This is a genomic window from Leifsonia lichenia (assembly GCF_054780215.1).
This window is the reverse complement of the sequence record NZ_BAAGWT010000002.1, coordinates 230,664-286,632: the sequence shown is the minus strand read 5'-3', so window position 1 is coordinate 286,632 and position 55,969 is coordinate 230,664. Positions and strand designations below refer to the sequence as shown.

The 55,969-nt window shown below is 69.2% G+C and carries 54 protein-coding genes, 2 tRNA genes and 1 riboswitch (2 of these 57 only partly in view); of the genes, 20 read left to right on the top strand and 36 right to left on the bottom strand.

The genetic code is table 11. The annotated features are described in order from the left end of the window. On the bottom strand, positions 1-439 hold the 5' portion of the coding sequence (locus ACYVGI_RS05870; RefSeq protein ID WP_460631717.1) for a sigma-70 family RNA polymerase sigma factor. 80 nt of this gene lie to the left of the window's left edge; only the first 439 of its 519 coding nucleotides appear in the window; its start codon is at positions 437-439; the stop codon falls past the left edge of the window. 129 nt (positions 440-568) lie between these two features. Here ACYVGI_RS05870 and ACYVGI_RS05865 point away from each other — a divergent pair, with 129 nt between their 5' ends. Continuing rightward, on the top strand, positions 569-1,000 hold the full coding sequence (locus ACYVGI_RS05865) for a QcrA and Rieske domain-containing protein (RefSeq protein WP_460631716.1): 432 nt from the start codon (positions 569-571) through the stop codon (positions 998-1,000). Between the two features lie 46 nt (positions 1,001-1,046). On the opposite strand, the gene ACYVGI_RS05860 is transcribed toward ACYVGI_RS05865, so the two are convergent. From ACYVGI_RS05860 to ACYVGI_RS05845, 4 genes are all read right to left on the bottom strand, one after another. After that, positions 1,047-1,523: an acyl-CoA thioesterase gene (locus tag ACYVGI_RS05860; protein ID WP_055893335.1), complete on the bottom strand. Its 477-nt coding sequence runs from the start codon at positions 1,521-1,523 to the stop codon at positions 1,047-1,049. 52 nt (positions 1,524-1,575) lie between these two features. After that, complete coding sequence (gene ettA, locus ACYVGI_RS05855; RefSeq protein WP_460631715.1) at positions 1,576-3,258, bottom strand: energy-dependent translational throttle protein EttA; 1,683 nt, start codon at positions 3,256-3,258, stop codon at positions 1,576-1,578. A 71-nt stretch (positions 3,259-3,329) separates the two neighbouring features. After that, positions 3,330-3,866, bottom strand: a complete 537-nt coding sequence (locus ACYVGI_RS05850; RefSeq protein WP_460631714.1) for a DUF6993 domain-containing protein — start codon at positions 3,864-3,866, stop codon at positions 3,330-3,332. 74 nt (positions 3,867-3,940) lie between these two features. Next, positions 3,941-4,333: a single-stranded DNA-binding protein gene (locus tag ACYVGI_RS05845; protein ID WP_460631713.1), complete on the bottom strand. Its 393-nt coding sequence runs from the start codon at positions 4,331-4,333 to the stop codon at positions 3,941-3,943. A 159-nt stretch (positions 4,334-4,492) separates the two neighbouring features. Between ACYVGI_RS05845 and ACYVGI_RS05840 the strand changes: the two genes are divergently transcribed. Together ACYVGI_RS05840 and ACYVGI_RS05835 are read left to right on the top strand one after the other, a co-directional pair. Further along, positions 4,493-5,509 carry an aldo/keto reductase gene (locus tag ACYVGI_RS05840; RefSeq protein ID WP_460631712.1) on the top strand — a complete coding sequence of 339 codons (1,017 nt, stop codon included), beginning with the start codon at positions 4,493-4,495 and terminating at the stop codon, positions 5,507-5,509. Positions 5,510-5,621: 112 nt separating this feature from the next. After that, the gene (locus ACYVGI_RS05835) at positions 5,622-6,284 is read left to right on the top strand and encodes a hypothetical protein (RefSeq protein WP_460631711.1); all 663 of its coding nucleotides are present in this window, start codon (positions 5,622-5,624) and stop codon (positions 6,282-6,284) included. Between the two features lie 111 nt (positions 6,285-6,395). Here the strand turns inward: ACYVGI_RS05835 and nadE are convergent, their stop codons facing one another. Beyond that, a complete protein-coding gene (nadE, locus tag ACYVGI_RS05830; protein ID WP_460632411.1) occupies positions 6,396-7,238 on the bottom strand; it encodes an ammonia-dependent NAD(+) synthetase in 843 nt (280 codons plus the stop codon). 75 nt (positions 7,239-7,313) lie between these two features. Here nadE and ACYVGI_RS05825 point away from each other — a divergent pair, with 75 nt between their 5' ends. Beyond that, the gene (locus tag ACYVGI_RS05825) at positions 7,314-8,531 is read left to right on the top strand and encodes a cation:proton antiporter (RefSeq protein WP_460631710.1); all 1,218 of its coding nucleotides are present in this window, start codon (positions 7,314-7,316) and stop codon (positions 8,529-8,531) included. Positions 8,532-8,620: 89 nt separating this feature from the next. Here ACYVGI_RS05825 and ACYVGI_RS05820 read toward each other — a convergent pair whose 3' ends face one another. Beyond that, complete coding sequence (locus tag ACYVGI_RS05820) at positions 8,621-9,475, bottom strand: LysR substrate-binding domain-containing protein (RefSeq protein ID WP_460631709.1); 855 nt, start codon at positions 9,473-9,475, stop codon at positions 8,621-8,623. Between the two features lie 159 nt (positions 9,476-9,634). On the opposite strand from ACYVGI_RS05820, the gene ACYVGI_RS05815 reads away from it, so the two are divergent. Next, positions 9,635-10,939: an MFS transporter gene (locus tag ACYVGI_RS05815; protein WP_460632410.1), complete on the top strand. Its 1,305-nt coding sequence runs from the start codon at positions 9,635-9,637 to the stop codon at positions 10,937-10,939. 30 nt (positions 10,940-10,969) lie between these two features. After that, positions 10,970-11,045, top strand: a tRNA-Arg gene (locus ACYVGI_RS05810). A 219-nt stretch (positions 11,046-11,264) separates the two neighbouring features. Here the strand turns inward: ACYVGI_RS05810 and ACYVGI_RS05805 are convergent. After that, positions 11,265-11,573 (bottom strand): thioredoxin domain-containing protein, encoded by a 309-nt coding sequence (locus ACYVGI_RS05805; protein WP_460631708.1) that lies wholly within the window; start codon positions 11,571-11,573, stop codon positions 11,265-11,267. A gap of 96 nt (positions 11,574-11,669) precedes the next feature. On the opposite strand from ACYVGI_RS05805, the gene ACYVGI_RS05800 reads away from it, so the two are divergent. From ACYVGI_RS05800 to ACYVGI_RS05785, 4 genes are all read left to right on the top strand, one after another. Further along, positions 11,670-12,470, top strand: a complete 801-nt coding sequence (locus ACYVGI_RS05800; RefSeq protein WP_460631707.1) for an SGNH/GDSL hydrolase family protein — start codon at positions 11,670-11,672, stop codon at positions 12,468-12,470. Between the two features lie 10 nt (positions 12,471-12,480). Further along, positions 12,481-13,101 (top strand): oligoribonuclease, encoded by a 621-nt coding sequence (orn, locus tag ACYVGI_RS05795; RefSeq protein WP_460631706.1) that lies wholly within the window; start codon positions 12,481-12,483, stop codon positions 13,099-13,101. A gap of 60 nt (positions 13,102-13,161) precedes the next feature. Further along, a tRNA-His gene (locus ACYVGI_RS05790) sits at positions 13,162-13,237 on the top strand. Between the two features lie 190 nt (positions 13,238-13,427). Beyond that, positions 13,428-15,512 carry a glycosyl hydrolase family 28-related protein gene (locus tag ACYVGI_RS05785; RefSeq protein ID WP_460631705.1) on the top strand — a complete coding sequence of 695 codons (2,085 nt, stop codon included), beginning with the start codon at positions 13,428-13,430 and terminating at the stop codon, positions 15,510-15,512. Between the two features lie 148 nt (positions 15,513-15,660). Here ACYVGI_RS05785 and ACYVGI_RS05780 read toward each other — a convergent pair whose 3' ends face one another. Next, the gene (locus ACYVGI_RS05780) at positions 15,661-16,215 is read right to left on the bottom strand and encodes an ArsR/SmtB family transcription factor (protein WP_460631704.1); all 555 of its coding nucleotides are present in this window, start codon (positions 16,213-16,215) and stop codon (positions 15,661-15,663) included. Positions 16,216-16,289: 74 nt separating this feature from the next. Here ACYVGI_RS05780 and ACYVGI_RS05775 point away from each other — a divergent pair, with 74 nt between their 5' ends. The 4 genes from ACYVGI_RS05775 (at position 16,290) to ACYVGI_RS05760 (ending at position 20,169) form a co-directional block, all read left to right on the top strand. Further along, a complete protein-coding gene (locus tag ACYVGI_RS05775) occupies positions 16,290-17,573 on the top strand; it encodes an MFS transporter (RefSeq protein WP_460631703.1) in 1,284 nt (427 codons plus the stop codon). A gap of 347 nt (positions 17,574-17,920) precedes the next feature. After that, on the top strand, positions 17,921-18,718 hold the full coding sequence (locus ACYVGI_RS05770) for an aggregation-promoting factor C-terminal-like domain-containing protein (RefSeq protein ID WP_460631702.1): 798 nt from the start codon (positions 17,921-17,923) through the stop codon (positions 18,716-18,718). A 36-nt stretch (positions 18,719-18,754) separates the two neighbouring features. Beyond that, positions 18,755-19,813 (top strand): hypothetical protein, encoded by a 1,059-nt coding sequence (locus ACYVGI_RS05765; RefSeq protein ID WP_460631701.1) that lies wholly within the window; start codon positions 18,755-18,757, stop codon positions 19,811-19,813. Next, the gene (locus tag ACYVGI_RS05760; protein ID WP_460631700.1) at positions 19,810-20,169 is read left to right on the top strand and encodes a metallopeptidase family protein; all 360 of its coding nucleotides are present in this window, start codon (positions 19,810-19,812) and stop codon (positions 20,167-20,169) included. The genes ACYVGI_RS05765 and ACYVGI_RS05760 overlap by 4 nt, the downstream gene beginning before the upstream one ends. A gap of 93 nt (positions 20,170-20,262) precedes the next feature. Here ACYVGI_RS05760 and ACYVGI_RS05755 read toward each other — a convergent pair whose 3' ends face one another. From ACYVGI_RS05755 to ACYVGI_RS05730, 6 genes are all read right to left on the bottom strand, one after another. Further along, complete coding sequence (locus ACYVGI_RS05755) at positions 20,263-20,529, bottom strand: hypothetical protein (RefSeq protein ID WP_460631699.1); 267 nt, start codon at positions 20,527-20,529, stop codon at positions 20,263-20,265. After that, positions 20,526-21,152 carry a nucleoside/nucleotide kinase family protein gene (locus ACYVGI_RS05750; RefSeq protein WP_460631698.1) on the bottom strand — a complete coding sequence of 209 codons (627 nt, stop codon included), beginning with the start codon at positions 21,150-21,152 and terminating at the stop codon, positions 20,526-20,528. Before ACYVGI_RS05750 ends, ACYVGI_RS05755 begins: the two co-directional genes overlap by 4 nt. After that, positions 21,136-21,915, bottom strand: coding sequence for an energy-coupling factor transporter transmembrane component T family protein (locus ACYVGI_RS05745; protein ID WP_460631697.1), 780 nt, complete (start codon positions 21,913-21,915; stop codon positions 21,136-21,138). Before ACYVGI_RS05745 ends, ACYVGI_RS05750 begins: the two co-directional genes overlap by 17 nt. Beyond that, on the bottom strand, positions 21,912-23,447 hold the full coding sequence (locus ACYVGI_RS05740; protein ID WP_460632409.1) for an ABC transporter ATP-binding protein: 1,536 nt from the start codon (positions 23,445-23,447) through the stop codon (positions 21,912-21,914). The genes ACYVGI_RS05745 and ACYVGI_RS05740 overlap by 4 nt, the downstream gene beginning before the upstream one ends. Before the next feature lie 14 nt (positions 23,448-23,461). Further along, positions 23,462-24,088 carry an ECF transporter S component gene (locus tag ACYVGI_RS05735; protein ID WP_460631696.1) on the bottom strand — a complete coding sequence of 209 codons (627 nt, stop codon included), beginning with the start codon at positions 24,086-24,088 and terminating at the stop codon, positions 23,462-23,464. A 31-nt stretch (positions 24,089-24,119) separates the two neighbouring features. After that, positions 24,120-24,220, bottom strand: a riboswitch (TPP riboswitch). Positions 24,221-24,261: 41 nt separating this feature from the next. Then, positions 24,262-24,597 (bottom strand): GerW family sporulation protein, encoded by a 336-nt coding sequence (locus ACYVGI_RS05730; protein ID WP_085368522.1) that lies wholly within the window; start codon positions 24,595-24,597, stop codon positions 24,262-24,264. Between the two features lie 110 nt (positions 24,598-24,707). On the opposite strand from ACYVGI_RS05730, the gene ACYVGI_RS05725 reads away from it, so the two are divergent. Next, positions 24,708-25,619, top strand: coding sequence for an endonuclease/exonuclease/phosphatase family protein (locus tag ACYVGI_RS05725; RefSeq protein ID WP_460631695.1), 912 nt, complete (start codon positions 24,708-24,710; stop codon positions 25,617-25,619). A gap of 27 nt (positions 25,620-25,646) precedes the next feature. On the opposite strand, the gene dinB is transcribed toward ACYVGI_RS05725, so the two are convergent. Continuing rightward, a complete protein-coding gene (dinB, locus tag ACYVGI_RS05720) occupies positions 25,647-26,915 on the bottom strand; it encodes a DNA polymerase IV (protein ID WP_460631694.1) in 1,269 nt (422 codons plus the stop codon). Between the two features lie 65 nt (positions 26,916-26,980). Here dinB and ACYVGI_RS05715 point away from each other — a divergent pair, with 65 nt between their 5' ends. Next, the gene (locus ACYVGI_RS05715) at positions 26,981-27,985 is read left to right on the top strand and encodes an aldo/keto reductase family protein (RefSeq protein ID WP_460631693.1); all 1,005 of its coding nucleotides are present in this window, start codon (positions 26,981-26,983) and stop codon (positions 27,983-27,985) included. A gap of 75 nt (positions 27,986-28,060) precedes the next feature. Here ACYVGI_RS05715 and ACYVGI_RS05710 read toward each other — a convergent pair whose 3' ends face one another. From ACYVGI_RS05710 to ACYVGI_RS05680, 7 genes are all read right to left on the bottom strand, one after another. Beyond that, positions 28,061-28,708 (bottom strand): hypothetical protein, encoded by a 648-nt coding sequence (locus ACYVGI_RS05710; RefSeq protein ID WP_460631692.1) that lies wholly within the window; start codon positions 28,706-28,708, stop codon positions 28,061-28,063. 156 nt (positions 28,709-28,864) lie between these two features. Further along, entirely contained in the window at positions 28,865-30,547 is a 1,683-nt protein-coding gene (locus tag ACYVGI_RS05705) for an MDR family MFS transporter (protein WP_460631691.1), read from the bottom strand. Further along, positions 30,544-31,176 carry a TetR/AcrR family transcriptional regulator gene (locus ACYVGI_RS05700; protein WP_460631690.1) on the bottom strand — a complete coding sequence of 211 codons (633 nt, stop codon included), beginning with the start codon at positions 31,174-31,176 and terminating at the stop codon, positions 30,544-30,546. Before ACYVGI_RS05700 ends, ACYVGI_RS05705 begins: the two co-directional genes overlap by 4 nt. Positions 31,177-31,249: 73 nt before the next feature. Continuing rightward, positions 31,250-31,786 (bottom strand): DUF1697 domain-containing protein, encoded by a 537-nt coding sequence (locus tag ACYVGI_RS05695; protein ID WP_460631689.1) that lies wholly within the window; start codon positions 31,784-31,786, stop codon positions 31,250-31,252. 3 nt (positions 31,787-31,789) lie between these two features. Continuing rightward, on the bottom strand, positions 31,790-32,083 hold the full coding sequence (locus ACYVGI_RS05690; RefSeq protein ID WP_460631688.1) for a hypothetical protein: 294 nt from the start codon (positions 32,081-32,083) through the stop codon (positions 31,790-31,792). A 43-nt stretch (positions 32,084-32,126) separates the two neighbouring features. Beyond that, on the bottom strand, positions 32,127-32,924 hold the full coding sequence (locus tag ACYVGI_RS05685; RefSeq protein ID WP_460631687.1) for a YidC/Oxa1 family membrane protein insertase: 798 nt from the start codon (positions 32,922-32,924) through the stop codon (positions 32,127-32,129). Positions 32,925-33,037: 113 nt separating this feature from the next. Continuing rightward, on the bottom strand, positions 33,038-33,343 hold the full coding sequence (locus ACYVGI_RS05680) for a DUF6412 domain-containing protein (protein WP_460631686.1): 306 nt from the start codon (positions 33,341-33,343) through the stop codon (positions 33,038-33,040). A gap of 86 nt (positions 33,344-33,429) precedes the next feature. Between ACYVGI_RS05680 and ACYVGI_RS05675 the strand changes: the two genes are divergently transcribed. Both ACYVGI_RS05675 and ACYVGI_RS05670 read left to right on the top strand, forming a co-directional pair. After that, positions 33,430-34,095 carry an SDR family oxidoreductase gene (locus ACYVGI_RS05675; protein WP_460631685.1) on the top strand — a complete coding sequence of 222 codons (666 nt, stop codon included), beginning with the start codon at positions 33,430-33,432 and terminating at the stop codon, positions 34,093-34,095. A 10-nt stretch (positions 34,096-34,105) separates the two neighbouring features. Next, positions 34,106-35,902 carry a long-chain-fatty-acid--CoA ligase gene (locus ACYVGI_RS05670; RefSeq protein WP_460631684.1) on the top strand — a complete coding sequence of 599 codons (1,797 nt, stop codon included), beginning with the start codon at positions 34,106-34,108 and terminating at the stop codon, positions 35,900-35,902. A 3-nt stretch (positions 35,903-35,905) separates the two neighbouring features. On the opposite strand, the gene ACYVGI_RS05665 is transcribed toward ACYVGI_RS05670, so the two are convergent. The 12 genes from ACYVGI_RS05665 to ACYVGI_RS05610 all read right to left on the bottom strand — a co-directional run bounded on the left by ACYVGI_RS05665 (position 35,906) and on the right by ACYVGI_RS05610 (position 51,627). After that, positions 35,906-36,394, bottom strand: a complete 489-nt coding sequence (locus ACYVGI_RS05665) for a PaaI family thioesterase (protein ID WP_460631683.1) — start codon at positions 36,392-36,394, stop codon at positions 35,906-35,908. Next, a complete protein-coding gene (locus ACYVGI_RS05660; protein WP_460631682.1) occupies positions 36,391-38,142 on the bottom strand; it encodes an APC family permease in 1,752 nt (583 codons plus the stop codon). Before ACYVGI_RS05660 ends, ACYVGI_RS05665 begins: the two co-directional genes overlap by 4 nt. A gap of 119 nt (positions 38,143-38,261) precedes the next feature. Then, entirely contained in the window at positions 38,262-39,167 is a 906-nt protein-coding gene (locus ACYVGI_RS05655) for an oxygenase MpaB family protein (RefSeq protein ID WP_460631681.1), read from the bottom strand. A 10-nt stretch (positions 39,168-39,177) separates the two neighbouring features. After that, the gene (locus ACYVGI_RS05650; protein ID WP_460631680.1) at positions 39,178-39,726 is read right to left on the bottom strand and encodes a YbaK/EbsC family protein; all 549 of its coding nucleotides are present in this window, start codon (positions 39,724-39,726) and stop codon (positions 39,178-39,180) included. 172 nt (positions 39,727-39,898) lie between these two features. Then, positions 39,899-41,404, bottom strand: a complete 1,506-nt coding sequence (gene gatB, locus ACYVGI_RS05645; RefSeq protein ID WP_460631679.1) for an Asp-tRNA(Asn)/Glu-tRNA(Gln) amidotransferase subunit GatB — start codon at positions 41,402-41,404, stop codon at positions 39,899-39,901. Then, the gene (gene gatA, locus ACYVGI_RS05640) at positions 41,404-42,951 is read right to left on the bottom strand and encodes an Asp-tRNA(Asn)/Glu-tRNA(Gln) amidotransferase subunit GatA (protein ID WP_460631678.1); all 1,548 of its coding nucleotides are present in this window, start codon (positions 42,949-42,951) and stop codon (positions 41,404-41,406) included. Before gatA ends, gatB begins: the two co-directional genes overlap by 1 nt. Positions 42,952-42,960: 9 nt before the next feature. Then, positions 42,961-43,257 (bottom strand): Asp-tRNA(Asn)/Glu-tRNA(Gln) amidotransferase subunit GatC, encoded by a 297-nt coding sequence (gatC, locus tag ACYVGI_RS05635; RefSeq protein ID WP_460631677.1) that lies wholly within the window; start codon positions 43,255-43,257, stop codon positions 42,961-42,963. A gap of 37 nt (positions 43,258-43,294) precedes the next feature. After that, positions 43,295-45,127 (bottom strand): alkaline phosphatase family protein, encoded by a 1,833-nt coding sequence (locus ACYVGI_RS05630; protein WP_460631676.1) that lies wholly within the window; start codon positions 45,125-45,127, stop codon positions 43,295-43,297. A 50-nt stretch (positions 45,128-45,177) separates the two neighbouring features. Further along, a complete protein-coding gene (locus tag ACYVGI_RS05625) occupies positions 45,178-46,389 on the bottom strand; it encodes an alpha/beta hydrolase (RefSeq protein ID WP_460631675.1) in 1,212 nt (403 codons plus the stop codon). 257 nt (positions 46,390-46,646) lie between these two features. Next, positions 46,647-48,932, bottom strand: coding sequence for an NAD-dependent DNA ligase LigA (ligA, locus tag ACYVGI_RS05620; protein WP_460632408.1), 2,286 nt, complete (start codon positions 48,930-48,932; stop codon positions 46,647-46,649). Positions 48,933-49,091: 159 nt separating this feature from the next. Beyond that, a complete protein-coding gene (mnmA, locus tag ACYVGI_RS05615; protein WP_460631674.1) occupies positions 49,092-50,204 on the bottom strand; it encodes a tRNA 2-thiouridine(34) synthase MnmA in 1,113 nt (370 codons plus the stop codon). Between the two features lie 229 nt (positions 50,205-50,433). Further along, positions 50,434-51,627, bottom strand: a complete 1,194-nt coding sequence (locus tag ACYVGI_RS05610; RefSeq protein ID WP_460631673.1) for a cysteine desulfurase family protein — start codon at positions 51,625-51,627, stop codon at positions 50,434-50,436. Between the two features lie 57 nt (positions 51,628-51,684). Here ACYVGI_RS05610 and glgX point away from each other — a divergent pair, with 57 nt between their 5' ends. Continuing rightward, positions 51,685-53,799, top strand: coding sequence for a glycogen debranching protein GlgX (gene glgX / locus ACYVGI_RS05605; protein ID WP_460631672.1), 2,115 nt, complete (start codon positions 51,685-51,687; stop codon positions 53,797-53,799). Next, a complete protein-coding gene (gene ybaK, locus ACYVGI_RS05600) occupies positions 53,799-54,332 on the top strand; it encodes a Cys-tRNA(Pro) deacylase (protein WP_460631671.1) in 534 nt (177 codons plus the stop codon). Before glgX ends, ybaK begins: the two co-directional genes overlap by 1 nt. Before the next feature lie 131 nt (positions 54,333-54,463). On the opposite strand, the gene glgP is transcribed toward ybaK, so the two are convergent. After that, positions 54,464-55,969, bottom strand: partial view of an alpha-glucan family phosphorylase gene (gene glgP / locus ACYVGI_RS05595; RefSeq protein WP_460631670.1) — the 3' portion only. The gene runs 1,068 nt beyond the window's last position; 1,506 of the gene's 2,574 nt are visible here — the last part of the coding sequence; its start codon lies beyond the right edge, outside the window; it ends in the stop codon at positions 54,464-54,466.

Genomic DNA, 55,969 nt, shown 5'->3' with positions numbered 1-55,969 from the left:
CCTCCGGAACGTCCAGCTCTCGAGATATCTCGGCGATCGATCGTCCTCCGTAGTATGCGTGCACGATCACGGCTCTGTGCTCGACGGACAGCTCGGCCAGCGCGTCGGACACCAGCCAGGCGTCGAGGACGGCATCGGACTCGCTGGTGGCTGCGTCGTTCGCCCGTTCGGGGAGCACGTCGGTGCCGTACTCGTGCAGGTTGTGGGCGCTGCGCTTCTGGTCGATGACCAGGTTGCGCGCCACCGTGAACAGCCACGCGCGTGCCGACGACTGCGACTGGTCGAGCACGGACGGCTTCTTCCACGCCCGAAGCAGCGTCTCCTGCACGATGTCGTCGGCCATGGCCCTGTCGCCGGTGAGGTGCACGACGTATCGCCAGACGGCCTGCGCGTGCTGGTCGTGCAGCTCGCGCAGCAACCGCGCATCCTCGTTCGGCATGAACACCTCCACCACAGACACGGGACAGGCTGCGAAAAGGTTCATCCGCGACACTGGCCTGTGAACCGAAACGCACAGCCGGATCGTGCATACCGTAAGAGAAAGCTACGCCGACCGGGAGGAACCCGCATGAACGACTCGACACCGCTCACCCGCCGAACCATCGTCTCGATCGGCGGAGCCACCGTCGTCGGCGCCGGAGCGCTGCTGCTCACGGCGTGCACTCCGGGCGGCGCCGGCGCCGATCCGGTGGCGTCCGGGTCGGACAGCGAGGTGACGGTGCCGCTCTCGTCGATCCCGGTCGGTGGCGCGGTCTCGGCGAAGATGGGGTCTGCGCCGATCGTCGTCTCCCAGCCGACCGCGGGAAAGGTCGTCGCGTTCAGCGCGGTCTGCACCCACCAGGGATGCACGGTCGCCCCGCAGGGCACGGAGTTCGACTGCCCGTGCCACGGCTCCCGCTTCGACGCCGCCACCGGCGACGTGCTGGGCGGCCCAGCGCAGAAGCCGCTGCCGAAGCTCACCGCCACCGTCTCCGGCTCGTCGGTGACCGTGACGACGTAGCGGGGCGGAACGCGCTCAGCGCCGCTCGTCGCGCCCGTCGGACGCGCTAGGCGCGCTTGGTGAACTGCACCGGCTCGTCCAGGTACGGCGTCCAGGCCGCGCGCTCGCGCTCGTTGATGCGGCGCGGACGCTGGCTTGCCGCATCGACCAGCACGATCGTCGTCGCCGCCCGCGAGAACAGGGTGTCCGGCTCGGTGCCCACCGGCGACCTGACCTCGTAGCAGACCTCCAGGCTCGCGCCACCCAGCCGCCCGAGCCAGAGCTGCACGTCGAGCGGCTGCCGCAGGTACGGGATCGGAGCGAGGTATTCGATCTCCTGCCGCGCGATCAGCGTGAGCGTGTCCGCGCCAGGGCGCCCGTCGAGGACGGCGGTCGAGCCTCCGACCGCCTCCTCTGCGTCGTCCGTGATCCAGAACGCCTCGATGCGCGCCTCTTCGAGCAGGCGCAGCATCTCGGCGTTGTTGACGTGCCCGTACGCATCCAGGTCGCTCCACCTGAGCTTGATCGGAACATGCAGTCGCATCGCGGGCAGCCCTTCCTTCGTGCTGGTCGAGAACTGGTGCTGGTCGAGCGGATCAGTCGCGCGTGAGCTTGCGGTACGCGGAACGGTGCGGCTTGGCGGCGTCCGGGCCGAGGCGCTGGACCTTGTTCTCCTCGTACGCCTCGAAGTTGCCTTCGAACCAGTACCAGTTCGCCGGGTCTTCCTCCGTGCCTTCGTAGGCGAGGATGTGCGTGGCGATGCGGTCGAGGAACCACCGGTCGTGCGTGATGACCACAGCGCAGCCGGGGAACTCGAGCAGAGCGTTCTCCAGGCTCGACAGGGTCTCCACGTCGAGGTCGTTGGTCGGCTCGTCGAGGAGCAGCAGGTTGCCGCCCTGCTTGAGGGTCAGCGCCAGGTTGAGCCTGTTGCGCTCACCACCGGAGAGCACGCCCGCCTTCTTCTGCTGGTCCGGACCCTTGAAGCCGAAGGTCGACACGTACGCACGCGACGGCACCTCGGTCTTGCCGACCTGGATGTAGTCGAGCCCGTCGGACACGACCTCCCAGAGCGTCTTGTTCGGGTCGATGCCGCCACGGGACTGGTCGACGTAGGAGATCTGGACCGTCTCGCCGATCTTCAGGTCGCCGCCGTCGAGCGGTTCGAGGCCGACGATCGTCTTGAACAGCGTGGTCTTTCCGACGCCGTTCGGGCCGATGACGCCGACGATGCCGTTGCGCGGCAGCGTGAAGGTGAGGCCGTCGATGAGCTTGCGCTCCCCGAACCCCTTCTCCAGGTTCTTCGCGTCGATGACGACCTGGCCGAGGCGCGGGCCCGGCGGAATCTGGATCTCTTCGAAGTCGAGCTTCCTGGTGCGCTCCGCCTCTGCGGCCATCTCCTCATAGCGGGCCAGACGCGCCTTCGACTTTGCCTGACGGCCTTTGGCGTTGCTGCGCACCCAGTCGAGCTCCTCCGAGAGGCGCTTGGCGAGCTTCGCGTCTTTCTTGCCCGCGACCTCGAGACGCTCGCGCTTCTTCTCGAGGTAGGTGGAGTAGTTGCCCTCGTACGGGTACAGGTGGCCGCGGTCGACCTCGGCGATCCACTCGGCGACGTGGTCGAGGAAGTACCGGTCGTGGGTGACGGCGAGGACGGCACCGTGGTACTTCGCCAGGTGCTGCTCCAGCCACAGCACGCTTTCCGCATCCAGGTGGTTGGTGGGCTCGTCGAGGAGCAGGAGGTCCGGCTTCTGCAGCAGCAGCTTGCAGAGCGCGACGCGGCGCTTCTCACCGCCGGAGAGCGTGTTGACCGGCCAGTCTCCTGGCGGGCAGCGGAGCGCATCCATCGCCTGTTCGAGCTGCGAGTCGAGGTCCCAGGCGTCTGCGGCGTCGATCTGCTCCTGCAGGGTGCCCATCTCGGCGAGCAGCGTGTCGAAGTCGGCATCGGGGTCGGCCAGAAGGCCGGAGATCTCGTTGAACCTGTCGACGCTGGCCTTGATCTCGCCGACACCCTCCTGGACATTCTCGAGAACGGTCTTGCTCTCGTCGAGAACGGGCTCCTGCATCAGGATGCCGACGCTGTACCCAGGGGTGAGCTTGGCTTCACCGTTGCTCGGGGTGTCGAGCCCCGCCATGATCTTCAGAATGGTCGACTTACCGGCGCCGTTCGGTCCGACGACACCGATCTTCGCGCCGGGCAGGAACGCCATCGTGACGTCGTCCAGGATCAGTTTGTCGCCGACCGCTTTGCGGGCGCGCACCATCGAGTAAATGTATTCGGCCATGAGGTCCAGTCTATTCGGAGGATGAAGAGGGTGAGGGCAGGCGCTGGCGAGCGCGGGAGCGTCGCTCGCCGCTACCAGTCGATCGCGCGGGTCTGGCCGATCAGGCAGCCGCCGTTGCCGAGCACCGGGGTGGTCATGCTGTTGTAGCCGCCGGCGTCCGCGCCGTTCTGGCCGATCAGGCAGGTGTCGCCGAGCTTGATCGAGAACTGGATGGAGTTGGCGGCGAGGCCGATCGTGGTGGTGTCGACCGTGAGCTGCATCGTCGACTTGTCGAACCCGGCTGCGACGAGGGCGTCGATGAAGTCGCGTCCCTTCGCCGAGGGGTTGGCCGCGAGGGTGGCCCTGTTGACCTTGTCGAAGAACGGCAGGTTCTGCTCAGCGGTGCCACCCGGAACGAGGGCAGGCTCGGCGGGAGGGGTTGCGCTGGAGGTCGGGGTCGGCGACGCTGTCGCCGCGGTCGTGGCTGGGGACGGCGTGCCGCCGACGCACCCGGCGAGGGCTCCGGCGACGACCAGCGCGCCCGCCGCCGCGACGAGGAGCCGCCTGGGCGTGCCGACGCGCCGGATGTCGTGAGGACCGGCCGAGTGGGGACTGGTCAGGTGGGGCATCGCTCTCCGTCGCTGGACTGTCGGCCCTGGCGGGCCGCTGCCTGACGGCAGCGCTCAAATCGTTATCTCTCATTCTAGGCAGCCGCGGCTGAGGAAACGTCGACCGTGCGCACGAACGCCGCGCTCCCCCAGCCGAGGTCGTGGCCGAGCGCATCCGCCTCGATCTCCGCGCACACGCCGATGCAGCCGGGCTCGGCGTCGTCCTCCGACCATTCGCGCACTCGCAGACGGCCGGACACCAGGATCGGATCGCCGCGGCTCACGCACCCGGCGACATTGGAGGCGAGCTGGCGGTAGGCGGTGACCGTGTACCAGTTGGAGCTCGTGCGGGGGTCGGCACGTGCATCCACCTGGTCGGCGTTGCTCGACGTGATGAGGCGGAAGCTCGTGACGGAGAGGCCCTCGTTGGTGACGAGGTGGCGGGGGTCGGTCGCGACAACGCCGCTCACCGTGATCGTGTCGTTCATGCTTCTCCTGACGGACGTGGCTGGCTCGGTTGGTGGTTCGAGTCTGGGTGAGGAGGAACCCCGCCGACCCGGCCGTACGGAATCTGTGGAGAAGTCGTGCGCGCCATTGCCTGTGCAGGGAGGAGCGGGCGGCACCCGTCGTTCTCCTACGATGAAGACATGGCTTATGGAGCAGCGGAGAACCGCTACGAGACGATGACGTACAACCGCAGCGGACGCAGCGGACTGAAACTCCCCGCCCTGTCCCTCGGGCTCTGGCACAACTTCGGCGACGAGCGGGCGATCGAGACGCAGCGCGCGATCGTCCGGCGCGCGTTCGACCTCGGCATCACCCACTTCGACCTCGCCAACAACTACGGGCCGCCTGCCGGGTCGGCCGAGACCAACTTCGGGCGCATCCTGCGCGAAGACCTGGCGCCGTACCGCGACGAGATCGTCGTCTCCACCAAGGCCGGGTACTTCATGTGGAACGGCCCGTACGGAGAATGGGGCTCCCGCAAGTCCATGCTGTCGTCACTCGACCAAAGTCTCGGCCGTCTCGGCCTCGACTACGTGGACATCTTCTACTCCCACCGGCCGGACCCTGAGACCCCGATCGAAGAGACGATGGGCGCGCTCGCCACCGCCGTGAAGCAGGGCAAGGCGCTCTACGCCGGCATCTCCAACTACTCGCCGGAGCAGACGCGCGCGGCGGCAGACGCCCTCGCCGCCCACGGCGTGCCGCTCCTCATCCACCAGCCGCGGTACTCGATGTTCGACAGGCACATCGAGGACGGCCTGTTCCCTGTGCTCGAACAGGTCGGCGCCGGCAGCATCGTCTTCTCCCCGCTCGCCCAGGGGATGCTCACCGACCGCTACCTAGACGGCACCGTGCCCGCCGGTTCCCGCGCGGCGACCAGCCACTTCCTGTCGGAGAAGCAGCTCAGCCCCGTCTACCTCGAACGCGCCAGGGCGCTCAACGACATCGCGGCGTCGCGCGGCCAGTCGCTCGCGCAGCTCGCCCTGAGCTGGGTGCTGCGGCAGCCGGGCGTCACGAGTGCGCTGATCGGCGCATCCAGTATCGGACAGCTCGAGCAGAACGTCGCGGCGCTCGAAGCGCCCGCCCTCAGCGCGGAGGAGATCGAGCGGATCGAGCCGTTCGCGGTGCACGGAACGGAACACCTCGAAGACCGCTAGGCGGAGGAGACGGTCGCGGCGTTCGTCACGAGTCCGCGACACCCGGTGCGGCGTGCCGGAGATGAGAGTCCGTCGAGGTTAACATCACGACATGCAGTGGTGGAATGATTTCGTGGCTTGGCTCACTTCGTCCGACGCGCAGCCGGTGGTCTTCAACGCGGCGGTCCTCGCCGTCGCCGTGATCATTGCCGGGCTGCTGGGCGCCTGGATCGCGCGCAGCGCGGTCAAAGGCCTGCTCTCCCGTACCGACCGCCAGCAGAAGGCGTCCGCCATCGCGGCGCTCGTCGACGCTGCGACCGAGGCATCCGTCTGGAACTCGCTCACGCCGGGCGAGCAGGTGCTCTCCGACCGTGCCGTCGGCCAGGCCGACATCATGGTGCGGCTGCTCCCGATCAAGGGTTCCGGCATCGCCGCGAACTGGGCCGGGCACCAGCTCGCCGAGATGAAGCGCGCGTCGGCCACCTTCGGCTACCAGCTCGACCCGGCCATCGCGGAGTTCCGCGACCGCCTCATCGAGTGGCAGAACAAGCCGCGCCGCGCCCGCAAGATCTTCCAGGGCGACCTGGAGCGCTGGCGGTTCGAGAACACCGACACCGACCGCACGCTGATCGCGCAGCAGGACGCGTGGGTCGCCCAGCAGCACCACGAGCAGTTCTCCCCCGGGCAGTCCGCGGGCACAGTGGATGCACCCGCCGCCGCGACCACGCCCGTCCCGGCGTACGACGCGGTCGGCTCCGACACCGCCCCGACCTCGAAGCTCAACCAGCCGGTCTGATCCCGGGCCGGCCATACGACGAGTGGTCCCGAATTGCCGTGTGCGCAGTGCGTGCACGGCAATTCGGGACCACTCGTATTTGGGCCGTGGCGCCGACCGCGGCAGCACGCCTCAGCGCGAGTAGTCGCCGCGCCGGTGCCACCACTCGTCGAACATGCTGGCGGGCACACGCCGCTTGTGCTCCGTCGCGAGGTAGCGGGCCTCGATCGCTGACGCGACGTCGTCCGGCACGTCCTCGCCCTCCAGGAAGGCGTCGATGTCGGCGTAGCTCAGACCGAGGTTGTCCTCGTCGGTCTGGCCGGGGTTGTGGTCGAGGAGGTCGGCGGTCGGGGCCTTCGTGTAGAGGCGGGCGGGCGCATCCAGGTGTTCGAGGAGGGCTCTGCCCTGTCGCTTGCTGAGGCCGGAGAGCGGGAGGACGTCCGTGCCGCCGTCGCCGTATTTGGTGAAGAAGCCGGTGACAGCCTCTGCCGCGTGGTCGGTGCCCACCACCAGCAGCTTGCGCTGCCCCGCGATCGCGTACTGAGCGACCATCCGCGCACGCGCCTTGACGTTGCCTTTGTTGAAGTCGGACATATCGTCGCCGATCGCATCCAGGTACTCGTCCTCGATGCCGTCGACGCCGCGCTGGATGTTGAACGTCACCGTGCGCTGCGGCTTGATGAACGAGAGGGCGAGCTGCGCGTCGTCCTCGTCGTGCTGCACGGCGTATGGGAGGCGGACGGCGATGAACTCGGCGTCGACGCCACGCTCGGCCAGCCGCTCCACTGCGAGCTGGCTCAGCCGCCCGGCGAGCGACGAGTCCTGTCCACCCGAAATGCCGAGGACGAAACCGGATGCGCCGGTCGTCGTCAGGTATTCGACCAGGAACCCGACCCGCTTCTCCACCTCTGCGGCGGGGTCGATGGTGGGGCTCACGTTCAGTTCTTCGATGATTCTGGCCTGGAGTTCACGCATGGTCATCACCATATCCCCGGTGCGTTTCCGCCGTGTGAACGACCGCCGAGGGTGCGCCGCGAGTAGCATCGCCGCATGGAGCCTGCCGTCGCAAGCATCGTCCTCGTTCCGGTCCTCGCCGTGCTCGCGTCGTTGCTGGCGACGGCGGTGGGCAGGGTCGCGAAGATCCCGCTCGTCGTGTTCGAGATCGTCCTCGGACTTCTCATCGGCCCGGCGGTGCTCGGCTGGGTGCCGAAATCGGACGCGCTGGACTCGTTCGCCAACTTCGGCCTCGCCTTCCTGTTCTTCATGGCGGGGAACGAGATCGACTTCGGGTCGATCAAGGGGCGGCCGCTGAAACGCGCATCCCTCGGCTGGCTGATCTCCCTCGTCGTCGGCGTCGTGCTCGGCATCGTGCTGTCGCCGACCGTCTCGGCGGGGGTGTTCGTCGGGATCGCGCTCACCTCGACCGCGCTCGGGACCCTGATGCCGGTGCTGCGGGACGCCGGGGAGCTGCGGACACCGTTCGGCCGCGCCGTGACGGCGGTCGGCGCCGTCGGCGAGTTCGGGCCGCTGCTGGCGATCTCGCTGTTCCTGAGCGGACGCAAGCCGCTCGCCGCCGCGCTGGTGCTGATCGGTTTCGCGGTGATCGCGGGGGCCGCGGTGTGGTTCGCCTCCCGCGGAGGGCACGAGCGTTTCCACGGCCTGGTTCGGGCGACGCTGCACACCAGCGGGCAGTTCGCGGTGCGCTTCATCGTGATGGTGATCGCCGCCCTCGTGGGGCTGAGCCTCGCCCTCGGCCTCGACATGCTGCTCGGCGCGTTCGCCGCCGGAGTGATCTGCCGCATCCTGCTCTCCGGGGCGAAGAAGGAGGACGCGAAACTCGTGGAGGGGAAGCTGGAGGCCGTGGCCTTCGGCGTCGTGGTGCCGGTGTTCTTCATCAACACGGGCATCGGCTTCGACCTGCGTGCGCTCGTGACCGACCCGCACGCGCTGCTCCTGCTGCCGATCTTCCTCCTGTTGATGCTGATCGTGCGCGGCCTGCCCGGCTCCATCGCCGCGCCAACGGGATCGACGTTCGCCGACCGCAGCGCTCTGACGCTGTTCAGCGCCACGGGTCTGCCGATCATCGTCGCCGTCACCAACATCGGCCTCGAAGAGGGCGACCTGCAGAAGGGCACGGCCACCGCGCTCGTCGGCGCGGGAATGCTGTCGGTGCTCGCCTTCCCGATCATCGCCCTCGCGCTGCGCAAGCGCTCCGCGGACGGCGGCATCCGCCCGGCCGACCCCGACCGCATCCCGATCGTCGGCTGACCCGCGCCCGACGCAATCGAGCCCAGGGTTTTTCACCGCAAGACGCCCGTTTGCGGTGAAAAACCCTGGGCTCGATTGCGTCGGAGGGGCTAGGGGATGCGCGTGACGGCGCGCGCGAGGATGGCGGTGGTGAGGGCGTCGACGGGCTCGCGGGCGGCGGCGGGGTTGGAGAGCAGCGTGAAGTCGACGTGGCCGAGGTCGGGCAGCGCGAACCGGTTGGTGACCTTGATGAGGTCGGTCGGGATGAGCGACCGCGGGAACACCGCCACGCCGATGCCGGCCCGCACCGCCGCCAGCACCCCGTTGACCTCGCGCGTGTTGCAGGTGATGCGCCAGGTGCGACCCGCCGCCTCCAGCGCGTCGATGGTGATCTGACGGCTGATGCTCGGCCCCTGATACGCGATCAGCGGCACGGGCTGCTCCGGTTCGAGAACGGTCTTCTCCTGCCCCATCCAGACCAGCTCGTCCGTCGCGACGACCGTTCCCTCGGTCGTGCCGGGGTTCTGCTTGATGAAGATGAGGTCGAGGTGACCCGCCTGCAGCCGCCTGTGCAGAGGGCCGGACTGGTCGACGGTGAGCTCCAGGTTGATCTGCGGGTGCTGCTGCCGGAAATGGCGCAGGATGCGCGGGAGCGTCGTGATCGCGAGGTCGTCCGCCGCCCCGAACCGCAGCCGCCCGCGCATCGCAGAGCCGCTGAAGTAGCGGTCGGCTTCGGCGTGGGCGGCGAGGATGGTGCGCGCGAACCCGGCCATCGCATCCCCGTTGTCGGTGAGGCGCACATCGCGGGTGTCGCGCGCGACGAGCTGCCGCTTGGCCGCGGTCTCCAGGCGGCGCACGTGCTGACTGACGGTGGGCTGGCTGATGCCGATCCTCGCGGCCGCCTTCGTGAAGCTGTGCGTGTCGGCCACAGCGAGGAAGGTGCGGAGGAGCACGGGGTCGAACATCACGCATCCATTCGTTTATCCAATAGGAGTTATAGCTTCAATTCGCAGCAAGAATAGCTCAGATTGCGTAACGTCGAAGGTGCAGAAACCTCATACGAAACTCGATACGCAGGAATACACGTGGCCAACTCCACCGCAGCAGCCCCACCCACCGGCCCTATGCCCGTCCTCAGCACCCGCCCGCCGTGGCGGGAGACGTTCGTCTCGCTGAGGGTCCCCAACTACCGCAAATTCGCCGCGAGCAACCTGGTCGCCAACACGGCGGTGTGGATGCAGCGCATCGCGATGGACTGGCTGGTGCTGCAGCTCTCCGGCAGCGTCGCGGCGGTCGGCATCACCGTGTTCATGCAGTTCATGCCGATGCTCGTGCTCGGCCTGCACGGCGGGGTCATCGCCGACAGGTACAACAAGCAGAAGATCCTCGTGGTCACCCAGTCCTGCGCCGCCCTCCTCGCGGGAGTGCTCGCGGCCCTCACCCTCACCGGGGTGACCCAGGTGTGGCACGTCTACCTCATCTCGTTCCTGCTCGGCCTCGTGACGGTGGTCGACAACCCCACCCGCCAGGTCTTCGTGAACGAACTGGTCGGGCCGATGTACCTGCGCAACGCGATCAGCCTCAACTCGTCGATCTTCCAGCTCGGCGGCCTCATCGGCCCCGCGGTCGGCGGCATCCTCATCACCGCTGTCGGCGGCGGCTGGTCGTTCGTGATCAACGCCGTGGCGTGCCTCGCCGTCGTCGGGGCGCTCCTCTCGCTCAATCGTGCTCAGCTCCACCACTCCCCGTCAGTGCCGCGCGCCAAGGGACAGCTCGCAGAGGGAATCCGGTACGTGCGCCGCAAGCCGGTGATCTTCTGGACCGTCGTCATGGTCGCGATCCTCGCCGTGTTCGCGTTCAACATGCCGGTGTTCCTCGCCGCATACGCCAACAACGTCTTCGACGTCGGGGCACAGGGCTACGGGATGTTCAACGCGCTCGTCGCCGCCGGTGCGCTCGCGGGGGCGCTCGCATCCACGCGTCGCACCAGTGTGCGGCTCAGCATGGTGGTCGGCACGGCGGCTGCGCTCGGCATCGTGCAGGCGCTCGCCGGCTTCGCGCCGTCGGAGATCGCGTTCGGGGTGCTGCTGATCGGCATCGGCGTCGGGAACCTGCTGTTCATCACCGCAGCGAACTCGCTCGTGCAGATGTCGTCGAACGTGCAGATCCGCGGCAGGGTCATCTCGCTGTACATCCTGGTGCTGCTCGGCGGTCAGGCACTGGGCGGACCGTTCATGGGCTGGGTTGTCGAGTCGGTCGGGCCGCACACGGCCATGATGATCTCGGGCATCGTCCCCACGATCGCTGCCATCGTGATCGCACTGCTGATCGCCAGGAGCGCGAGCCTGCGACTCCGCTTCGGCCTCCGCGGACGCCGCCCCACCATCGCCATCGTGAACAGGGCGGGCAAGAGCGGCGCGACGCTCTGAACCAGGCGGCTACGGTATCGTGGAAACCACGCCCCCGTAGCTCAGCGGATAGAGCAGGAGCCTTCTAATCTCTTGGTCGCAGGTTCGATTCCTGCCGGGGGCACCACTGCGTCTCCGCACCGCCGCGGCCATCGAGCACAGGGTTATTCACCGCAAATGGGCCGTTTAAGGCGAGAAAGCCTGGGGCCGATGGATGCGCGCGGGCGGGCAGCTCAGGATGCGCGCGGGCGCGCAGGCGGCGGGCGGGCAGGCGGCGGGCGCGCAGGGCGCGAGGGGGGCGAAGGGCGCGAGGGCGATGCCGATCACGCCGCTGGGCGTCACGCCGTCACACCGCCTTGGCGGCCGCCACCAGCACCTGCTGCAGCGTGGGGACGCCCTCGGCGCGGAAGACCTCATCCCCGGCAGGCGTGCTCACGATCACGGTCGGCGTGACCCGGATGCGGTCGGCCTCCGCGCTCTGGATGTTGCGGGCGACGTCCAGCTCCGTCACGGTCACCAGCGGTACGAGCCTCGCCGCCTCGGCGAGCACAGCGCGGGTCTGCATGCACGGTTCGCAGAACGCCGAGGTGTACAGGGTGAGCCGCACGGCCTTCTCGTCGATGACGGGACGGCCAACGGGCGATGTCGAATCCACGATCTCAGTGTACGTCCGGGGAACATCAGGAGACCATCGGGCGCATCCCCCGCTGTCGCTGCGCATCGGCAACGCGCGGTCGGCAGAATCTGGGGTGTGAGCCGAACCGCTTTCACCCGGTACGTCGCCCTCGGGGACTCGATCACCGAGGGCCTCTGCGACGCCCCGCCACCGCACGGCATCGTGCCTGCCGGCGGGTGGATCGGCTGGGCCGATCGCCTCGCCGCCATCCTCGACGGCGACGCCCGCCTCGCCGGCCACCCGTTCGAGTTCGCCAACCTCGCCGTGCGCGGCCGTCGCATCGCCGACGTGGTCGACGACCAGGTGCCGGAAGCGCTGCGCCTCGGCCCCGATCTCGTCTCGGTGATGGTCGGCGGAAACGACCTGATGAGCCCCGCCGCAGACCCGGATGCACTTGCCTCCCGCCTCGACACCGGCATCAGATCGCTTCGGGCAGCGGGGGCGACCGTGCTGCTCGCGAACCTGTTCGACCCGCAGTTCGCGTTCTTCCTCAAGCCCTTCCGCGGACGCGCCGCCGTCTTCAACGCCAACATCTGGAGCATCGCCCGCGACCACCAGGCGATCGTGCTCGACGTCTGGGGCGTCCGCGACTTCCAGGACAACAGCATGTGGGCGAGCGACCGCGTGCACCTCAGCGCGCGCGGCCACCGCCTGCTCGCCGCGCACGCCGCGCACACGCTCGGCGTTCCGTACGCGGAGATCGCGGCGACCACCGCGACCGAGCATCCGGCGCCGCCACCGGAGGAGATCCCGCTGCGCACCTGGCTGCGCGTGTACGCCATCCCCTGGGCGGCCAGACGGATGCGACGCATCTCCGCCGGAGACGGGATGCCGGCGAAACGGCCGGTGCCGCAGCCCGTCGGAGGCCAGCACTAGACTTTCTAGCATGGCAAATTCCTCGGATCGTCTGGTCTGGATCGACTGCGAAATGACCGGACTCGACCTCGAGGTCGACGAACTCGTCGAGATCGCGGTGGTCATCACCGATTTCGAACTGAACGTGCTCGACCCCGGCCTCAGCATCGTGATCAAGCCGGACTCGTCCGCGCTCGAGCACATGAACGATTTCGTGCGCGACATGCACACCACCTCTGGCCTGCTGGAAGAGATCCCCGGAGGCAAGAGCCTCGCCGAGGCGGAGTACGAAGTTCTGGAATACGTGCTCAAGTTCGCACCGACCGCGCGCACCGCTCCGCTTGCCGGGAACACCATCGGCACCGACCGGATGTTCATCGCGAAGTTCATGCCGCGCCTCGACAACCACCTGCACTACCGCAGCGTCGACGTCTCCTCCATCAAGGAGCTCTCCCGCCGCTGGTACCCGCGCATCTACTTCAACGCGCCCGAGAAGCACGGCGGACACCGCGCTCTCGCCGACATTCTCGAATCCATCCGGGAGCTCGATTACTACCGCCGTGCCGCGTTCGTGGACGAGCCTGGACCCACCACGGAGCACGTTCAGAGCGTGTCGGCGGGCGTAGTGGAAAAATGGGCGGCTCAGATGTAATAGAATCGTCGAGTTGCTTTGTTCGGGACCGAGTCCCGAACATCGGCTAACAGAAACATGGTGGGTATAGCTCAGTTGGTAGAGCGCCTGGTTGTGGTCCAGGAGGTCGCGGGTTCAAGCCCCGTTACTCACCCCACGCAGTAAACACGAAACCTCCGCCTCAGCGCGGAGGTTTCGTGTTTTCGCCTCGCACGACGCAAGATTTGCGGTCGTTTGCGCTCTTGCTGCAAGTTCTCGACTTTTCTCAGACAATTCTCATGTTTCTCTTGTGACGGCGGGCGGCGAGGTCGTATCGTCGGGCAAATCCAACGAGAGGACCGTCGACGATGACCAGCACCTCCACCACATCCCGCGCCCATCGAGCGCGCGGGATGCGCCCAGCCTTCACTGCACTCGCGGCGACAGCAGCCATCGCGGTCGCCGCCTCCCTCGTCGGCTTCACTGCGCCGGCAGCGGCCGCAGGCGCGCACGGCGCGCCCGGCGCACCCGGCGCACCGACCCCCGTCACACGCGCCGCGCTCTCCCCGGCGCTCAGCGCCGGCAGGGGCGCCGACCTCGGCATCACCGAGCAGGAGGCGGAGAACGCATCCACCACCGGAACGGTCATCGGCCCAGACCGCTCGGCGTACACTCTGCCTGCCGAGGCGTCCGGCCGCTCCGCGGTGTCGCTCGCACCTGGCCAGTTCGTGGAGTTCACTCTCCCGGCCGCGACCAACGCGATCACGGTGCGGTACAGCATCCCCGACTCCCCCACAGGCGGTGGCATCACCGCGCCGCTCGCCGTCACCGTCAACGGCGGCGCGAAGCAGACGATGACGCTCACCTCGCAATACTCCTGGCTCTACAACCAGTACTCGTTCACCAACGACCCGAACGCCGACCTCCTGCATCCGGACTGGTGGATCACCGAGTGCGGCTGTGTGCCGAGCGCGACGACGCCGGCCCCGGTCATCCAGAAGCCGTTCCGGCCGATGCACTTCTACGACGAGCAGCGCCTGCTCCTCGGGCGCACGTACAAGGCGGGCGACCGCATCCGGCTCACCGCTCCTGCAGGGACTCCGGCGGCGACCACCACGATCGACCTGCTGGACTCGCAACTCGTCGCCGCCCCGCACATCCGGCTCATCGCCGCGAACGTGCTCGCGTTCGGAGCCGACCCGTTCGGCCGCCGCGACTCCGCGTCCGCGTTCGACAAGGCGATCGCCTTCGCGAAGAAGGCGCACCTGAAGGTGTACGTGCCGCCGGGGACCTACCAGGTGAACAGGCACATCATCGTGGACGACGTCACCATCGAGGGCGCAGGAAGCTGGTACACGATCATCACCGGCCACGAGGTCGCCCTGGCCACCCCTGCACCGGACGGCTCCACCCACACCGGCGTCGGCTTCTACGGCAAGGATGCGTCCGCCGGAGGCTCGACGAACGTGCACCTGTCCGGGTTCACGGTGCAGGGCGACGTGCGCGAACGGATCGACATCGACCAGGTGAACGCCATCGGCGGTGCGCTCAGCGACTCGACCATCGACGGGCTCTACCTGCACCACACCAAGGTCGGCATCTGGCTCGACGGGCCGATGCACAACCTCAGCATCACGAACTCCGTGATCGCCGACCAGATCGCCGACGGGATCAACTTCCACACCGGGGTGACCGCATCCATCGTGCGCAACACCCTCATCCGCAACACCGGGGACGACGGCCTGGCCATGTGGTCGGAGAAGACGGCGGACAGCGGCAACACGTTCGACCACAACACCGTCCAGACCCCGACGCTCGCCAACGGGATCGCGATCTACGGCGGCGCGGACAACACCGTCTCCAACAACCTCGTCGCCGACCCGCTGCGCGAGGGAAGCGCGATCCAGGTCGGCTCGCGTTTCGGAGCCGAACCGTTCACCGGACACCTCTGGATCACGGACAACACCACGGTGCGCGCCGGCACGTACGAGCTGAACTGGAACATCGGGCTCGGCGCCATCTGGTTCTACGCGCTCGAACGCAACATCGACGCGGACATCCAGGTCGTCGGCGACAGCTTCCTGGACAACACGTACAACGCGATCATGCTGGTCACCGACTTCCCCGTCAAAGACCAGTTCTCGATAACAAACGTGCACTTCCGGGACATCCGGGTCGACGGCACGGGAACCTCGGTGCTGAGCGCTCGCAGCGCAGGCAGCGCCTCCTTCCAGAACGTGGATGCGCGGAACGTCGGCGCGGTCGGCGTGAACAACTGCGGCTCGTTCAACTTCACGCCGGCAGGGTCGGAGTTCTCGATCGCCGATCTGGGCGGCAACGACGGCGGCGGCACCACAGGGCCGTGGCTGGCACCGTGGGAGCTGCCGAACACGATCACCTGCGACGACCGGCCTCCGGTGGTCGCACCCCCGGCGCCGTCACACTGGAGCTGACGCGACCCACCAGCCCAAGCGCACACCCACCCAGCCACCCCAGCCACCCACAATGAGTGGTCCCGAATTGCCGTGACGCTTGCAGCCATGCGGCAATTCGGGACCACTCGATGGGGTGGGCAGGGGGGGCGGGGGCAGGGGCGGGGCGCTAGTCGGCGGAGCGGTGCAGGAGGAACATGCCGCCGTGCACCGGCTGGTCGCGTCGCTCGTCGTCGGTCTCGACGTAGTCGTCGATCACGGCGACGATGCGGCGATCCAGCTCGGCGATGTCCTCCGGGGAGAGGTGCAGCGAGAATCGCGCGTACGTCGCGATCGACGACGGGCCGGCCTCGGCGAGCTCCTGCTGGAACGCCTCCACGGGCGCGAAGCCTTCGCTGGTGTCCGACGCGTCGAGCGCATCCGACAGCCACCAACTCCGGCCGGTGGAGCGATACGGCTTCTCCAGCGCTCCGCTCTCCCCCGTTCGCACCGGCGCCGGCTCGAGGAAGCCCGCATCCACCAACTGGCGCACGTGGTAGTGGGCGGTGCCGGGGTCGACCCCCAGACGGTCGGCGAGCTGCTTGTTCGTGAGCTCGTACTGACCGCAGAGGCGCACCATCCGCACACGCAGGGGATGCGCGAACGCCTTCGCCTCCTTGGCGGTCGCCGGGCGGCGCTTGGCGTCGACGGGGTGCACGCCAGGTGCGCTCTCGCTCTCACTCATCCGCACAGCCTACCGCCGAATCAAGCTTTCTCACATCGATTGAGTTTTCTCAATCGATGTGCAATCGTACATTCATGACCATCCGGCTCGGCGCTCCGTACTGGAAGCTGTGGACGTCGTCCGCGCTCTCCAACCTGGCCGACGGCGTCATGAAGGTCGCCCTCCCGCTCGTCGCGATCCGCTACACGGAGTCGCCGGCGCTCATCGCCGGACTCGGCTTCGCCTTCACCCTGCCGTGGCTGCTGTTCGCGCTCACGGCCGGCGCACTGGCCGACCGGTTCGACCGCCGCCGTCTGATGCTGTGGGCGAACACCGCCCGCGCCCTGTTGCTCTCCGTGCTCGTCGTCATCGCCATCCTCGGGGCGGGGTCCATCTGGATGCTCTACGCCATCGCGCTGTGCGTCGGCGTCGCCGAGACGATCTACGACACCTCGTCGCAGTCGATCCTCCCCCAGCTCGTCAGCAGGGATGCGCTCTCCCGCGCCAACGGCCGCCTCTACGCGGCGGAACTCACCACCAACCAGTTCGTCGGGCCACCCCTCGGCGGCTTCCTCGTCGCCTCCGGCATCGCGGTCGCTTTCGGCGCGCCCGTCCTGCTCTGGGTGCTCGCCATCGGGATGCTCCTCCTCGTGCGCGGCCGGTTCAGCACCGGCCACACCGGGTCCACGACCATCCGAGCCGACATCGCAGAAGGGCTGCGGTTCCTCTGGGGCAACACGATCCTGCGCATCCTGGCGATCATGGTCGGCGTGTTCAACCTCGCGTCGAGCGCCACCTTCACCGTGCTGGTGCTCTACGCCGTCGGCCCGAACTCGGCCATGAAGCTCACCGATCCCGGCTACGGCCTCCTGCTCACCGCTTCCGCGCTCGGCAGCGTGCTCGGCTCGTTCGCGGCGGAGGGTGCGGAGCGGTGGCTCGGCCGCGCAACGGCGCTGGCGCTCACCATCCTCGGCAGCGTGCTCACGGTCGCGACCCCGGCGTTCACGACGAACCCCGTCATCATCGGCGTCGCGTTCTTCCTCGGCGGTATCACCGTGTCGATCTGGAACGTCATCACCGTCTCGCTCCGCCAGCGCATCACCCCGCACCGCCTGCTCGGCAGACTGAACAGCGCGTACCGCCTGGTCGCCTGGGGCACCATGCCGCTCGGGGCTGCCCTCGGAGGCGTGATCGCGCAGTTCTTCGGCCTCCCCGCAGTGTTCCTCACGATGGGGGTCGTCGTCGTCTGCCTGCTGCTCGGGATGTTCTGGGTCACCGACAAGCGCATGGACGCGGCGGACGAGGCGGCCGAGCTGGCACACCGCGCAGCGGCGGAGGCGGCAGCCGGCACAGTCTCAGAGCCGCCCTCCGGCCACTGACCGGCGACGGACCGGCGACGGACCCGCGACGCGCCGACCGACGACCTGCCGGGCGCCGACCGGCGCCCCCGCACACACGACTTTGCCAGGCTCTACGCCTCAACCGTCCAGACTGACCACCTAACGTAGTCGGGTCGACGGCACTGTACGCCGTCGTGCCGCGCGCCCGCTGCGCATCCACCCCCATCGTTTCGGATGCCCGCCTTCGTTTCGTGCGGCACACCCGCGCTGCACGCCGCACGCCATCGGACCTCCGGGTCACCGCTGGATCACGCACGTGCTCGCGCGGTCGTCAGCCCGCCCGGGGCCGTGACCTTCCCAGATCGCGGTCCGTGCATCCCCGCGCCATGCGCGCCCGGGTGCAGGCGGGGAAGCCCGAACACAGGAACCAGATGCTCTTCACCCTCAAGAAATCCTCGATCTCGCTCACCCACATCGTCACCGGGGTGACCGCCGCTCTCATGACGGCGTCGCTCTTCGCCCCGACCATCGCTCAGCAGCAGAGCGAGAAGCAGACCCGCGAACTCTCCGAGTCCACGGGGATGCACCACGAACAGCTCGGCGTCTACGAGAGCATCGTGCGAAACCGTCTCGAAGACGAGGCGAAGACCACGATCGTCGGCGCCAGCCGCACCGTCGCCGCCTACGCCGCCAAGGCGGACCCGACCGCCGCGAAGACCGCCATCGCCGGACTGGACAGCTACCAGAAGCTCGACGACTCCAAACTGCGCAGCACCATCGACAACACGAAGGCGGCCTCCGATGCCCTCGCAGCGGCAGCCGCAGAGGCCGACCGTCAGGCAGCGGCGGCCGCGGCAGCAGCGCTCGCCAACGCGAACACGCCAGACGGAGCAAAGTCCGTCGCGCGCTCCCAGCTCGCCCAGCACGGTTGGGGCGACGACCAGTTCAGTTGCCTCAGCAACCTGTGGCAGAAGGAGTCCGGCTGGAATTACCAGGCGTACAACGCCGGCAGCGGCGCCACGGGCATCCCGCAGGCGCTCCCCGGCAGCAAGATGGCCTCTGCCGGCACGGACTGGCAGACCAACGCGGCCACCCAGATCGCCTGGGGACTCGACTACATCTCCCGTTCGTACGGAACGCCGTGCAGCGCGTGGTCGCACTCCCAGTCCGTCAACTGGTACTGATCGGCTGCGAGGCGGGCTCCCGGTAGACTCGCGCGGGTGAACACCCAAGCGATTCAGGGAGCCCACCTCGTCGGCAGCGTCAACCTGCCGGACGCGGAGAGCGTCTTCCGCTCTGTCAGCACCCACCTCGGCGACCGGATGCACCGCATCCCGGATGGCGAGGTCGGCGAACGGTTCTACTGGATCCAGTTCCAGACCAAGCGCTTCGATTCGATGGCGGGGCTCTCCCGCATCCCGGTCGAACCCTTCTACATCCGTGGTGTCTTCGACGGCCGCCCGTTCGTCATCGACGATGGCGTGACCGCCGACGACCTCGTCTTCCCGAGCCTCGGCTACGCGGACGCCGCCCTGGAGTCGTACGCCACGTTCGACAGGATGCGCGCGGCCGGGGAGATCGCGGATGGCACCCGTTTCCAGGTGTCGCTTCCCACCCCCGCCGCCATCGTCGGCGCGTTCGTCGTCGCCGAGCACCGCGCAGCGTTCGAACCGGCGTACGAGCGCGCCCTGTTCGGCGAGTTGCAGCGGATCGTGGACGGCATCCCGCACGACAGCCTCGCCATCCAGTGGGACACGGCCGTCGAGTTCGCGCTGCTGGAGTCTGCGAACATCCGGTCGCACCACGCCATCGTGCCGTGGTTCGACGATGTGCTCGGCGGCGTGATCGAGCGCGCCGTGCGTCAGGCGGCGGCTGTGCCGTCGGACGTCGAGGTCGGCTATCACCTCTGCTACGGCGATGTGGAGGAGGCGCACTTCGTGCAGCCGACCGACGCAGGTCACCTCGCAGCTGTGCTCTCGGGCGTGCTCGCCGGGGCGACCCGTCCGATCGCCTGGTTCCACCTGCCCGTGCCGATCGAGCGCGACGACGCCGCGTTCTTCGCGCCGCTCGCGGCGGTCGACCTGCCGGAGGAGACGGAGCTCTACCTGGGGCTGCTGCATCACGAGGACGGTGTCGAGGGCGCCGAGCGCAGGATCGCGGCTGCGACCGCTGTTCAGCCGCGCTTCGGCGTCGCGACCGAGTGCGGCTTCGGCCGCGGCCCGAGCGAGCGCACCGCCGAACTGCTCGACCTGCACGCCGCGACCACACAGGCCTGGTGACCGTGCCCATCCACCTGGACGCCGACGCGTTCGAGGCACTGGTCACCGACGAACTGGACGAGCTGCCCGACGAGATGGTCGACGGGCTCGACAACGTGGTGTTCGTGGTGGAGGACAGGCCGGAGGACGGCTCCCTCGACCTGCTCGGCCTCTACGACGGTGTGGCGCTCACGGAGCGGGACAGCTACGGCTTCGGCGAGATGCCGGACCGCATCATCCTCTACCGCGAGTCGCTGCTCTCCATCAGCGAGAGCATCGACGAGCTGCGTGAGGAGATCCACGTGACGCTCGTGCACGAGATCGCGCACTTCTACGGCATCGACGACGACCGCCTGCACGAGCTCGGCTGGGCCTAGCCCGCGCCGCTGCGCCCGCACGACTCGTGCCGAACGTGCGGTGCGGCACTGCGACACCGCACCTCTCGCACGAGGCGACGCCGTGGCGTGCGCTTAGAGGGACTCTTCCTCTTTCTCGGTCTCGACGGGGTCGCTGTCCGGAGCGTCGAAGGAGTACGACACGTACTTCTCGCCGTTGACCGTGCGCTCCGCGCCCGCCACATACCAGAACAGCGACTCGAGGCCCTCGATCGCCGCGACAGCGCCGATCCGCTCGTCGACCGTGCCACCGATCAGGAGGCGCCGCTCTGTCGTGCCGGCCAGCGGGCCGTCGACGTACTCGACGATGTATTCGGTCTCAGTCTGTTCTGCAGCGGTCATGTACCAACGTTAGCCCTCAGCGCGCGCTGTCGCGCTGTGTCGAGCGGCCAGTCGGTCACGTCGAGCACCAGCGACGCGCGCTCTCTCGGCCGTTCGCGCTCCAGGTAGCGTTCGAAATCGTGCTGCCACTGGTCCCAGTGGGTGGCGAAGGAAAGCCCGTCGCGGGCAAGGGCGCGCTGCTTGCGGAGCGTATCGTCGGCGTCGAGCCAGAGCGCGAGGTCCGCCAGGGCGACGTTCGCCGGAGCCAAGGTGCCGCATCCCTCGACGATCAGGGGCGCGCGCCCGTCGACGGTGTGCCAGTCGGCCGGAGCGTCCGCCGCCCAGTCCCACTGCCGCCAGCGTCCTGCTCCGGATGCGCGCAACGGCAGCAGCAGGTCCCTTCCGACCGCGGCGCTGCCGGCATCCAGCCCGCCCCAGCCGGGGTAGAGGTCGTCCATCCGCACCAGCCGCGGGGTCGCGTCTGCCGGCCAGTCGGCGACGAGCACGTCGGCGAGCGAGCTCTTCCCCGCCCCGCTCGGCCCGTCGATCAGCACGACGGGCGCCGCCTCGCGTGCCGCCGCATCCTCGATCGCCCGCTGCACGGCCTCGCGCAGCCGCAGCTCCGCCTCACGCGCCGAAGACATGCCACGTCCCCGCTGCGATGGCCGCGCCCGCCGCTGTGGCGGCCACCGCCGCCGCGGCCACGAGTGTCACCCAGTCGCGCGCCCGGAACACGCTCGGCCGCGCCCACGTCCGCGCGCCGGACGACCCGAAGCCCCTGGCCTCCATCGCCGTGGCGAGTTTGGTGCCGCGCCGGATGGACAGCACGAAAAGCGCGAACGCCTGGCCGAGCATCCGGCGCATGGCCCCGCTCTCCGAGATCCCGCGGGCCCGCCTGGCGAGGGTGAGCGCCCGCCAGTCATCGGCGAACAGGCCCACCAGCCGCAGCCCGGCCAGACCGCCGAGCACGAACCGCGCCGGCAGGCGCAGCACCTGCGCGAGCCCGTCCGCGAGGTCGGTCGGGTCGATCGTGATGAACAGCAGCACCGCCGGCAGCCCGATGGCCAGGATGCGCAGCGTCGTGGCGACGGCGAGCTGGATGGAGCCGTCGCTGATCTCCACGAACATCCACTGGACGTAGACGGTGCCGCTGGTGCGCCCGTAGAGCACCGTCGTGATTCCGGCGAGCGGTGCGGCGATCCAGATCGTCGCCGTGCGCACGAGGAGCACCCGCCACGGGATGCGCGAGAAGCAGAGCAGCACCAGTTCGATGCCGAGCGCGACGGCGGCGGAGACGATGTCGATCGACAACAGCAGCACCACCGTCACGATCAGGGCGGCGCCGAGTTTGGCGACGGGGTTGAGCGCGGCGAGCGGCCCGTGCCGCACGGGGGCGATGATGCTCATGCCGCCACCTCCGACGACGCGCCGAGGAGCAGCCGTCGTGCGCCGATGGCGGTCACGAACTCGTCGTCGTGCGTTGCGGCGACGATGGCGTGCCCGTCCGCGCGCAGCTCCGCGATCATCTCGACCAGTCCCGCCCAGGTGTTGGCGTCCTGCCCGAAGGTCGGTTCGTCGAGCACGAGCAGCGTCGGCCGGGTGGCCAGCGCCGTCGCGACCGAGAGGCGCCGCTTCTGGCCACCGGACAGGGTGAACGGGTTCGCGTCGGCGAACGGTGCGAGCGCCAGCCGGTCGAGCAGCTCGTCCACTCGTGCCGCGATCGCGTCGTCGTGCTCGCGCATGGCGCGCAGCCCGATGGCGAGCTCGTCGCGGACCGTCGAGGCGACGAACTGGTGCTCCGGATTCTGGAACACACTGCCGACACGCGTGAGCAGGTCACGGGAGCGCCACGCGGACGGCTCCGGCCCTGCCTCGCCCGCGAGGGCGGACTCGGCACGGAGAACGCCGCCGAGCGGCGGCAGCAGGCCGCCGAGCGTGAGCGCCAGCGTGGACTTGCCTGCACCGTTGCGGCCGACGAGCGCGAGCGCCGAGCCCCCGTGGATGCGCGCATCCACCCGGTCCGGCAGGGCTGTCGCGTCCTGCGCAGCGGAGCGCGCGGCGCGCCTGCTCCCCCGCTTCGCACGGCGGGCGATGCCCGGGCCACGGCCGAACGCCAGTGCCTCCGCGGTCAGGAGCGGTGCGCCTTCGACGACCTCGGATGCGACCGGCACCGGTTCGTCCGGCAGCCAGACACCCGCTCGGCGCAGTTCGTTCGAGGTGTCGGCGAGCACCGCATCCGGGTGTCCGTCCGCGAGCACGCCGCCGTCGGCGGCCAGCACGATCACCCTGTCGACCAGCCCGCGCCAGACCGAGACGCGATGCTCCACGACGATCAGCGTCGCGCCCGTGGCGGCGAGCACCGATCCGACGGCCTCGCGCACCTCGATCACGCCGTCCGGATCGAGGTTCGCTGTCGGCTCGTCGAGCAGCAGCAGACCGGGACGCATCGCCAGCAGCCCCGCGAGCGCGAGCCGCTGCTTCTGGCCGCCGGAGAGCTGGGCGGTCGGGTGGTCGAGAGACACCGGCAGCTTGACCGCTTCGAGGGCCGCCAGCACCCTGGGCCAGATCTGCTCGCGCGGCACGCCGAGGTTCTCGCAGGCGAAGGCGACGTCGTCGCCGACCCGCGCGAGGATCACCTGCGAGTCGGGATCCTGCAGCAGCAGGCCGCTCGCTCCGCGTGCATCCACCGGTCGTCGGCCGCCGACGGTCAGCGAGCCCGTCGACTCGCCGTCGTCCTCACCGCCCAGCACACCGGCCAGCCCGGCGAGCACCGTGCTCTTGCCGGCGCCAGAGGCCCCCAGCAGCAGCACGCGCTCACCCGGCTGGATGCTCAGACTCAGCCCGCGGACGGCCCAGGCGTTCCGGCCGGAGTAGCGCCAGCCCCAATCGTCGACCCGAACGGCGGCTGGGGCTGGCGGTCCGTGCCGCCCATCGTCGATGGCGCGTCCGATGATCAGACCCTGCCTGTCGCCTCGCGTCCGGACGCGAACCGGCTGAGCGCGCCCGTCTTGGCGATGGCGCGCACCAGCAGCCAGGAGAGGAGACCGGCGACGACGATGCCCGAGATGGTGGTGGTGATCGTGTACGTCACGACGAAGCCGAGCTTGGAGCCCGGGTACCAGTAGAGGAGATCGAGGATCGACTCCGCGATGCCAGCCCCCGCGCCGGCCAGCAGCGCGACGGGGAGACGCCAGTTGGCGTAGAGGAACAGGGCGAAGACGATCTCGACGCCGAGCCCCTGCACGAGACCGGAGATGAGCGTGGCGAAGCCCCACTGGGTGCCGATCAGCGCGGAGACGGTCGCGGCCACCAGCTCGGTGTAGACCGCTGCGCCCGGCTTGCGCACGATCAGCGCACCGAGGACGCCCGCGAACAGCCACGGGCCGTTCAGGATGCCCTGGAAGCCGGGGAGCACGGCGCTCACCGGACCGGAGATGGGGTTGTCCACCTGACCCCACACCCAGAAGACGACGCCGGCGGCGACCGCGACGACACTGGCGACGACGATGTCGACGACCCGCCATCGGAGGACGCGGGTGCCGCGATCGGAGGTGGTGCTCGGAGAAATGGTTGCGTGCACTGTTCGTGCCCTTTCGTTCGTGGAAAGAGGCACGGGATCGAGAATGTCTCCCTGCGCTGGCATGATCCAGATCAGGTTCAACGGTCGAAACTTGAGAAGTTTCCTCTCAGCCCGGCTCACCGGACTCCCGTGTTCGCGTTCAGTCTAGTGCGGTTCGGCGCACTCGGGTCGCGCTACTTCTTGAGGGCTCTGATGATGCGCGCCCACGCGTGACCCGCCACCCACACGAACGGGATGGCGACGGCGAGCAGCGTGATGATGTTCGGCCGGAAGTGCACACCGGTCTCGTCGTTGATGTATGCGCCGAACGGGATGCTCACGCCTCCGCCTCCAGCGCCGCCAGGAGCGTCGGCGTCCTCGCCCTCCCCCGCGGAACCGGCGCCGAAGCCGTACTGCACGGCAGCGACGGGGACGATGGTGGTCCCGTCGATCTCCACGGGCTCGCCGTAGACCGACTTGATGCCGTTTGAGCTGATCGTTTCCGCGAGCTTCAGGGAGATGTTCGTCATGCAGCCACCGTACCCTTCCCCTCCCAGCGTCACCAGGGCAGTCCCCAGGCTGCGTCCAGCGTTTGCGGCGGGTTCTCAGGAGTCGACCGTGAATAATCGTGCGAGTGTCGATGATCCGTTCCAGCCGTGGCCCGCGCGGCATCGTCGTCGGCCTGCTCGCCCTGATGACGGGCGCCCTGCTGCTCTGGCACGATCTGCTGCCGAACATCGCGGGCTCAGCGTCTTTGGTCGAGACCTTCCTGCCCTGGCTGGGCGTCCTCATCCTGGTGCTCGGCGTCGCAGCGCTCGTGCGGCTGTCGGTCTTCGGAACCCTCTGCGTCGCTGCGGCCGCCGCTGTCTGGGGCACGCTGTTCCTGCCGTCGTTCCTGCCGGGGATGCACGCGGGCGCGCCGTCGCTCACGGTCGCGAGCGAGAACATCCACGCTCAGAACAGCGCTGCGGGCGCCATCGCGAAAGACCTCGCCGACCGCGCGCCGGACGTGATCGCGCTGCAGGAGCTGGACGCCACGTCGCGCGAGACGGTGTCGGCGGTGCTCGCACCCGGGTATCCGCACAGCGCGATCGTCGGCACGGTCGGCGTCTGGAGCAAGTACCCGATCAGCGACGAGCAGCGGCTGGACCTCGGCCTCGGCTGGGACAGAGCGGTGCGCGTCGACCTCGACACACCGGGCACGCCGACCCGCGTGTACGCGGTGCACATCGCGTCCGTGCGCCCGGGCGCGTACCAGTCGAGAGACACGATGCTCGCTCAGCTCGCCGAGACGGTGAAGGCGGACGATTCGCCCAGGCTGGTGGTCGTGGGCGACTTCAACACGGCAAGCACGGATCGGAAGTTCCAGCCGCTTCTCTCCACCCTCACCGAGGCGCCGGACAACACGCTCGGCTTCGGCTTCACCTGGCCGGCGGAGTTCCCCGTCGCCCGGCTGGACCACGTTCTCGTCCGCGGCCTCACCAACGTGACGAGCGACGTCCTTCCCGACAACGGCAGCGACCACCGCGGCATCCTCGTCGGCGTACGCTGAGCGGCCCGGCGGGACGTGCTCAGCCGTTCAGTCGCTCAGCCATCGCGGGTTGCGCCCGTCGTCGGCGGCCGCCTCCGCGTCGCGCTGGCGCTTCACCAGCGACGCCGGCCCGATCATCCCGCGGCCGAACCGCGCGCTGACTGCGTCGAGGGTGCGCTCCGTCTCGCGCCACTCGTCGTCCGGGTCCCAGAGGGCGAGGCTGTCCCCGCCCGCTTCGAGCAACTGCTCAGCGCGCACGCCGATGAGCCGGATGGGCGTGCGCCCGAGGTCCAGCCCCTCGTAGACCTGCCACACCTCCTCGAAGATGCGCCTGCCCACGTTGGTGGCCTCACCGAGGGTGCGCGACCTGGTCACCGTGCGGAAGTCGGAGAACCGGAGCTTCAGGGCGACCGTTCGCCCCTCGAGACCGTTCTTGCGAAGGCGCTCCCCCACCTGGTTGGACAGCCGCAGCAGTTCGCGGCGCAGCCGGTCGGGATCGGAGACGTCCGTCTCGAACGTCATCTCGTGCCCGACGCTCTTCTCGCGCGTCTCCGTCACGACCGAGCGCGGGTCTCTGCCGTTCGCGAGCTCGTGCAGCTTGCGGCCCGAGGCGTCTCCCACCGCCTTCTGCAGCACGGACAGGGGAGCGTCCGCGAGGTCGGCGACCGTGCGCATCCCGAGCCGTTCGAGCGCCTGCTGGGTGCTGGCGCCGACACCCCAGAGCGCGCCGACCGGCAGCGGCCGCAGGTAGTCGATGATCGCGGACTCCGGGATGACGAGCACGCCGTCCGGCTTGGCCCTGCCGGAGGCGAGCTTGGCCATGAACTTGGTCGGCGCCGCCCCCACGGAGCAGGTGAGGCCCGTCTCTTCGAGCACGCGCGCCCTGACCAGCTCCGCGATGCGTCTCGGCGAGCCGAGCAGCCGTCTGGCTCCCGAGACGTCGAGGAACGCCTCGTCGATGCTCAGCGCCTCGACCAGCGGAGTCACCTCGGAGAAGATCGCCATGACATTCTCCGAGTACTCCTTGTATTTGTGCATGTGCGGAGGCAGGATGATCGCCTGCGGGCACAGCCGGATGGCCTGCGACATCGGCATCGCCGACCGCACGCCGAACTTGCGGGCCTCGTAGGTCGCGCTGGTCACGACAGAGCGCGGGCCGGGGTGACCGACGATGGCGGGCTTGCCGCGCGCATCCGGCCGGTCGAGCAGTTCGACGGAGGCGAAGAACGCGTCCATGTCGACGTGCAGGATGGTGGCGGACGAGTCGTCGACCGGCTCGGTCGTCACCCGCCTGTCGCTGCCGTCTGCTCGTCCCACTCCACAAGCTTGCCACGCACCGCCGACAGCGGCGCAGGATCGCCGGCCGGGGTAGCGTGAACACTATGGAATTCAGGTACCTCGGCAACAGCGGACTCAAGATCTCCGAGATCATCTACGGCAACTGGCTCACCCACGGTTCCCAGGTGGAGAACGACATCGCGCTGCAGAGCGTGCGCGCCGCACTGGATGCGGGCATCACCACCTTCGACACGGCAGACGCGTACGCCAACACGGCGGCGGAGACGGTGCTCGGCGACGCCCTCAAGAACGAGCGACGTGCGTCGCTGGAGATCTTCACCAAGGTCTACTGGCCCACCGGCCCCAAGGGCCACAACGACGTCGGGCTCTCCCGCAAGCACATCTTCGAGTCGATCGACGGGTCGCTCCAGCGTCTCGGCACCGACTACGTCGACCTCTACCAAGCGCACCGCTACGACTCGGAGACCCCGCTCGAGGAGACGATGCAGGCGTTCGCCGACGTCGTGCGCGCGGGCAAGGCGCTCTACATCGGCGTCTCGGAGTGGAACGCCGAGCAGCTCCGGGCCGGTGCTGCGCTGGCGAAGGAGCTGAACGTGCAGCTCATCTCCAACCAGCCGCAGTACTCCATGCTCTGGCGCGTGATCGAGGACCAGGTCGTACCCACCTCCGCCGAACTCGGCATCTCGCAGATCGTCTGGTCGCCGGTGGCGCAGGGCGTGCTGACCGGCAAGTACCTGCCGGGCGCTGAGGCGCCGGAGGGCAGCCGCGCAGCGGACAGCAAGGGCGGGGCGAACGCCATCAAGTCGTTCATGAACGACGACGTGCTCACCGCCGTGCAGCGCCTCCGCCCGATCGCGGACGAGCTCGGCATCACCATGGCACAGCTCGCCGTGGCGTGGGTGCTGCAGAACCCGAACGTCGCCGGTGCCATCGTCGGCGCATCCAAGCCGGAGCAGGTCGCCTCGAACGCCGCGGCCGCCGGCATCCGCCTCTCCGGCGACGTGCTCGCCCGCATCGACGAGGCCGTCGGCGACGTCGCCGTCACCGACCCGGCCGAGACCGTCTCCCCCGCACACCGCCCCGCCTGACCCCTAGCCATCGAGCCCAGGCTTTTTCATCGCAAAACGACGTTTTAAGGTGAGAAAGCCTGGGCTCGATTGCTGTCATACGAGGGCGGCGACGACAGGGGCGAACCAGGCGCGGAACGCGCGCGAGTCGTCGCGGAGGCTGGTGCTCAGGATGACGGAGTGCGGGCCGACGATCCAGGCGCCGCTCTCTTCGAGCGGAAGCACAGCGAGGTCGAGGCGGAAGTAGCCCGCCTGCCTGCGCAGCTCGTGCTCGCGGTCGCGCACGACGTCGACGATGTCGGCCGCCCGCCTGGCGTGGGTCTCGATGCTCGCCCGCGCGTACTCGTCGTGCCGTTCCGTCGCCCACAGCAGGGCTTCGTCGAAGTGCTCCAGGATGAGGTCCTGCAGCTCGATCGCGCGGTCGAACGCCGCGAAGTGCGGCGGCTGCAGCAGTGAACCCGCCGCTCTGCGTTCCCTGTCGACGGTGAACTCGAACCACGCCAGCCACTGCTCCTCCAGCGAGCCGCGGCCCTGCCCTGGACGCACGGCCGGGCGCCGGACGGGAAGCACGGGAAGCACACCCGTCGCCGGATGCAGCACGGGTGCCACCGCGGGAGACAGGCGCGGGATGACCGGATCGCCGATCCCGTCGAGGCGGCCGAGGTCGCGGAGGGCGAGCGCCATCAGCAGGTCCCAGGGGCAGTCCTCTGTGACCTGCCATCGAAGGGTGCCCTCGACGAACATGCCGTCATTGTAGGAGCGTCGGCCGCGCGTGGCCAGTGTCCGGCCGCGACGACGCCCCAGGCGCCAGCCGGCGAGACCGCCCGGCGGGGCAGCGCGGCGACGGAAACGGCCCGCCCTCCCGAAGCCGGGGAGGGCGGGCCGCGGACGTCCAGCGGGTCAGCTCCGGATGAGAGTGCCGTCCCGCTCATCGTCCAAGGGGGCCGTCGCCGTGTCGGACGCGGCCTCCGTCTGTTCGGCGGCCACCGCATCCAGCACGGGATGCGTGGAGCCGTCCGTCTCGATCGACGTCGCGACCGCGTCGCGCTCGATGGTGGTCGCCAGCGGCTTCTCCACCACGAACAGCAGCAGCACGGCGGCGACGAGCAGCAGCGGCACCATGTAGAGGAAGACGGGGGTGAGCGCGTCGTTGTACGACCCGACGATCACGTCGCGGATCGGCGCGGGGAGGCCCTTGACGATGGCCGGGGTCAGCGAGTTGCTGCCGCCGCCCGCCTGCGCTCCTGCGGGCATCCGCTCGGTGAGGAGCTGGGTGAGCCGCGTGGCGAACAGGCTTCCGACGATCGCCGAGCCGAGCGACGCACCGATCTGACGGAAGTAGTTGTTCGACGCCGTCGCCGTGCCGACCTGGCTGACAGGGAAGGAGTTCTGCACGATCAGCACCAGGATCTGCATGCTCATCCCGAGCCCGACGCCCATGATTGCGAGGAAGCTGCAGAGCACCCAGATCGGCAGCGTCGGAGTCATGGTCGACAGCAGCACCAGGGCTCCGGCGACGATCACGGTACCGGTGACGGGCAGCCACTTGTACCTGCCGGTCTTGCTGACGAGCTGACCGGAGACGATCGAGGTGATGAGCAGCGCGGCCATCATCGGGATCATCAGGAACCCGGCCTCTGTCGCGTTCGCTCCCGTCACCATCTGCAGGTAGGTGGGCAGGTAGGCGAGCGCTCCGAACATCGCGATCCCGATGATGAGACCGGCGACGGTGGTCAGGTTGAAGTTGCGGTCGCGGAACAGCGCGAGCGGCATGATCGGCTCGGCGGCGGCGCGCTCCACGAACACGAACGCGACACCGGCCACGAGTGTGCCGACGATGAGCGAGAGGATGACGGGCGAGTTCCAGTCGTACGTCGTGCCGCCCCAGGTGGTCACGAGCACCAGGCAGGTGGATGCGATGGCCAGGAGCCCCATGCCCGCCACGTCGATCCGGGGCTTGCGCTGAGCGTTCTTGGGCAGGCGGAGGAAGGCGACGGCCGATGCAATGGCGAGGATGCCGAGCGGGATGTTCATCCAGAACGCCCAGCGCCAGCCGATGCTCTCGGTGAACCAGCCGCCGAGCAGCGGGCCTGCGACGCTCGACAGGGCGAAGACGCCGCCCATGATGCCCATGTACCGTCCGCGCTCGCGGGCGGGGACCACGTCGGCGATGATCGCCTGCGAGAGGATCATCAGGCCGCCGCCGCCGAGACCCTGCACGGCGCGACCGACGATGAGCCAGGTCATGTCGCCGGCGAGCCCGCCGATGACGGAGCCCGCCATGAACAGGCCGATGGCGATGATGAACAGTCCTTTGCGGCCGATCAGGTCGCCGAGCTTGCCGTACACCGGCAGCATGATGGTCGAGGCGAGGATGTACGCCGTGGTCACCCACAGCATGTGGTCGACGCCGTTGAGCTCGCCGACGATGGTCGGCAGGGCCGTTGAGAAGATCGTCTGGTCGAGGGATGCGAGGAGCATCGTGACCATCAGGCCCGCGAAGAGCAGGAGGATGGTCTTCTTCTGAGGAGACCCGGCGGACGGTGCGCCCGCGGTCTCCTGCTGCGTTGCTGTCTGGCTCATGAGAGTGCCTGAATCGCCTTTCCTGCGAGCTCGACGGCCCGCTTCCGAAGTTCGTCTGTGTCGCGCTCGGTGCCGTCGGCCACCCACTCTGCGACGGCGGCGCGGATGGCGCCGCCGCAGAACGGCAGGATCAGCTCGGCGAGCGATGCGCGTTCCGCCGCGTCGAACGCGGAGAACGCCTGGTCGTGCGAGAGGAGGCCGGAGGCGCCGGCGACGAGCTGCTCCCCCATCCTGGTCATCTGGGCGAACTGCCGACGGAGCAGCTCAGGGTGCTCCTTGACGATCGCCCTGCGCGCGTCGTGCAGCTCGGTGTCGCCGATGGCGGGGCCGATCACGTGCAGCAGGAGTCCGACGATCTGCTCGACGGCGCTCTGCCCTGCGGTCTCGGCCCTGTGCTGCGCGAGGAATGCGTCGTCGATGGGGAGGTCGCGCATCCCGAGGATGGCGTCCTCCTTGCTCTCGAAGTAGTTGAAGAACGTGCGGGGCGAGACGGGCACGCTGGCGCAGATCGCGTCGACCGTGGCGTTCTCGATCCCGACCTCTGCGACGAGGAGCACGGTGGCGCGTTCGAGCTGCGCCCGTGTCTCGTGGCGTTTGCGCTCGCGCAGTCCGAGGGTCTCCGATATCACCCTCTTATTATTGCATCAACTGCAACTTTTCTAAACTGCAACAATGCAGTTCTGCACTATTCGCGGAGAACGTTCAGGTTCTGGCGTCCAACTCCTCGATCAGGCGCAGCACCGTGCGCCAGTTGCGGCCGGTCGCCACCGAGCCGACCTCGCGCCAGAAGGCTGGCGTGAGCTTCGACTTCGACACCCCGAGCGGGCACCACTGATAGACGGCGCGCTCGCCGAGCCTGACCAGCTCTGGCCGGATCGCGTCCGCCTCCGGAATCGCGATGGATGCCGGCACGGGATGGTCGAGGAAGGTCACCATCAGCTTCGAGTGATCGTCGGCCTCCTCCAGCAGCGGATTGGCGGCCGCGACAGCGCGGAACTCCCGCTCGGTGAGCAGGACGACGCGGGCTGCGACCCCCGAACGCCGCTCGATCGCGGCCTCCACGGCCGCCGCAGCGGCAGCGGCAGGGGCGGCGTCGGCATCGAACACCACGTTCCCGCTCTGCAGAAAGGTCACGACACCCGAGAAGCCCGCCTCGGAGAACGCCGCAGCCAGGTCGGCCTTCGCCACCCGAGTGGATGCGCCGACGTTGATGCCGCGGACCAGCCCGACCCCGTGCATCCCCTAGCCGTCGATCGGGTCTGCGGTCACCAGCAGCGCCTGGGCGATGGTCGCCTGCTCGTACGGCCCTCTGCCGTCGCGGCGGTGCTGCGGTTCGCTGAACGCGACGAGCCACGAGGTCACGTCGCCCGCCGGGAGGTTCACGCTGCGGAGGCTCGCGGCGCCGGGGGCGATGATGACGCCGGTCGGCTCCCCCACCCAGTCCTCGCCGCTCTCGGTCTGCGGTTCGGTCACGTACACCTGGACGCCGACGCCGAACCCCGGTGCGGCGTCGACGGCGGTCTTGCGGTTCTTCATGCGTCAAGCATCCCACTCGCGCCCGTGGACGACACGCGCCGGGTCAGCGCGCCGCCGACGGCTCGATCCTGCCGTCCGGCCGGTGCCGCGCCGGATCGAGAAGGCGACGCAGCGTGAACCGCTCAGCGACCGTCCACGCCGTGGAGGTGAGGATGTAGACGGCGGCGGCCAGCGGCACGAACGCCGCGAAGACGACGGTCACGTACGGGAGGAACGACATCACCCGGAGCAGCCCGCCATTCGGCAGCCCACCGGGAGCCTGGGCGGCGGTGCCCTCCGGCTGGGGAAGGGCGAGCACGCGACGCGACACCGTTGTCACGATCGCGATCAGCGCGAGCACGACGAGGTAGACCAGCATCGCCGGCCAGACAGCCGCACCCGCGCTCGTCAGCCCGACGAAGCTCGTGCCGAGCGGAGCGCCGAAAACGTGCTCGCCGAGGAGCGCGTTGGCGTGACCGGAGATCATCGGATGCGTGAAGACGGCGTAGACGAGGGAGATGACCGGGAGCTGCGCCAGCAGCGGCAGCATCCCGGCGAAGGGCGACACCTTCTCCCGCTGGTAGAGCTCCATGGTCTTCCTGGTGAGCAGCTCGCGGTCTTTGCCGTGCCTGCGCTGCAGCTCGGCCAGGTGGGGCGCGAGGCGCCTGCGGTTGTACTCGGCGCGCACCTGGCTCATCCCGACGGGGATGAGCAGAGCGCGCACGATCATGGTGAGCACGACGACGGCCAGCAGGCCGCCGAGGGTTCCGGCGACCGGCGCGAGCGCGTCGGAGAGGCCGGTGACGAGACCGTACGTCGCGTCGAGGACGGCCGCGATGGGGCCGAAGGAGAAGATGTCCACGAGAGGGTGTCCCTGCTGTCGAACGGATGGGTGGATTCCGTCTGACCGCGGTCGGCAGGCATCGGCCTGCCCGGCAGCGCCGAGCCGTGTCGTGTTGAACGGGCGGGCGCCTGCTACGCGGTCTGCAGGGCGATGCCGGGCGCTCGCGGGCGGGGGCGGCCGTCCGCATCCGGATCGGACTGGCTGAGCATGGCGCTCTTGTCCGCCGGTTCGACCGGGCGTTCCAGGCGTGCGCGCACCCGCAGCGATGCCGCATTGGCGACGATCGACCGGAGGCCGGCGGCCGCGACGACCGCGACGAGCCCGATGGCGCCCGCCATACCGGCGAGAGCGATGATGCTGGCCGGTGTGGATGCAGAGAGCACGCTCTCGAGCGAGGTGGCGAAAAGCCGCCCCAGAAGCTCGAAGAACGTCAGCATGGTGTTGACCGTAACAAATTCCCCGCCGATTCGCTGGAGGTGTTCGCCGTGGGCGCATCCACGTCCAGCGGGTCCATGATGGATGCATGACTCGTGTTGTGATCGTCGGTGCCCATGGAAAAGTCGCCCAGCAGTTGATGCGCGTCCTCTACGACAACGGGGACGAGTTCGTCGGCATCGTGCGCGGGGAGGAGCACGCCGACGACGTCTACCGTCTGGGCGGCGAGGGCGTGCTGCTCGACATCGAGCAGGCGACGCCGGAGCAGTTGGCAGCGGCCTTCACCGGATCGGACGCTGTCGTCTTCACGGCGGGGGCCGGAGGAGGGTCGAGCATCGAACGCAAGCGGACGGTCGACTACGCAGGCTCGGTGAAGTCGATGCAGGGCGCCGTGATCGCGGGAGTCCGCCGATTCGTGCAGGTGTCTGCCTGGGGCGTCGACACCCCGCTGCCGGAGGACACCGAGCCGGTCTGGCGCGCATACGTCGAGGCCAAGCGCGACGCGGATGCTGTGCTCCGCGAGTCCGGACTGGACTGGACCATCCTCCGGCCGGGCGGCCTCACCTTCGACGAAGGCACAGGCCTCATCGCGCTCGGTGACAGCGTGGAGCGCGGCAGCATCCCCCGCGAGGATGTCGCCCGGCTGATCAGCGCCTGCATCGACGAGCCGGCGACGATCGGGCACACCTGGGAGGTCGTCTCCGGTTCGACGCCGATCGCCGACGCCGTGCGCGCGCAGGTCGCCGCCGCGTAGGCTTGCGACCGTGAGTTCCGAAGCCGACGCCGCCGCCGCCGAAAACACCCCGCCAGCCGACAGCACCGGCGCCGCCGGCACCGCCCAGGGAAACACTCCCGGCGATTACGCTGGCAGGCCTTGGCTGCGCAGCTACGCGCCGAACGTCCCCGACGATGTCGAGCTGCCGACCGGTTCCCTCGCCCACCTCATCGACGAGTCCGTCGCGCGCTACCCGCGCAACGTCGCTCTCGAGTTCTTCGGCGCGACCACCACCTACGCCGAGCTGGGCGACCAGATCGCCCGAGCGGCGGAGGGGCTGCGCAAGCGCGGCGTGCGCAAGGGCGACAGGGTGGCGCTCGTGCTCCCGAACTGCCCGCAGCACGTCGTGGCCTTCTACGCGGCGCTGCGGCTCGGCGCCGTGGTGATCGAGCACAACCCGCTCTACACGCCGCGCGAGCTGCGGCACCAGTTCGAGGACCACGGGGCGACCGTCGCGATCGTGTGGGACAAGGTCGCGAAGACCGTGCAGGAGCTGCCGGCCGACCTCGGGGTGACCACGGTGATCTCGATCGACATCACCAGGGCGATGCCGGCATCCAAGCGGGTCGCGCTCAGGCTGCCCGTTCGCGCAGCGCGGCAGGCCAGGGAGCAGCTCACCGCGAAGGTCAGCGGCACGATCCCCTGGGAGACGCTCATCGGCGGTCGCAAGCTGAAGGCGTCGTATCCCCGGCCGGAGCGCGACGACCTGGCCCTCATCCAGTACACCAGCGGCACGACTGGGCAGCCGAAGGGCGTGATGCTCAGCCACCTCAACCTCGGGGTGAACGCGGCACAGGCGCGGGCGTGGGTGCCCACCATCGAGCGCGGCACTTCGGTCGTCTACGCTGTCCTCCCCCTGTTCCACGCATACGGGCTGACGCTCTGCCTCACGTTCGCGATGAGCATGGGCTCCCGGCTGGTGCTGTTCCCCAAGTTCGACCCCGACCTGGTCCTGGATGTGGTCAAGAAGCACCCGGCGACGTTCCTGCCTGCGGTGCCCCCGATCTACGAGCGCCTGGTGACGTCGGCGGAGAAGCGGAAGGTGTCGCTCTCCGGCATCGAGATCGCGATCTCCGGCGCGATGAGCCTGCCGGACAGCATCGTGAAGCTCTGGGAGGGCAAGACAGGCGGCTACCTGGTCGAGGGCTACGGGCTCTCCGAGTGCTCCCCCGTGCTGATGGCCAACCCGGTCGGCTCGACGCGCAGGGACGGCACGGTCGGACTCGCGCTTCCGAGCACGGAGCTGCGCGTGGTGGACCCGGAGAACCCCGCGTCGGTTCGGGCGTTCGGCGAGGAAGGCGAGCTGCTGGCGAAGGGCCCGCAGGTCTTCTCCGGATACTGGCACAAGAGCGACGAGACGGCCAAGGTCTTCACCGACGACGGCTGGTTCCGCACCGGCGACATCGTCACGATGGACGAGGACGGCTTCGTGCGCATCGTCGACCGCATCAAGGAGCTGATCGTCACCGGCGGCTTCAATGTCTCGCCGACCGAGGTCGAGGATGCGCTGCGGGCGTTCGATGGCGTCGCCGACGTGGCCGTGGTCGGCGTCCCGCACGAGCGCGGAGGCGAGGATGTGGTCGCCGCGGTCGTGATGAAGCCGGGCGCTTCGTTCGACGAGGCGGCCATCCGGGCGTTCGCGAGGGACACACTGACGGCATACAAGGTGCCGAAGCACGTCACGCAGGTGGACGACCTCCCGCGCTCCATCGTCGGCAAGGTGATCAGGCGCAAGGTGCGCGATCAGCTTCTCGCCGCGAAGCACGGGAGCGTCGCGAAGCGCTAGCACTCAGAGCGCGAAGACCAGCAGCGATCCCGTCGCCGTCGCGACCGCTTTGCCTGAGCCGTCCGTCACCACGCCGTCGGCGAAGGCCACCCGGTTCCCCGGCTTGGTCACGTGCGCGACGCAGGTCAGCGGGCCCGCGCCGGCGAGCACCGGCCGTAGGTAGTTGACCTTGATCTCGATCGACGTGTATCCCTGACCCTGCGGAAGCGTGGTCTGCACTGCGCAGCCGAGGGCCGAGTCGAGCAGCGTGCAGACCAGGCCGCCGTGGACCGTGCCGATCGGGTTGTAGTGCGACTCGTCCGGTTCGCAGACGAACGTCGCCGTTCCCTGCCCCACCTCGGTCAGCCGCATACTCATCAGGTTGGTGATGGGCGGCGGAGGCAACTCGCCCGCGAGCATCGACCGAAGGTAGTCGAGGCCGCTCATGGTGGGCATCACGGCCACACCGGGTGCCGGGTCCTCCCACTCGACGAGGCGCTGGCGTTCGCTCACTCCGTGTCCTTTCTGGGCAGGCCGGGGTCGTCTGGCGGGAGCTCGGACGGGTGCTCGACCCGTTCGAGTGTCTCCGCGTTGAGGGGGATCTGTCCAGGGGGGAGGTTGGAGAAGTCCGGCGCGATGATGGTCGGCGGGATGCGCGAGTCCGGCAGGCCGAACGCCGGGACGACGCCCTCCGCGGACAGCACCAGGTCGTCCGACCGCCTCGGCAGCGTCCTGCCGCGGAAGTAGTCGGGCCTCCGCCACCACCAGATCGCCATCAGCACCAGCCCGATCAGCAGGCCGCCGACGCCGACGACCGCCTCGGCGCCGATACCGAAGATGGTCACGTTCTTGCCGTTGTCGTCCACCAGCCAGTCGACGGCGGCGAAGTTGATCAGGCCGTAGATGAAGACGTAGGTGAGCATGACGCCGCCGACCAGCGGGAAGAGGCCGCGCATGACCACGTTGCGGAAGCTGCGGAACAGCGTCTTGCGGTAGTACCAGACGCAGGCGTACCCCGTCAGCCCGTAGTAGAACGCGATCATCAGGCCGATGGAGCCGATCAGTGCCAGCAGCAGCGCCGGGCTGATCAAGGTGAAGATGAGGTAGAAGACCGCGGAGACGATCCCCATCCCGAGCGTGGCCCAGGTCGGCGTGAGGAACCGCGGGTGGATGCGCGCGAACTGCTCGGGGATCGCCTTGTACGCCGCCATCGAGAGCGCCGTGCGCGCGGTGGGGAGGATGGTGGTCTGGGTGGAGGCGGACGCCGAGGTCAGGATGGAGAACCCGAGCAGGGCCATCAGGATCGCCCCGACAGGTCCGCCGCCGAACAGCGTCGGGCCGATCGCGGAGAAGACGTCGCCGGAGTTGGCCGGGTTCGCCAGGCCGATCCCCTTCTCGCCGACCCCGGCGAAGGCGACGGTCGCGACCGTGACCACCGCGTAGGTGGCGAGGAGGAGCAGGGTGCTGATGACGGCGGCGCGACCGGGGGTCTTGCCGGGGTCCTTCGTCTCCTCGTTGACCGAGACGGCCGTATCCCAGCCCCAGTAGATGAAGATCGCGGTCAGCATGGCCGGTGCGATCGTCTTGCTGAAGTCGAGGGTGAACGGGTTGAACCAGTCCCACTGCGGGATGAGCGAGTACGGCTCGGCGTTGCCGGTGTACACCTTCACGAGCGCGAACACGGCGAAGAAGATCAGGATGACGACCTCGAACGACAGCAGCACATACTGCAGCCGGGCCGAGATCTCGATGCCGCGATAGCAGATCCAGGTCATGATCGCGATCCAGAGCAGGCCGGCGATGGTCGTCGCGACCGTGTTGGTGGCGAGGTCGGCGACCGCCGGCAGTCCGAAGCTGCCGACGAACGTGAACGAGTACGACCCGGCGATCTGCGCCAGATTCGCCATCACGATCACATCGGCGACGATGATGCCCCAGCCGCCCATCCAGCCCGTCACCGGTCCGAAGGCCCTGGTGGCCCAGGTGAAGGTGGTTCCGCAGTCCGGCTCCGCCTTGTTGAGCTCCTGATACGCGACGGCGATCAGATACATCGGGATGAACGCGAGCAGCACGATGCCGGGCGCTTTCACGCCGGCGACGACCGTGCCGCCGACGACGATGAAGCCGAGGCTCGCGGCCAGGCTGTACGCGGGAGCGGTCGATGCCACTCCGACGACGACGCTGGAGACGAGGCCGAGGGCTCCGCCTTTCAGCCCCTTGGATTCCACATCCTCCGGTTTGGAGGGGACGGTCGCTGTCATTCTGCTGCTCCCACCGACTCGGGTCCGCTCACCACTGAGCGGGCCGGCTGGACACAGGCTAATCCCAAAACGGTGCAAATGCGCCACAGGCGACGCCGATGCTGCCTCTGAGAATCGGTTCAGGCGGCGGCGAGGCGCACCAAGCGGCGGCGTGCGGCGAGCTCCGCCTGCGTCTGCGGCCCGAGGAGAACGCCCGCGCCCTTCAAGACGGCGGCCGTCGCCCCGTGCACAGGGAACGCCCTGTCGAACGGCGTCGACCGGAAGCCGAGCATCGCCCGGTGGCGCGGTTCGAGGCTCGAGACGGCGGCCCGGAAGACCACCCGGTACGACGGCCGCAGCATCCTGCGCAGCGGCGGGCGCCGGATGAACCGCACGATCTCCTCCACCTCCGGCCCGCCGCGCAGCTCGCCGGCGTCGGTGTACTCGTCGATCTGCGCCCGCAGCTCGACCGCGCTGCGCGGTGGCCGTTCGACGCCCATCAGCTCGCCGGCTGTCGCCCACTGGCCGACGTACGCATCGGCGCCGCCGGGGATGGGACTCCCCCAGCGCTCGTGCGCGGTGAGGAAGGCGTCGGAGAACGCGATGTGCACCCACGCCGCCAGCTCCGGGTCGTTCGCCGCGTATGGGCGTGTGACACCGTGCCCGTCCACGAACGTGCCGGTGACCCGCTTGTGCATCGCTCTCACCATCCGCGAGCTCGCGACGGCCTGACCCGTGCTCCCGAACGTGACCGTGTGGATCCACTGGATGGTGCCGGCCAGACGGCCGAGCGGGTCCTCGCGGAACCGCGAGAAGTCCCGCACGCCGGCCAGTGCGCCCGGATGCAGCGCCTGCAGCAGGAGCGCCCGGACACCGGCCACGAGGGTCGGCATCCCGCCGTGCACGACCCACGGAGCGCTTCCGGCGGGGAAGAAGCCCTCGTCGTCGCCGTCCTCCAGCGCGAGCACCCAGCGCGGCACCTCGTCCGAGCGTCCGGCGAGCGTCTCGATGAGCCTCGACCGGACGGGCTGCAGGATGCCGGTCATGCGTCGTGCCTCATGACTCCTGGCCGAGTCCGTCGACGACCGTCGCGTTCGGCAGCTCGCCCAGCAGCCTGCCGGGAAGCAGGATCTTGGAGCGGCGGACGCCGGAGCCGATGATGACCACGTCCGTCTCCGCCACCCTGCTGTCCACGAACACCGGCCACTCCGCCGGCAGCCCGATCGGGGTGATCCCGCCGTACTCCATCCCGGTGAGCTCGACGGCGCGCTCCATCGACAGGAACGAGGCCTTTCGCACATCCAGCAGCCGCTTCACGGTGTTGTTGACGTCGGCGCGCGTGGTCGCGAGCACGACGCACGCGGCGATCCGTTCGACGCCCTCGCGTTTTCCTGCGACCACGACGCAGTTCGCGAGGGTCGACGCGTCCAGCCCGAACTGCTCACGGGTGGCCGCGGTGTCGGAGACGGCAGGATCGATCTCCACCACGCCCACGTCGTCCAGCCAGCCGGATGCGGTCAGCGCGCCGGCCGTCGTCGGCGCGAGCAGTTCCATGGCAGTGGAGGCGGGTGCTGTGGTCAGCCCGCCGAGAGTGAAGACGCCCATACTCTCTAATCTGCAACACGCGGCGCCGGAAAGCCAACCTCGGCTCCGTCCGACTCTCCGTTCGGAAGGAGAATCGCGACGACACGCCACAAAGAACTCCGTCCGGCAGGAGAATCCGCGGCCAGAGGCCGGGTTCTCCTGCCGGACGGAGTTGTGTTGCGTACCTGCGGACCTACTCGGCGCTGCCCGCCCGTTCGAGCACGAGCTCGCGGACGCGGGCGGCGTCCGCCTGGCCCTTCATCGCCTTCATGACGGCACCGATCACGGCGCCCGCCGCCTGCACCTTGCCGTCGCGGATCTTCGCGAGCACATCGGGCTGGGCGGCGAGGGCTTCGTCGATGGCCGCGATGAGCGCGCCGTCATCGGACACGACGGCGAGGCCACGCGCATCCACCACCTGCTGGGGTCCGCCCTCTCCGGCGATCACGCCTTCGAGCACCTGGCGGGCCAGCCGGTCGGTGAGCGTGCCGGCGTCGACCAGCGCCGCCAGCTCGGCGACGTGCTGCGGGCTGACCAGCGTTCCGGCCGGGACGCCCTGCGCGTTCGCCAGGCGGGCGATCTCACCCGACCACCACTTGCGGGCGGCAGCGGGCGTCGCTCCCGCGGCGATGGTCGCCTCGACCTCGTCGAGCAGGTCGGCGTTGTCGATGTCCTGGAACTCCAGCGCGGTGAAACCCCACGCCTCGATGAGGCGCTTGCGTCGCAGCGACGGCTGCTCGGGAAGCGTTCCGCGCAGTTCCTCGACCCACTCGCGCGCAGGGGCGACCGGCACGAGGTCGGGCTCGGGGAAGTAGCGGTAGTCGTCGGCGTCGGACTTCGGACGTCCGGCGCTCGTGGTGCCGGTGTCCTCGTGCCAGTGCCTGGTCTCCTGGACGATCGTGCCGCCTGCGGCGAGGATCGCCGCCTGGCGCTGGATCTCGTAGCGCACGGCGCGCTCGACGGAGCGCAGCGAGTTGACGTTCTTGGTCTCTGTGCGGGTGCCGAGCTTTCCCGAGCCGCGCGGGCGCAGGGAGACGTTCGCGTCGCAGCGCACGTTGCCCTCCTCCATCCGCGCGTTGGAGACGCCGAGCGCCTTCACGATGTCGCGGATGGCGTGCACGTAGGTGCGGCCGATCTCCGGAGCGTCGTGCTCTGCGCCCTCGATCATCTTGGTGACGATCTCGACCAGGGGGACGCCGCCGCGGTTGTAGTCGACCAGCGAGTAGTCGGCGCCCTGGATGCGGCCGGTCGCTCCGCCGACGTGCGTCAGCTTGCCTGCGTCCTCCTCCATGTGCGCGCGCTCGATGTCGACCGTGATCCGGCGGCCGGACTCCAGCTCGATCGTCACGGCGCCCTCGAAGGCGATGGGCTCGTCGTACTGCGAGGTCTGGAAGTTCTTCGCCGTGTCGGGGTAGAAGTAGTTCTTGCGGGCGAACCTGCTCGACTCCGCGATCTCGCAGCCGAGGGCGAGGCCCAGGCGGATGCTCGACTCGATGGCCTTCTTGTTCACCTGCGGAAGACCGCCGGGCAGGCCGAGGCAGGTGGGGCAGGTGTTGGTGTTGGCGCCGGAGCCGAACTCGTTGGCGCAGCCGCAGAACATCTTCGTCTTGGTGTTCAGCTCGACGTGCACCTCGAAGCCGAGCACCGGCTCGAACAGTTCGAGAGCCTTGTCGTAGTCCATCAGTTCCGCTTTGGCCATCAGACGGCTCCCTCTTCGCTCGCGAACATCTCGGTGGCGCTCAGGTCGGGAGCCTGGCTCAGCAGGGTGCGACCCCACTTCTGCTCCAGGAGCTGCTCCAGCGCCGCGCCGATGGTGTACAGCCTGGCGTCGGCGCGCGCCGGGGTCATCAGCTGCAGCCCGACGGGCAGGCCGTCCTCCGGTGCGAGGCCGATCGGAAGCCCCATGCCGGGCACACCCGCGAGGTTGGCCGGGATGGTGGTGATGTCGTTGAGGTACATCGCCATCGGGTCGGCCAGCTTCTCGCCGAACTTGAACGCCGTGGTCGGCGCGCTCGGGCTGACCAGCACATCCACCTTCTCGAAGGCGGAGGCGAAGTCGCGCTGGATGAGCGTGCGCACCTTCTGGGCGCTGCCATAGTATGCGTCGTAGTACCCGGCGCTCAGCGCGTACGTGCCGAGGATGATGCGGCGCTTGACCTCCGGGCCGAACCCGGCGTCGCGGGTGGCGGACATGACGCGCTCGACCGTGACGGGGCCGTCCTCCGGGTTCACCCGCAGGCCGAACCGCACGGAGTCGAAGCGGGCCAGGTTGCTGGATGCCTCCGCGGGCAGGATCAGGTAGTACGCGGCGACCGCATACTCGAAGCTGGGGGCGCTGACCTCGACGATCTCGGCTCCGGCGGCCTCCAGCAGCGCGAGGGCTTCGTCGAAGCGCTGCTTCACGCCGGCCTGGAATCCGTCGCCCGAGATCTCCTTGATCACGCCGACGCGGATGCCCCTGAGGGCGCCGTCGACGAGACCGGCGCGCGCGGCATCCGCCATCGACGGCCAGGTGTCGCTGAGCGAGGTGGAGTCGAGCGGGTCGTGCCCGGCGATCACATCGTGCAGCAGACCGGCGTCGAGCACGGTGCGCGAGACGGGACCGACCTGGTCGAGCGAGCTGGCGAGCGCGATGGCGCCGTAGCGGCTGACGCCGCCGTAGGTGGGCTTGACACCGACGGAGCCGGTGACGGCCGCGGGCTGACGGATCGATCCCCCAGTGTCGGAGCCGAGGGCGAGAGGCGCCTCGAACGCGGCGACCGCGGCGGCGGACCCACCGCCCGAACCGCCGGGGATGCGCTCCAGGTCCCACGGGTTGCGGGTGGGGCCGTACGCGGAGTGCTCGGTGGAGGAGCCCATCGCGAACTCGTCCATGTTGGTCTTGCCGAGCGGCACGAGGTCCGCCTCGCGCAGCTTGCGCACCACGGTGGCGTCGTACGGCGGCAGCCAGCCTTCGAGGATCTTCGATCCGGAGGTCGACGGCATGTCGTTGGTGGCCAGCACGTCTTTGATGGCGATCGGCACACCGGCGAGCGGCGACAGCTTCTCGCCGGATGCGCGACGCGCGTCGATGGCGGCTGCGGTGGCGAGCGCCTTCTCCCCCGCGACGTGCAGGAAGGCGTGCACGTCCGCATCCACGGCCTCGATGCGGTCGAGGTGGGCGCGCGTCGCGTCGACGCTGGAGACGTCGCCAGCGGACAGCAGGTCGGAGAGGGCGGCTGCGGAGAGCCTGGTCAGATCAGTCATGCGTGCGTCTTACTCCTCGTCCAGGATGGCGGCGACCTTGAACTTGTCGCCGTCGCGGTCCGGCGCCCCGGAGAGCGCCTGCTCGACCGTCAGCGACGGAACGACCTCGTCGTCGCGGAAGACGTTCGTGAGCGGCAGCGGGTGGCTGGTGGCGGGAACGTCCGGTCCAGCCACCTCTGTGACCTTGGCGACCGCTTCGACGATCTGGCCGAGCTCGCTGGTCAGGCTCGCGATCTCTTCCTGGCTGAGGTCGATCCTGGCGAGGTTCGCCAGGTGCGCGACCTGCTCTGCACTGATTTCGGACATACGTCTCCGTGGTGACTCGAGGGTGGACTCCTCAATTCTAGGGCGAGCCGAACAGTCCCGTTCCCAGACGGTCCACGGCCTCGTACGCCTCCCGGTATGTGCGGGGTGTCTGATCGTCCGGCAGCCCGTAGCGCGCCAGCAGCAGACCGACCAATCCGATGCCGGGCGGGCTGAGCGGCCGGTCGTCGTCGCCCGCCGCCGGCGCCTGCTGCTCCGGGTTGGCGGGGAGGTACTGCGGGTGCGTGTCCGGCCAGGTCCCCGGCTGTCTCGGCGTGCGCCGGTTGACGGCGTTGTCGATGGTCCTCGCGCCCCTGTCGCGGTTCGTCAGGTGTTTGAGCTTGTGCTTCTTCACCAGCGTGCTCACCACGGCGGCGTGATGCATCTCCTCGTTGATGATGGTGTTGCGCTCCGTGTACGCGGAGATCGCAATGGCAGGGACGCGCAGGCCGAGGCGGTCGAAGGTGAAGCCCATCTCGCCGGGACCGCTGGCATCCGGGGGCGTCGCAGGCCCAGGAACAGCGTGGTCGTACGTGCCGCCGTGCTCGTCGAACGTCACGAGCAGCATGGTGTTGAGCGCGTTCGAGCCTTTCGCACTGCGCGACGAGCGCACGGCGGAATACACCTGGTGCAGCAGTAGGTCCCCGGCCCGCACGTCGGAGATCGCACCGCCGACGATCACCTGGCCGTCCACATCCACCTCGGTCATCGGGCCGCCGGGCGGATGCATGTCGTTGTGGTCGTAGAGCAGCCGCGGCTCCACGAACGCGTACGCGGGGAGGGTGCCCTCCGCCACGTCCTTGTAGAAGTCCGTCATCGTGCGGAAGTTGGTGTGCCAGTACGGTTCGAGCACCGGCGCGTGGATGAACCCGGTGAGCGAGATGATCTGCCGGTCGTCGAAGTAGACCCGCCAGCTCACCCCCGCCTCCTCCAGCCGGTTGAAGATCGTCGGCGACGAGTTCTCGGCGTCGAACCACTTCTTCAGGCCCTCGGTTCCGCCGTTCGTCACGTAGCCGTGCGACGTGGATGCGTGGAAGAACGAGCGGTTGCAGAACGTCTGCGACGGCACGGCGCAGTGCCAGTCGTCGTAGACCGCGAACTGCTTGGCGAGGGTGGAGAACACCGGGAGCATCTCCGGAGTGAACGATCCCATCACCCTGCGGTACTCGTCGGCGACGGGCTCGCGACGCAGATCCTTGCGCAGCTCGTCCACGTAGTCGCGCACGAAGCCCTGCATCCGCGGTTCCGTCCCGGCCGGCGGCGCGTTGAACGGCGGCAGCATGTCGCGCTCCCTGGCCGTCGCGTTCGAGGCGGGATCGACGGAGCCGAACACCTGCGTGTTGACATGCGGGTACGCCTCGCCGGGGTCGGGCGACGGCTGGCGCATGACGAAGTCGGTGGTGCCCTCGTACGGGTGCGCAGGAACGACCCCGCCTGCGGGGTCCGGGTTGCTGTACTCGCCGAACGCGAGCCCGTCGAAACGCTTCCCCTTCGGCAGCGACTTCTCGTCGTAGAGGTAGCCGAGCAGGTTGTCGAACGAGCGGTTCTCGTACATCAGCACGATGAGGTGCTCGAAGCCCGGCGTCGCCGGCGCCGGCAGCGGCGGGTACTCCTCGCCGGTCTCGTGCTCGACCTCGTCCTCCGGGTGCGAGGCGACGGATGCGCCGATCACCCCGCCGACGACCCCGCCGACCGCTGCTCCCGCCGCCGCGATGCCTGCGGTCCTGAGGAAGGCACGACGGGATGGGGCGGCCGGGCGGTCCGCATCCCGGGTTGGCTTGTCCCCTTTTGGCCCGTCCACTGCGGGCTTGTCCCCTGCGGGCTTGTCGCCTGCGGGCTGAGCCGCGGCAGGCTCGTCGTCATCCGGCTGCATCGCCCTCCATTATGCGCGCATCGGCGTTCCGCAGAGGGCGCCGCACCGGATCAGCGCTCGGCGGCCGTCACGACCGCGCCGGAGGACCCTGTGCCGCTGATCACCAGGCCACCCTGGTCGATGCCGATCATCGCGAGGTTGCGCATACACTCCGTGCCGGCGGAGAAGTACTCGTTGTGACCGGACGAACCGGCGAGCGTCCGACCGGTGACGGGGTCGACCGCGCCGCCGACATCCATCCGCTGCGCGCCGTACGACGGCGAGCCGGGGTCGCTTCCGAAGAACGCGCTGTGCACGATGGGGTCGAGGTCCGCCTGCCCGACGAACACGTTGCCGTCGCGCACGCTGAGCTCGGCGACCGACTGCGCGTCGCTTCCCGGCGAGCCCATCAGGGCCAGCGCATCCACGGTCACCGTCTTGCGCTCCAGCGCGAGCAGCGCGGCGGTCGACCCGTAGGAGTGCGCGAACACACTGAGGTACGGCGGGTTCTCCTTCCGCAGCTCCTGGATGCCGACCAGGGTGCGTTCCAGGCTGTCGGCGCCGTCCATGGCGAGCTGCGTGCCGCCGATGTTCGTGAGCACGGGTGTCTGGTAGCCGATCCACGCCACGACGGCGACACCGGGCGTGCCGCCGGACGACCGAGGGCCGAGGAGCCTGTGCAGGAACGAGGTCTCCTGGTCGTGCAGGTTCTGCGCCACCTTCGCCCAGTCCACGATCTGCTCCCCCACCGACATGTACATCCCCGGCACCAGCACGCTCACATAGCGGGCGGTGGAGAGGTCGCCGACGACGATGGATGCGCGGGCATCGTCCGAGGTGTCCAGGTTGACGAGGGTGCGCTTCACGCCGTCCCTGACGGTGAGCGCCCTCTTCACGTTGTCCAGCGTGGTCAGTCTGCGCTCGAGTTCGAGACGGACGGCTTTGCCGTTCTCTGTCGCGAGCCGTTCGGTGGTCGACGCGATCGTGCGCTTGAGGTCGAGTGCGTTCGCGGTGCCGCGGACCGAGTACGGGACGCCCTCCAGATTCCCGATGACGTGCGGCGCCTCGTTGACGAGGGCCGCCTGCTTGACAGGGTCGAGCAGCCGCCACACGGCGGAGACGTCACCGGCGCGCGGTGGGGTGACGAGCATCCGGTCGAGGTCTGCCCGATGGGCGCTGATGAATCCCGGCACCGCGGAGCTGCTGAGACCGGCGATCGAGCCGAGCAGCGAGCCGGGAGCGACGGCCGCGGTGCCGCTCCCCGACGGGGCGTCGGCGATCACCGAGTGGTAGGACGAGGCGACGAAGGGGGCAGCATCTGCAGGCGCGACAAAAGCCCCGGTCAGCCCACTGGCGACCGAGGTTATAGCGATAACAGCTGCAAAGCCGACCAGCACTCCGTCCGGGTCCCTCCGAGAGCGACGAGCTAAGCCCTTGCAGTGCGCCCCGGGCGAGCGCACTCTTCGATGCTATCGGTAGCACGATCGTGTCAGGCCGGACATTCTACCCCCTGTTCAGGAGTAGAAGAACCGTTCTCGGCTCAGGATTGCGCCTCGGGCGCCTCGGAATCGGTCGAATCGTCCAGAGCCGATGGCCCCTGCTCGACAAGGATGCGGAACTGCTCCGCGTCGAGGATGCGCAGTCCGAGTGCCTCGGCCTTCGCCAGCTTGGACCCGGCTCCCGGCCCCGCCGCCACGAAGTCGGTGTTCTTCGACACACTGGATGCGGCCTTGCCGCCGGCGGCGATGATCGCCTCCTGCGCGCCCTCCCTGGTGTACCCCTCCAGCGAGCCGGTGGCGACGACGGTGAGCCCGGCGAGCACCCCTCCGGCCTCCGCGGCCGCGCCTGGCCCTGGATGCCCTGGCGTCGCGAACTGCACGCCGTCCGCCGCCCAGCGCTCCACGATCTCGCGGTGCCAGTCCACCTCGAACCAGGCGAGCACCGCATCCGCGATGATCCCGCCGACGCCGTCCACCGCCGCGAGTTCGTCTCTGGTGGCCGAGCGGATCGCATCCAGCGACCCGAAGTGGTTGGCGAGGGCGCGCGCCGCAACCGGCCCGACGTGCCGGATGTTCAACGCGACGAGGATGCGCCACAGCGGCTTCACCCGTGCGGCGGCCAGGTTCGCCAGCAGCTCGACGGCGTTCTTCGACGGCACGAAGTCGGCGTCGCCGTCGAACTCCGCCGCTTCTGGGTCGAACGCGCCGTCTTTCTTCTGCCTGCGCCTGCGGAACGGGGTGTCGGTCTTCTCCGCGCCGGAGTCGGTCAGTTTGGGCAGCCCCGTCTCTGAGTCGCGCACGACCACCTCGACGGGGAAGATGTCGGCCATCTCCAGGCCGAACAGCCCGGCCTCCGTCGGCAGAGGAGGGGTCGACGGATGCAGTGGCTGAGTGAGGGCCGCCGCCGCCACCTCGCCGAGCGCCTCGATGTCGAGTCCGCCGCGCGAGCCGATGTGCTCGACGCGACCGCGCACCTGGGCAGGGCAGAACTCGGAGTTCGGGCAGCGGAGGTCGATGTCGCCCTCCTTCGCCGGGGCCAGCTTCGTGCCGCACTCCGGGCAGTTCTCCGGCATGACGAACTCGCGCTCCGTTCCGTCGCGCAGCTCCACCACAGGGCCGAGGACCTCGGGGATCACGTCGCCCGCCTTCCGCAGCACGACCGTGTCGCCGATCAGCACGCCCTTGGCCTTGACCACCTCCTGGTTGTGCAGTGTGGCCTGGCGCACCTCGGAACCGGCGACCTTCACCTTCTCCATCACCGCGAACGGCGTGGCGCGCCCGGTGCGGCCGACGCTCACGACGATGTCGAGCAGCTTGGTGTTGACCTGCTCCGGCGGGTACTTGTACGCGATGGCCCAGCGTGGGGCACGGCTGGTCGCCCCCAGCTCGTCGTGCAGCGCTAGCTCGTCGACCTTGACCACGATGCCGTCGATCTCGTGCTCGACGCTTGCGCGATGCTCGCCGAAGTACTGGATGAAGTCGGCCACCTCGTGCGCGCTCTCGAACACGCGGTAGTGGGTCGAGGTCGGCAGACCCCACTGCTTGAGGAGGTCGTACACCTCGGACTGGCTGGCCACAGGCGGATTGGCCCACGCGCCGATGCCGTGCACGAGCATGTGCAGCCGGCCGAGGCGCGCTCGCATCAGCGCGAGCTGAGCGGCGTTCTTGTTCTCGCCCTTCTGGCGGAGCGAACCGCTCGCGGCGTTGCGCGCGTTCGCGAACACCTTCTCGCCCTGTTCGAGCTGGGCGGCGTTCAGCGCCTCGAACTCGACGACGGGGAAGAACACCTCGCCCCTCACCTCGACGAGCGGCGGGTGCCCTGTGCCGGACAGCCTCGTGGGGATGGCGGGGATGTACCGGATGTTCTCCGTCACGTCTTCGCCGACCACGCCGTCGCCGCGGGTGGCCGCCGTGACGAGCGTTCCGTTCTCGTAGCGCAGGTTGATGGCGAGACCGTCGATCTTGAGCTCACTGAGGTAGTGCACGCTCCGCCCTGCATCGCGCTCCACCTTGGCCGCCCACGCCTCGAACTCCTCGATCGAGAACACGTTGTCGAGGCTGAGCATCCGCTCCGCGTGCTCCACCGGCGCGAACAGGGTGGTCTGGGCGCGGCCGCCGACGGTCTGGGTCGGGCTGTCCTGGCTCTGCAGCTCCGGGTGCAGCCGTTCCAGCTCTTCGAGCCGCTGGATCATGCGGTCGTAGTCCTGGTCGCTGACGAGCACGGTGTCGCGCTCGTAGTACGCATCCCGCAGCTTCAGGATGCGCGTTGTCAGCTCCGCCGCCTCCGCGCGGGCGTCCGTGTCGCTCTGCGCGTCGCTGGACGCGATCTCGCCGCTGGTGCTGGTGTCATCTGCCGTGCTGTCGTCTGCCGTGCTGGTGTCGTCTGCCACGCCGACAGCCTATTAGCCACCACCGACCAAGCGATCGAGCCCAGCCTTTTTCACCGTAAGCGTGTGTCTATCGGTGAAAAAGCCTGGGCTCGACGGCTACGCGACGCGGACGACGGGGACGGCGGAGACGGTGCGGTCGATCGTGGTCTGGCCGAGCACGCGCGTGCCGACGTAGACGACGGCGGTCTGGCCTGGAGCCACGCCGTTGAGCGGCACGTCGGGGCGGATGACCAGTTCGCCGTCGCGCACCACAGCGATGGCGGGAACGGGGTCGGCGTGTGCGCGGATCTGCACGTCGCAGGCGAACTCCTCGCCCGCGTTCTCCGGAGCGCGGCCGGCCCAGGTGAAGCGTGATCCGGCGATCTCGGCGATGTCCAGCGCCTCCTTGGGGCCGACGACCACCGTGTTGTCCTTCGGGCGCACCTCGAGCACGAAGCGCGGCTTGCCGTCGTCCGACGGGTAGCCGATGTTGAGGCCCTTGCGCTGGCCGACCGTGAATGCGTGCGCGCCGCCGTGGTCGCCGAGCTTGTTGCCTTCGCGGTCCAGGATGTCCCCGGTCTCCGCCCCGACGCGCTCCGCGAGCCAGCCGCGGGTGTCGCCGTCCGGGATGAAGCAGATGTCGTGCGAGTCCGGCTTGTTGGCAACGCTGAAACCGCGCTCGGCCGCCTCAGCACGCACCTCCGCCTTGGACGGCGTAGCGCCGAGCGGGAACATCGCGTGCGCGAGCTGTTCCGAGGTCAGCACGCCGAGCACATACGACTGGTCCTTGGCCCACGCGCTCGCTCTGTGCAGTTCGCGGTTGCCGTCCTCGTCGGTGAGGATCGTGGCGTAGTGCCCCGTGCACACGGCGTCGAAGCCGAGGTCGAGCGCCTTCTCCAGCAGGGCGGCGAACTTGATCTTCTCGTTGCAGCGCATACACGGGTTGGGCGTGCGGCCCGCCGTGTACTCGGCGATGAAGTCGTCGACGACGTCGAGCTTGAAGCGTTCGGAGAAGTCCCACACGTAGTACGGGATGCCGATGATGTTGGCCGCGCGCTGCGCATCCATCGAGTCCTCGATCGTGCAGCAGCCGCGGCTTCCGGTGCGCAGCGTTCCTGGCATCCTGCTGAGCGCCAGGTGCACGCCGACCACCTCGTGCCCGGCGTCGACGGCGCGCGCCGCCGCCACCGCGGAGTCGACGCCACCGCTCATCGCTGCCAAAATCTTCACCAGGCGATTGTACGCGCCCACTCTGAGCGCACGATTCGTGCGGTCGCCCCCGCCACACCCGTCCGTCTGCGCCCGCACGCCTCGTGTAAAACGTGCGGTGCCCGCCGCGCCCACCGCACCTTCCGCACGACTCGTGGATGCGGGCGCGGGCACGTCTCGTGCAAAACGCGCGGTGCCTGCCGCGCCCACCGCACTTTTCGCACGACTCGTGGATGCGCGGCGCGCAGCGTCAGGCCAGGCGCGGGGCGCGCGTGGCGAGGCCGGCGCGGGTGGCCTGCGCGTAGGCGCCTGGGAGGGCGGCGAGCAGCGCATCCACGTCGGCGTCTGTGGTGGTGCGGCCGAGGGTGAAGCGGAGGGCGCTGCGTGCCTCGTCCTCTGTGCGCCCCATCGCCAGGAGGACGTGCGACGGCTCGGGGATTCCCGCCTGGCAGGCGGACCCCGTTGAGACGGACACACCGGCGAGGTCGAGCAGGAACAGCAGCGAGTCTCCCTGCGCGCCGGGGAAGGTGACGTGGACGTTCGAGGCGACGCGCTCCGTGCCGTCCGAGGCCGGTCCGCTGAGTCGCGCCTCCGGGATCGAGGTCAGCACACCCCGGATGAGCCGGTCGCGCAGCGCGGTCAGCCGCGCGCTCTCCCCAGCGAGCTCGGTCGCCGCCGCCCTCGCCGCCACCGCGAACGAGACCGCAGCCGCGACGTCCTGCGTGCCGCTGCGCACCTGGCGCTGCTGGCCGCCGCCGTGCACCAGCGGCACCACGTTCGCCGTGCGGGCGAGCACGAGCGCCCCGATGCCGACAGGGCCGCCGATCTTGTGCGCTGACACGCTGAGGGCGGCGACGCCGAGGGACGAGAAGTCGATCTGCAGGTGGCCGTACGCTGCGACCGCGTCGACGTGCACAGGAACCCCGGCGTCCGCGGCGAGCGCCGCGAGCGCCGACACCGGCTGGATGGTGCCGACCTCGTTGTTGACGGAGAGGAAGGTGAGAAGGGCGGTGTCGTCCGCGTGCGCGGCGAGCGCGTCCGCAGCGGCGTCGAGCCGGATGCGTCCTTCCTGGTCGAGCGGGAGCCAGTCGGCGTTCGCTCCCTCCGCGTGCGTCAGCCAGTCGATCGTGTCGGCCGTTGCGTGGTGCTCTCCGCCAGGGGCGAGGATGCGCGGTCGCCGTCCGTCCGGGTTGCGCTGCCAGTACAGGCCTTTGATGGCGAGGTTGATCGCTTCGGTGCCTCCCGAGGTGAAGACGACTTCGATCGGGTCGCAGCCGAGCGTTTCCGCGACCGTCTCGCGGGCTTCTTCGAGCATCCGTTTGGCCTGCTGGCCCTGGCTGTGGATGGAGGACGGGTTGCCGACGACGCCCATCGCCTCCGCGTATGCCGCGATGGCGTCCGGTCGCATGGGTGTGGTGGCCGCGTGGTCGAGGTAGACCGGCACCTGCCCCTCCTTTCCCTCTCAGCGGGATCGTCACCCGCATTCACTACTGTAGATCGCATGACCTCCGCTGATCCTCTGCGCAATCTGGGCGTCCGCGTCGGTACTCACGGCGGTGAGCTGCGGGTGTGGTCCGAGCACGCCGACGGCATGGAGCTGTGCCTGTTCGATGCGAAGGACCCGAACTGGCTGGTGAAGACCGTCACCATGACCAAGGATGCGAACAACGTGTGGGTGGGCAGGTCGCGCTCTCTCACGGTCGGCAGCCGGTATGCCATCCGGGTCTCGGGGCCGGCCTCCCCCACCAACGTGTTCAACCCGGAGACGCTGCTGCTCGACCCGTACGCGCGTGGACTGGTGCGGGTGGGTTCCGACGGCTGGCGCGGCACGGTGGTCGCGGACGGCTTCGACTGGGGGGATGCGCGCAAGCCGAACACTCCGCTCGATCACACCGTGGTGTACGAGGCGCACGTCAAGGGCATCAGCAAGCTGAACCCCGACGTGCCGGAGGAGCTGCGCGGCACGTATGCGGGGCTCGCGCACGAGTCGACCATCGGCTATCTGAAAGACCTGGGCGTCACCGCCGTCGAGCTGCTGCCTGTGCACGCGTTCGTGTCCGAGCAGCGGCTCCTGCAGCAGGGGCTCACCAACTACTGGGGGTACAACACCCTCAATTTCTTCTCCCCGCACGTTCCGTACGCGTCGCGTGCGGCGCAGGCTGCTGGTCCGGATGCGGTGCTCGCCGAGTTCAAGGGCATGGTGAAGCTTCTGCACCTGGCCGGGCTCGAGGTCATCCTCGACGTCGTCTACAACCACACGGCCGAGGAGGGCCTCGGCGGCCCGCGGACGAGTTTCCGCGGCATCGACAACGCCACGTACTACCGGCAGGACGAGCACGGCGCGTACATCGACGTCACGGGATGCGGGAACACCCTGAACTTCGGGCACCCCGTCCCCATCCGGCTGGTTCAGGACTCGCTGCGCTACTGGGCGAACGAGGTGCAGATCGACGGCTTCCGGTTCGACCTGGCTGCCACGCTCGGGCGCGGAGCCGATGTGGAGTACAGCCCGGAGCATCCCCTGCTGCGGGGCGTGCTGCACGACCCGGCGCTCGTCGACGTGAAGCTGATCGCCGAGCCGTGGGATGTGGGCATGGGCGGCTGGCAGACCGGGAACTTCCCGCATGGCTGGTCGGAGTGGAACGACCGTTACCGCGACAGGGTGCGGAACTTCTGGCTGGCCGACATCGCCGACGCACGGAGGAACGGGCAGGCTCCGGTGGGCATCGGCGGTTTCGCCACACGGCTCGCCGGTTCGTCCAACACGTTCTCCCCGGAGCGCGGCCCGCTGGCGTCGGTGGACTTCGTGACGGCGCACGACGGCTTCACGATGGCCGACCTGACCGCGTACGACGTCAAGCACAACCTCGGAAACGGCGAGAACAACCGCGACGGCACGGACAACAACCGGTCGTTCAATCACGGCGTCGAGGGCGTGACGACGGACGAGGCGGTGCTGCTCGACCGTCACAAGGCGATGCGCAACCTGATGGGGACCCTGCTGCTGAGCGCGGGGGTGCCGATGCTCACGGCGGGCGACGAGTTCGGCAGGAGCCAGCGCGGCAACAACAATGCGTACTGCCAGGACAGCGAGCTCACCTGGCTGAGCTGGCTGCGCACCCGCGACCAGCGGGAGATGTACGACACCACCAAGCGACTGCTGGAGCTGCGCCGCGACAACCCGGCGCTGCGGCCGAGCAAGTACGCCGTGTTCGGCGAGACCACGAAGAACGCCAGCCACATGGACTGGTTCGACGCCACGGGCGCGCTGATGGACGACGACGACTGGAACTCCCCGGAGAACCGCACGCTGCAGTACCTCGCGGCCTCCACTCCCGACAGGGAGGAGTTCAACCGCATCCTGCTGATCGTGCATGGCGTGGAGGACGACGTGGAGGTGCGGCTTCCCGTCGCGCCGGGCGTCGACTCGTACCGGCTGCTCTGGGACAGCGCCACCGAGGTGCCCATCGACGAGGAGAGCGACACGCTCGCGCCGGGCGCCACGCGGTTGGTCGGCGGGGCGTCGATGCAGCTCTTCCGCGCGAACGGGCCGCGACTCGAGCCGTCGGAGACGGCCGTGGAGCAGCACCCGTCCGAGGTGGAGGCGCAGAGCTAGTGCCGGCGTCCAAGCGCGCGGCCGCGAGGGGCGCCGCTGCGAAAAACACCGCTGCGAAGCCGACCGCCGGCACCCCGGCGACAGTTGCGCTCAGCGCGGCGGGCATCCCGTTCACCGTCCGCGCGTACGAGCACGATCCGGCCGCGGCCTCCTACGGCCTGGAAGCCGCCGCAGCGCTCGGCGTCGAGCCAGACCGCGTGTTCAAGACCTTGCTCGCTGCCACCGAGCTCGGCCTGGTGGTCGGGGTCGTCCCGGTGACCGGGATGCTCGACCTCAAGGCTCTCGCGGCCGCGGTCGGCGCGAAGCGGGCCACAATGGCCGACCCGGCCGTCGCCGAACGCAAGACCGGCTACGTGGTCGGCGGCATCAGCCCGATCGGCCAGAAGACCAGCCACGTGACGGTCGTGGACGAGACGGCGCAGCTCTGGGACACGGTGTTCGTCTCCGGCGGCAAGCGGGGCGTGGATGTGGAGCTCTCCCCCGCCGACCTGCTCACCGCCACCGGCGGCACGTTCGCGGTCATCGCCGCCTGAAACGCGAACGAGTGGTCCCGAATTGCCGTGCGGACCGAGATCCATACGGCAATTCGGGACCACTCGTCTCGGGGCCACTCGTCGGAGGGGCCAGTCGTCGGAGGGGCCAGCCGTCGGGCGTCGCCTGAGGGCTACGAGGCGACAGCCACGAGTCCCAGCTCGGCGTCCGAGATCAGCAGCGCGTTCTTCGGCACGATCCGCACGGTGTAGCCGAAGCCGCCCGCGATCTGCAGCTTGACCGTCCCGCGGTACTCGCGGGCGACCGACGGGTCGTCCGTGCCGGGAGCAGCAGTGTCGAGGGTCAGCGCCTCGTGGCGCACGTCGGTCAGCTCATCGCCCTCGTGGCTGCGGCCGTAGACCACCTGCACTTCCACGTCCTCCGGCGAGAGGCCGTTGAGGTGGACGAGCGCGCGGACGTGCAGTTCGTCGCCGACCTGCGGCACCGCATCCACTCCTCCGGCGTCGACGTGGGCGACGTTCACGCCCGGCCACGCCGCGCGCACGCGGGACTTCCAGGCGGCGAGGCTGCGCGCGTCGGCGAAGCCGTCTGCCGCGAGCCTGCGCTCGAACGACGCGGCGGGAACGTAGAGGCGGTTGACGTACTCGCGCACCATGCGACCGGCGCTCAGCTCGGGCGACAGCGTGGAGAGCGTGTGCCGGATCTGGCCGACCCACGCGGCGGGCACGCCGTCGACGGTGCGGTCGTAGAAGCGCGGGGCGATCTGGTGCTCGATCAGGTCGTACAGCGCTTCCGCCTCGAGGGCGTCGCGCTCTGCGCCGTCTCCGGCCGCGTCGGCGGACGGGATCGCCCAGCCGTTCTCGCCGTCGTAGAACTCGTTCCACCAGCCGTCGAGGATGGACAGGTTGAGCGCGCCGTTCAGCGCCGCCTTCATCCCCGAGGTTCCGCAGGCTTCGAGCGGGCGCAGCGGGTTGTTCAGCCAGATGTCCGTGCCCGGATAGAGAAGCTGCGCCATCCCGATGTCGTAGTCGGGCAGGAAGACCATGCGGGTGCGGATGTCCGGCTCCGAAGCGAACTGCACCAGCTTCTGGATGAGGCGCTTGCCCTCGTCGTCCGCCGGGTGCGACTTGCCGGCGATCACGATCTGCACGGGCCGCTCGGGGTTCAGCAGGATCGCGCGCAGCCGCTCCGGGCTGTGCAGCATCAGCGTGAGGCGCTTGTACGTCGGCACGCGCCTGGCGAAGCCGATGGTCAGCACGGACGGGTCGAGCAGTTCGTCCATCCACGCCGGTGCGATGCCGCCGGGGTTCTGCGACTCCCAGGCGGCCTGCAGACGGCGGCGGGCGTCGCCGACGAGCTGTTCGCGCATCCTGGTGCGCACCGACCAGAGGTCGAGGTCGCTGACGGCTCCGCTGTTGGCCCAGTCCGCGACGGTGGTGTCGTCCGTGCCGAGGCGTTCCTCGGCGAGGGCGAGAAGCATCGGGTCGGTCCAGGTGGGCGCGTGGACGCCGTTGGTGACAGAGTCGATCGGCACCTCCCGCGCGTCGAACCCCGGATACAGGCCGTTGAACATCTGCCTGCTGACCTCGCCGTGCAGCCGGGAGACGCCGTTGGCGTGCTGGCCGAGGCGCAGTCCCATCACGGCCATGTTGAAGACGTCCGGCGAGCCGCCTGGGTA

Excerpts from the sequence above, each read along its gene's own strand:
- ACYVGI_RS05865 (WP_460631716.1), top strand. The coding sequence starts at position 569 with ATGAACGACTCGACACCGCTCACCCGCCGAACCATCGTCTCGATCGGC.
- ACYVGI_RS05860 (WP_055893335.1), bottom strand. The coding sequence starts at position 1,523 with ATGCGACTGCATGTTCCGATCAAGCTCAGGTGGAGCGACCTGGATGCG.
- ettA (WP_460631715.1), bottom strand. The coding sequence starts at position 3,258 with ATGGCCGAATACATTTACTCGATGGTGCGCGCCCGCAAAGCGGTCGGC.
- ACYVGI_RS05850 (WP_460631714.1), bottom strand. The coding sequence starts at position 3,866 with ATGCCCCACCTGACCAGTCCCCACTCGGCCGGTCCTCACGACATCCGG.
- ACYVGI_RS05845 (WP_460631713.1), bottom strand. The coding sequence starts at position 4,333 with ATGAACGACACGATCACGGTGAGCGGCGTTGTCGCGACCGACCCCCGC.
- ACYVGI_RS05840 (WP_460631712.1), top strand. The coding sequence starts at position 4,493 with ATGGCTTATGGAGCAGCGGAGAACCGCTACGAGACGATGACGTACAAC.
- nadE (WP_460632411.1), bottom strand. The coding sequence starts at position 7,238 with ATGCGTGAACTCCAGGCCAGAATCATCGAAGAACTGAACGTGAGCCCC.
- ACYVGI_RS05825 (WP_460631710.1), top strand. The coding sequence starts at position 7,314 with ATGGAGCCTGCCGTCGCAAGCATCGTCCTCGTTCCGGTCCTCGCCGTG.
- ACYVGI_RS05820 (WP_460631709.1), bottom strand. The coding sequence starts at position 9,475 with ATGTTCGACCCCGTGCTCCTCCGCACCTTCCTCGCTGTGGCCGACACG.
- ACYVGI_RS05815 (WP_460632410.1), top strand. The coding sequence starts at position 9,635 with ATGCCCGTCCTCAGCACCCGCCCGCCGTGGCGGGAGACGTTCGTCTCG.
- orn (WP_460631706.1), top strand. The coding sequence starts at position 12,481 with ATGGCAAATTCCTCGGATCGTCTGGTCTGGATCGACTGCGAAATGACC.
- ACYVGI_RS05785 (WP_460631705.1), top strand. The coding sequence starts at position 13,428 with ATGACCAGCACCTCCACCACATCCCGCGCCCATCGAGCGCGCGGGATG.
- ACYVGI_RS05780 (WP_460631704.1), bottom strand. The coding sequence starts at position 16,215 with ATGAGTGAGAGCGAGAGCGCACCTGGCGTGCACCCCGTCGACGCCAAG.
- ACYVGI_RS05775 (WP_460631703.1), top strand. The coding sequence starts at position 16,290 with ATGACCATCCGGCTCGGCGCTCCGTACTGGAAGCTGTGGACGTCGTCC.
- ACYVGI_RS05770 (WP_460631702.1), top strand. The coding sequence starts at position 17,921 with ATGCGCGCCCGGGTGCAGGCGGGGAAGCCCGAACACAGGAACCAGATG.
- ACYVGI_RS05755 (WP_460631699.1), bottom strand. The coding sequence starts at position 20,529 with ATGACCGCTGCAGAACAGACTGAGACCGAATACATCGTCGAGTACGTC.
- ACYVGI_RS05750 (WP_460631698.1), bottom strand. The coding sequence starts at position 21,152 with ATGTCTTCGGCGCGTGAGGCGGAGCTGCGGCTGCGCGAGGCCGTGCAG.
- ACYVGI_RS05745 (WP_460631697.1), bottom strand. The coding sequence starts at position 21,915 with ATGAGCATCATCGCCCCCGTGCGGCACGGGCCGCTCGCCGCGCTCAAC.
- ACYVGI_RS05730 (WP_085368522.1), bottom strand. The coding sequence starts at position 24,597 with ATGACGAACATCTCCCTGAAGCTCGCGGAAACGATCAGCTCAAACGGC.
- ACYVGI_RS05725 (WP_460631695.1), top strand. The coding sequence starts at position 24,708 with ATGATCCGTTCCAGCCGTGGCCCGCGCGGCATCGTCGTCGGCCTGCTC.
- ACYVGI_RS05715 (WP_460631693.1), top strand. The coding sequence starts at position 26,981 with ATGGAATTCAGGTACCTCGGCAACAGCGGACTCAAGATCTCCGAGATC.
- ACYVGI_RS05710 (WP_460631692.1), bottom strand. The coding sequence starts at position 28,708 with ATGTTCGTCGAGGGCACCCTTCGATGGCAGGTCACAGAGGACTGCCCC.
- ACYVGI_RS05705 (WP_460631691.1), bottom strand. The coding sequence starts at position 30,547 with ATGAGCCAGACAGCAACGCAGCAGGAGACCGCGGGCGCACCGTCCGCC.
- ACYVGI_RS05695 (WP_460631689.1), bottom strand. The coding sequence starts at position 31,786 with ATGCACGGGGTCGGGCTGGTCCGCGGCATCAACGTCGGCGCATCCACT.
- ACYVGI_RS05690 (WP_460631688.1), bottom strand. The coding sequence starts at position 32,083 with ATGAAGAACCGCAAGACCGCCGTCGACGCCGCACCGGGGTTCGGCGTC.
- ACYVGI_RS05680 (WP_460631686.1), bottom strand. The coding sequence starts at position 33,343 with ATGCTGACGTTCTTCGAGCTTCTGGGGCGGCTTTTCGCCACCTCGCTC.
- ACYVGI_RS05675 (WP_460631685.1), top strand. The coding sequence starts at position 33,430 with ATGACTCGTGTTGTGATCGTCGGTGCCCATGGAAAAGTCGCCCAGCAG.
- ACYVGI_RS05660 (WP_460631682.1), bottom strand. The coding sequence starts at position 38,142 with ATGACAGCGACCGTCCCCTCCAAACCGGAGGATGTGGAATCCAAGGGG.
- ACYVGI_RS05655 (WP_460631681.1), bottom strand. The coding sequence starts at position 39,167 with ATGACCGGCATCCTGCAGCCCGTCCGGTCGAGGCTCATCGAGACGCTC.
- ACYVGI_RS05650 (WP_460631680.1), bottom strand. The coding sequence starts at position 39,726 with ATGGGCGTCTTCACTCTCGGCGGGCTGACCACAGCACCCGCCTCCACT.
- gatB (WP_460631679.1), bottom strand. The coding sequence starts at position 41,404 with ATGGCCAAAGCGGAACTGATGGACTACGACAAGGCTCTCGAACTGTTC.
- gatA (WP_460631678.1), bottom strand. The coding sequence starts at position 42,951 with ATGACTGATCTGACCAGGCTCTCCGCAGCCGCCCTCTCCGACCTGCTG.
- gatC (WP_460631677.1), bottom strand. The coding sequence starts at position 43,257 with ATGTCCGAAATCAGTGCAGAGCAGGTCGCGCACCTGGCGAACCTCGCC.
- ACYVGI_RS05630 (WP_460631676.1), bottom strand. The coding sequence starts at position 45,127 with ATGCAGCCGGATGACGACGAGCCTGCCGCGGCTCAGCCCGCAGGCGAC.
- glgX (WP_460631672.1), top strand. The coding sequence starts at position 51,685 with ATGACCTCCGCTGATCCTCTGCGCAATCTGGGCGTCCGCGTCGGTACT.